Source organism: Mycobacterium paraffinicum (genome assembly GCF_001907675.1).
Lineage (GTDB): Bacteria > Actinomycetota > Actinomycetes > Mycobacteriales > Mycobacteriaceae > Mycobacterium > Mycobacterium paraffinicum_A.
Genome location: NZ_MPNT01000016.1, coordinates 1 through 56,745, shown reverse-complemented (window position 1 = coordinate 56,745; position 56,745 = coordinate 1). Strand labels below are relative to the sequence as shown.

General features: G+C 68.0%; 53 protein-coding genes and 2 pseudogenes (1 of these 55 only partly in view). 27 read left to right on the top strand and 28 right to left on the bottom strand.

Annotated features, from left to right (window positions below; all coding sequences use genetic code 11):
- Positions 1-739, bottom strand: the 5' portion of a protein-coding gene (locus BRW65_RS18055) for an amidohydrolase family protein (protein WP_073876917.1). It extends 305 nt beyond the left edge of the window; only the first 739 of its 1,044 coding nucleotides appear in the window; it begins with the start codon at positions 737-739; the stop codon falls past the left edge of the window.
- Between the two features lie 120 nt (positions 740-859).
- Between BRW65_RS18055 and BRW65_RS18050 the strand changes: the two genes are divergently transcribed.
- Positions 860-1,579, top strand: a complete 720-nt coding sequence (locus BRW65_RS18050; RefSeq protein WP_073876915.1) for an NUDIX hydrolase — start codon at positions 860-862, stop codon at positions 1,577-1,579.
- A gap of 42 nt (positions 1,580-1,621) precedes the next feature.
- Here the strand turns inward: BRW65_RS18050 and BRW65_RS18045 are convergent, their stop codons facing one another.
- A complete protein-coding gene (locus BRW65_RS18045; protein ID WP_073876913.1) occupies positions 1,622-2,191 on the bottom strand; it encodes a PadR family transcriptional regulator in 570 nt (189 codons plus the stop codon).
- Positions 2,192-2,313: 122 nt separating this feature from the next.
- Here BRW65_RS18045 and BRW65_RS18040 point away from each other — a divergent pair, with 122 nt between their 5' ends.
- Both BRW65_RS18040 and BRW65_RS18035 read left to right on the top strand, forming a co-directional pair.
- On the top strand, positions 2,314-2,736 hold the full coding sequence (locus BRW65_RS18040; RefSeq protein ID WP_073876911.1) for a nuclear transport factor 2 family protein: 423 nt from the start codon (positions 2,314-2,316) through the stop codon (positions 2,734-2,736).
- A gap of 8 nt (positions 2,737-2,744) precedes the next feature.
- Complete coding sequence (locus BRW65_RS18035; RefSeq protein WP_073876909.1) at positions 2,745-3,782, top strand: LLM class F420-dependent oxidoreductase; 1,038 nt, start codon at positions 2,745-2,747, stop codon at positions 3,780-3,782.
- Positions 3,783-3,794: 12 nt separating this feature from the next.
- On the opposite strand, the gene BRW65_RS18030 is transcribed toward BRW65_RS18035, so the two are convergent.
- A complete protein-coding gene (locus BRW65_RS18030; protein WP_244168130.1) occupies positions 3,795-4,847 on the bottom strand; it encodes a DUF3533 domain-containing protein in 1,053 nt (350 codons plus the stop codon).
- A 122-nt stretch (positions 4,848-4,969) separates the two neighbouring features.
- Positions 4,970-6,157: an MFS transporter gene (locus BRW65_RS18025; RefSeq protein ID WP_347876627.1), complete on the bottom strand. Its 1,188-nt coding sequence runs from the start codon at positions 6,155-6,157 to the stop codon at positions 4,970-4,972.
- A 239-nt stretch (positions 6,158-6,396) separates the two neighbouring features.
- Here BRW65_RS18025 and BRW65_RS18020 point away from each other — a divergent pair, with 239 nt between their 5' ends.
- The 4 genes from BRW65_RS18020 (at position 6,397) to BRW65_RS18005 (ending at position 9,298) form a co-directional block, all read left to right on the top strand.
- Positions 6,397-6,675 carry a hypothetical protein gene (locus BRW65_RS18020; protein WP_067271843.1) on the top strand — a complete coding sequence of 93 codons (279 nt, stop codon included), beginning with the start codon at positions 6,397-6,399 and terminating at the stop codon, positions 6,673-6,675.
- Between the two features lie 111 nt (positions 6,676-6,786).
- Complete coding sequence (locus BRW65_RS18015; protein ID WP_084187860.1) at positions 6,787-7,596, top strand: ABC transporter ATP-binding protein; 810 nt, start codon at positions 6,787-6,789, stop codon at positions 7,594-7,596.
- Positions 7,596-8,552 carry an aliphatic sulfonate ABC transporter substrate-binding protein gene (locus BRW65_RS18010; RefSeq protein WP_073876905.1) on the top strand — a complete coding sequence of 319 codons (957 nt, stop codon included), beginning with the start codon at positions 7,596-7,598 and terminating at the stop codon, positions 8,550-8,552. Before BRW65_RS18015 ends, BRW65_RS18010 begins: the two co-directional genes overlap by 1 nt.
- Before the next feature lie 35 nt (positions 8,553-8,587).
- A complete protein-coding gene (locus BRW65_RS18005) occupies positions 8,588-9,298 on the top strand; it encodes an ABC transporter permease subunit (RefSeq protein WP_084187871.1) in 711 nt (236 codons plus the stop codon).
- Here BRW65_RS18005 and ctaD read toward each other — a convergent pair.
- From ctaD to BRW65_RS17980, 5 genes are all read right to left on the bottom strand, one after another.
- Positions 9,295-11,031, bottom strand: coding sequence for an aa3-type cytochrome oxidase subunit I (gene ctaD / locus BRW65_RS18000; protein ID WP_073876903.1), 1,737 nt, complete (start codon positions 11,029-11,031; stop codon positions 9,295-9,297). The genes BRW65_RS18005 and ctaD overlap by 4 nt on opposite strands.
- Positions 11,032-11,296: 265 nt before the next feature.
- Positions 11,297-12,244 carry an NAD(P)/FAD-dependent oxidoreductase gene (locus BRW65_RS17995; RefSeq protein ID WP_073876901.1) on the bottom strand — a complete coding sequence of 316 codons (948 nt, stop codon included), beginning with the start codon at positions 12,242-12,244 and terminating at the stop codon, positions 11,297-11,299.
- Between the two features lie 21 nt (positions 12,245-12,265).
- Entirely contained in the window at positions 12,266-13,483 is a 1,218-nt protein-coding gene (locus BRW65_RS17990; RefSeq protein WP_073876899.1) for a GNAT family N-acetyltransferase, read from the bottom strand.
- Positions 13,484-13,534: 51 nt separating this feature from the next.
- Positions 13,535-14,746, bottom strand: coding sequence for an acyl-CoA dehydrogenase family protein (locus tag BRW65_RS17985; protein ID WP_073876897.1), 1,212 nt, complete (start codon positions 14,744-14,746; stop codon positions 13,535-13,537).
- 26 nt (positions 14,747-14,772) lie between these two features.
- Entirely contained in the window at positions 14,773-15,375 is a 603-nt protein-coding gene (locus tag BRW65_RS17980) for a TetR/AcrR family transcriptional regulator (RefSeq protein WP_139273167.1), read from the bottom strand.
- A gap of 234 nt (positions 15,376-15,609) precedes the next feature.
- On the opposite strand from BRW65_RS17980, the gene BRW65_RS17975 reads away from it, so the two are divergent.
- The 11 genes from BRW65_RS17975 to eccA all read left to right on the top strand — a co-directional run bounded on the left by BRW65_RS17975 (position 15,610) and on the right by eccA (position 28,267).
- Positions 15,610-16,938, top strand: a complete 1,329-nt coding sequence (locus BRW65_RS17975; RefSeq protein WP_073877040.1) for a sensor histidine kinase — start codon at positions 15,610-15,612, stop codon at positions 16,936-16,938.
- Positions 16,939-17,247: 309 nt separating this feature from the next.
- A complete protein-coding gene (locus BRW65_RS17970; RefSeq protein ID WP_068082080.1) occupies positions 17,248-17,553 on the top strand; it encodes a PE domain-containing protein in 306 nt (101 codons plus the stop codon).
- A 43-nt stretch (positions 17,554-17,596) separates the two neighbouring features.
- A complete protein-coding gene (locus BRW65_RS17965) occupies positions 17,597-18,784 on the top strand; it encodes a PPE family protein (protein WP_073876895.1) in 1,188 nt (395 codons plus the stop codon).
- A 108-nt stretch (positions 18,785-18,892) separates the two neighbouring features.
- On the top strand, positions 18,893-19,216 hold the full coding sequence (locus BRW65_RS17960) for a WXG100 family type VII secretion target (protein WP_073876893.1): 324 nt from the start codon (positions 18,893-18,895) through the stop codon (positions 19,214-19,216).
- A 51-nt stretch (positions 19,217-19,267) separates the two neighbouring features.
- Positions 19,268-19,558: a WXG100 family type VII secretion target gene (locus tag BRW65_RS17955; protein ID WP_068081956.1), complete on the top strand. Its 291-nt coding sequence runs from the start codon at positions 19,268-19,270 to the stop codon at positions 19,556-19,558.
- Between the two features lie 112 nt (positions 19,559-19,670).
- Positions 19,671-20,501, top strand: a complete 831-nt coding sequence (locus BRW65_RS17950) for an ESX secretion-associated protein EspG (protein WP_073876891.1) — start codon at positions 19,671-19,673, stop codon at positions 20,499-20,501.
- A gap of 131 nt (positions 20,502-20,632) precedes the next feature.
- On the top strand, positions 20,633-21,658 hold the full coding sequence (locus BRW65_RS17945; protein ID WP_139273163.1) for a MinD/ParA family ATP-binding protein: 1,026 nt from the start codon (positions 20,633-20,635) through the stop codon (positions 21,656-21,658).
- Positions 21,655-23,184 carry a type VII secretion integral membrane protein EccD gene (eccD, locus tag BRW65_RS17940; RefSeq protein ID WP_073876889.1) on the top strand — a complete coding sequence of 510 codons (1,530 nt, stop codon included), beginning with the start codon at positions 21,655-21,657 and terminating at the stop codon, positions 23,182-23,184. Before BRW65_RS17945 ends, eccD begins: the two co-directional genes overlap by 4 nt.
- Positions 23,169-24,830 (top strand): type VII secretion-associated serine protease mycosin, encoded by a 1,662-nt coding sequence (gene mycP, locus BRW65_RS17935; protein ID WP_073876887.1) that lies wholly within the window; start codon positions 23,169-23,171, stop codon positions 24,828-24,830. Before eccD ends, mycP begins: the two co-directional genes overlap by 16 nt.
- Entirely contained in the window at positions 24,827-26,389 is a 1,563-nt protein-coding gene (eccE, locus tag BRW65_RS17930) for a type VII secretion protein EccE (RefSeq protein ID WP_073876886.1), read from the top strand. The genes mycP and eccE overlap by 4 nt, the downstream gene beginning before the upstream one ends.
- A gap of 39 nt (positions 26,390-26,428) precedes the next feature.
- Positions 26,429-28,267, top strand: a complete 1,839-nt coding sequence (gene eccA / locus BRW65_RS17925; protein ID WP_073876884.1) for a type VII secretion AAA-ATPase EccA — start codon at positions 26,429-26,431, stop codon at positions 28,265-28,267.
- 152 nt (positions 28,268-28,419) lie between these two features.
- Here eccA and BRW65_RS17920 read toward each other — a convergent pair whose 3' ends face one another.
- Positions 28,420-29,184 (bottom strand): helix-turn-helix domain-containing protein, encoded by a 765-nt coding sequence (locus tag BRW65_RS17920; RefSeq protein WP_208611854.1) that lies wholly within the window; start codon positions 29,182-29,184, stop codon positions 28,420-28,422.
- Positions 29,185-29,658: 474 nt separating this feature from the next.
- On the opposite strand from BRW65_RS17920, the pseudogene BRW65_RS32955 reads away from it, so the two are divergent.
- Positions 29,659-29,823: pseudogene (locus tag BRW65_RS32955) on the top strand (WhiB family transcriptional regulator); the annotation flags it as partial.
- A gap of 39 nt (positions 29,824-29,862) precedes the next feature.
- Here BRW65_RS32955 and BRW65_RS32950 read toward each other — a convergent pair.
- The 3 genes and pseudogenes from BRW65_RS32950 to BRW65_RS17905 all read right to left on the bottom strand — a co-directional run.
- Positions 29,863-29,943, bottom strand: a pseudogene (locus BRW65_RS32950) (hypothetical protein); the annotation flags it as partial.
- A 93-nt stretch (positions 29,944-30,036) separates the two neighbouring features.
- A complete protein-coding gene (locus tag BRW65_RS17910; RefSeq protein ID WP_073876880.1) occupies positions 30,037-30,477 on the bottom strand; it encodes a nitroreductase family deazaflavin-dependent oxidoreductase in 441 nt (146 codons plus the stop codon).
- A gap of 10 nt (positions 30,478-30,487) precedes the next feature.
- Positions 30,488-31,330: an NAD(P)H-binding protein gene (locus tag BRW65_RS17905; protein WP_073876878.1), complete on the bottom strand. Its 843-nt coding sequence runs from the start codon at positions 31,328-31,330 to the stop codon at positions 30,488-30,490.
- A 110-nt stretch (positions 31,331-31,440) separates the two neighbouring features.
- On the opposite strand from BRW65_RS17905, the gene sigI reads away from it, so the two are divergent.
- On the top strand, positions 31,441-32,319 hold the full coding sequence (sigI, locus tag BRW65_RS17900) for an RNA polymerase sigma factor SigI (protein WP_073876876.1): 879 nt from the start codon (positions 31,441-31,443) through the stop codon (positions 32,317-32,319).
- On the opposite strand, the gene BRW65_RS17895 is transcribed toward sigI, so the two are convergent.
- A complete protein-coding gene (locus BRW65_RS17895) occupies positions 32,316-33,542 on the bottom strand; it encodes a MinD/ParA family ATP-binding protein (RefSeq protein ID WP_208611853.1) in 1,227 nt (408 codons plus the stop codon). The genes sigI and BRW65_RS17895 overlap by 4 nt on opposite strands.
- Positions 33,543-34,179: 637 nt before the next feature.
- Between BRW65_RS17895 and gltB the strand changes: the two genes are divergently transcribed.
- Positions 34,180-38,763 carry a glutamate synthase large subunit gene (gltB, locus tag BRW65_RS17885; RefSeq protein ID WP_073877034.1) on the top strand — a complete coding sequence of 1,528 codons (4,584 nt, stop codon included), beginning with the start codon at positions 34,180-34,182 and terminating at the stop codon, positions 38,761-38,763.
- Positions 38,756-40,222 (top strand): glutamate synthase subunit beta, encoded by a 1,467-nt coding sequence (locus BRW65_RS17880; protein ID WP_073876872.1) that lies wholly within the window; start codon positions 38,756-38,758, stop codon positions 40,220-40,222. The genes gltB and BRW65_RS17880 overlap by 8 nt, the downstream gene beginning before the upstream one ends.
- 396 nt (positions 40,223-40,618) lie before the next feature.
- On the opposite strand, the gene BRW65_RS17875 is transcribed toward BRW65_RS17880, so the two are convergent.
- Positions 40,619-41,470, bottom strand: a complete 852-nt coding sequence (locus tag BRW65_RS17875; RefSeq protein ID WP_073876870.1) for an LLM class F420-dependent oxidoreductase — start codon at positions 41,468-41,470, stop codon at positions 40,619-40,621.
- A 51-nt stretch (positions 41,471-41,521) separates the two neighbouring features.
- On the opposite strand from BRW65_RS17875, the gene BRW65_RS17870 reads away from it, so the two are divergent.
- Positions 41,522-41,953, top strand: a complete 432-nt coding sequence (locus BRW65_RS17870) for a hypothetical protein (protein WP_073876868.1) — start codon at positions 41,522-41,524, stop codon at positions 41,951-41,953.
- A gap of 182 nt (positions 41,954-42,135) precedes the next feature.
- On the top strand, positions 42,136-43,143 hold the full coding sequence (locus tag BRW65_RS17865) for a PHP domain-containing protein (RefSeq protein WP_073876866.1): 1,008 nt from the start codon (positions 42,136-42,138) through the stop codon (positions 43,141-43,143).
- 9 nt (positions 43,144-43,152) lie between these two features.
- Here the strand turns inward: BRW65_RS17865 and BRW65_RS17860 are convergent, their stop codons facing one another.
- The 3 genes from BRW65_RS17860 to BRW65_RS17850 form a co-directional block, all read right to left on the bottom strand.
- Positions 43,153-43,911 carry a YoaK family protein gene (locus BRW65_RS17860; RefSeq protein WP_073876864.1) on the bottom strand — a complete coding sequence of 253 codons (759 nt, stop codon included), beginning with the start codon at positions 43,909-43,911 and terminating at the stop codon, positions 43,153-43,155.
- 151 nt (positions 43,912-44,062) lie between these two features.
- Positions 44,063-45,268, bottom strand: a complete 1,206-nt coding sequence (dinB, locus tag BRW65_RS17855; RefSeq protein WP_073876862.1) for a DNA polymerase IV — start codon at positions 45,266-45,268, stop codon at positions 44,063-44,065.
- A 260-nt stretch (positions 45,269-45,528) separates the two neighbouring features.
- Entirely contained in the window at positions 45,529-46,170 is a 642-nt protein-coding gene (locus tag BRW65_RS17850) for a TetR/AcrR family transcriptional regulator (protein WP_073876860.1), read from the bottom strand.
- Between the two features lie 76 nt (positions 46,171-46,246).
- Between BRW65_RS17850 and BRW65_RS17845 the strand changes: the two genes are divergently transcribed.
- Positions 46,247-47,716, top strand: a complete 1,470-nt coding sequence (locus BRW65_RS17845) for a flavin-containing monooxygenase (protein ID WP_073876858.1) — start codon at positions 46,247-46,249, stop codon at positions 47,714-47,716.
- Here BRW65_RS17845 and rraA read toward each other — a convergent pair.
- The 9 genes from rraA to BRW65_RS31775 form a co-directional block, all read right to left on the bottom strand.
- Positions 47,713-48,192, bottom strand: coding sequence for a ribonuclease E activity regulator RraA (gene rraA / locus BRW65_RS17840; RefSeq protein WP_073876856.1), 480 nt, complete (start codon positions 48,190-48,192; stop codon positions 47,713-47,715). The genes BRW65_RS17845 and rraA overlap by 4 nt on opposite strands.
- Before the next feature lie 29 nt (positions 48,193-48,221).
- Positions 48,222-48,662, bottom strand: a complete 441-nt coding sequence (locus BRW65_RS32680) for an Rv3852 family protein (RefSeq protein ID WP_073876854.1) — start codon at positions 48,660-48,662, stop codon at positions 48,222-48,224.
- 96 nt (positions 48,663-48,758) lie between these two features.
- Positions 48,759-49,268 carry a copper resistance CopC family protein gene (locus BRW65_RS17830; protein ID WP_073876853.1) on the bottom strand — a complete coding sequence of 170 codons (510 nt, stop codon included), beginning with the start codon at positions 49,266-49,268 and terminating at the stop codon, positions 48,759-48,761.
- Positions 49,265-49,945, bottom strand: coding sequence for a YcnI family copper-binding membrane protein (locus BRW65_RS17825; RefSeq protein ID WP_073877032.1), 681 nt, complete (start codon positions 49,943-49,945; stop codon positions 49,265-49,267). Before BRW65_RS17825 ends, BRW65_RS17830 begins: the two co-directional genes overlap by 4 nt.
- A 23-nt stretch (positions 49,946-49,968) precedes the next feature.
- Positions 49,969-50,625, bottom strand: a complete 657-nt coding sequence (locus tag BRW65_RS17820; RefSeq protein ID WP_073876851.1) for a DUF6474 family protein — start codon at positions 50,623-50,625, stop codon at positions 49,969-49,971.
- Positions 50,626-50,762: 137 nt separating this feature from the next.
- Positions 50,763-51,161: a helix-turn-helix domain-containing protein gene (locus BRW65_RS17815; RefSeq protein ID WP_073876849.1), complete on the bottom strand. Its 399-nt coding sequence runs from the start codon at positions 51,159-51,161 to the stop codon at positions 50,763-50,765.
- A 611-nt stretch (positions 51,162-51,772) separates the two neighbouring features.
- Entirely contained in the window at positions 51,773-52,306 is a 534-nt protein-coding gene (locus BRW65_RS17810) for a peptidase (protein ID WP_073876847.1), read from the bottom strand.
- 194 nt (positions 52,307-52,500) lie between these two features.
- Positions 52,501-53,124, bottom strand: a complete 624-nt coding sequence (locus tag BRW65_RS17805; RefSeq protein WP_067279219.1) for a superoxide dismutase — start codon at positions 53,122-53,124, stop codon at positions 52,501-52,503.
- A gap of 146 nt (positions 53,125-53,270) precedes the next feature.
- Positions 53,271-53,426, bottom strand: a complete 156-nt coding sequence (locus BRW65_RS31775; protein ID WP_167374059.1) for a hypothetical protein — start codon at positions 53,424-53,426, stop codon at positions 53,271-53,273.
- A 454-nt stretch (positions 53,427-53,880) separates the two neighbouring features.
- Here BRW65_RS31775 and BRW65_RS17800 point away from each other — a divergent pair, with 454 nt between their 5' ends.
- The gene (locus BRW65_RS17800) at positions 53,881-54,927 is read left to right on the top strand and encodes a DUF4328 domain-containing protein (RefSeq protein ID WP_073876845.1); all 1,047 of its coding nucleotides are present in this window, start codon (positions 53,881-53,883) and stop codon (positions 54,925-54,927) included.
- Positions 54,924-55,748, top strand: a complete 825-nt coding sequence (locus tag BRW65_RS17795) for a glycerophosphodiester phosphodiesterase (RefSeq protein WP_073876843.1) — start codon at positions 54,924-54,926, stop codon at positions 55,746-55,748. The genes BRW65_RS17800 and BRW65_RS17795 overlap by 4 nt, the downstream gene beginning before the upstream one ends.
- Here the strand turns inward: BRW65_RS17795 and BRW65_RS17790 are convergent.
- Positions 55,745-56,745: LCP family protein (locus BRW65_RS17790; protein WP_244168126.1), on the bottom strand; the 1,001-nt coding region annotated here is incomplete at its 5' end. The two genes, BRW65_RS17795 and BRW65_RS17790, sit on opposite strands and share 4 nt — an antisense overlap.

The following is a 56,745-nucleotide window of genomic DNA, read 5'->3' as shown; positions in this document are numbered from 1 at the left end:
GAAACGAGTAGTCGGTCCGCCAGCCCATCCAGCTGAGCGCCTCGAAGTGATGGCCCACGATAATTTGCAGCTGCGGGAATCGGTCGAACACCCCACCCAGGATCAGCCGAAGACAGTGCACCCCGGTGTCGAGATGCCAGCCGACCCCTGCCCCCGCCAGCCGCGCGGAGACCTTGGGGTCGAAGCCGCCATAGTAGGTGTCGATGATCGGCCGTGGCGGGATGGTCGGGTGCAGATAGATTGGCACGCCGAGGTTTTCGGCGGATTCGAAGACCGGCCAGAAGAAGCTGTCGTCCAGGTAGCGCCCGTTGACGTGGCCGTTGATCAGGGCGCCGACGAAGCCGTGATCGCGGACCGTGCGCTCGAGTTCGGCGGCCGCGGCCGCGGGGTCGCGCATCGGGAGGGTGGCGAATCCTCGGAACCGGTCGGGATGGCGGCCGACCGCGGCCGCCACCGCGTCGTTGGCCCGCCTGGCCAGTTCGACCGCCAAAGCGGGGTCCAGCGTCTCGGGTCCCGGCACGGAGTGCGACAGGATCTGCATGTCGATCCCCGCGGCGTCCATCGCGGCGATTCGGCCGTCGCCCAGGTCGTTGATGCCCGGCGGCCATTCGCCTTCCGGGCCGGGGGAGCCATAACCCGCGCTCTTCAGAAGTTCGGTCGCCGAGTCCGGCCCGTCGTTTCGGTGCGCTTCGCCGATGGCCGGGAGCTTGTAATGCTCTTCGAATCCGATGACCTTCATTCGCTTCCTCTCATCCATCACACCCACGAATCCGCACCGACGGGCGTTCACCGGGTACCCGGATTGTCATTCCAACCACAGACCGTGGTTAGCGGGCCGCCGCCGCATAGTCTCGAACCCGTGACCATCTCGTATGACGAGGCGCTGCGCCAACGGATCAGAGACCATCTCGCCTGCCACGACCGTCGCGTGGTGACCGATCCCACGAAGCGGCACGCGGCGGTGGCCGTGGTGCTGGTCGACTCCACCCCCGGCGAGGACCGGGTGGACCCGGCGCCGGTGGACGAATGGATCGGTGACCGCCCGATGCCGGAGCCCGGCCTGGACGGCCGGATGGTCGGCGTGTCCGGCGGCGCGGCATTCCTATTGTGCCGCAGGGCGTCCCGACTCAGCTCGCACGCCGCGCAATGGGCGCTGCCGGGTGGCCGGCTCGACCCGGGCGAGACTGCCGTCGACGCCGCCCTGCGGGAATTGCGCGAGGAGGTCGGCATCGCCCTGACCGACTCGACCGTGTTGGGCCTCCTGGACGACTATCCGACCCGGTCCGGGTACGTCATCACCCCGGTCGTGATCTGGGGTGGCGGACGCCTCGATCCTCGCCCGGCGCCCGACGAGGTGGTGGCGGTGTACCGGGTTGGGCTGCATCAGCTGCAGCGTGCCGACTCGCCGCGATTCATCACCATCCCGGAGAGCCCGCGCCCGGTCGTGCAGATTCCGCTGGGGAACGACCTGATTCACGCGCCGACCGGCGCCGTGCTGCTGCAGCTGAGGTGGCTTGGTCTGGAAGGCCGACCGGACGCGGTCGACGAGTTGGAGCAACCGGTCTTCGCCTGGAAGTAGGGATCGCTTCCAGTCGCGGCGGCGCAAGGAGCGGTTTCCCGCTCAGCGCTTAGGCCGCGCGGACAGGCGCCGGTCGATAACGGCCAGCGCACGCTCGGCCCACCGAATGTTCTCTTCCTCGAACGCGATTCCCCGCAACAGGGTCAAATAGGGGCCGATCCGCTCGGCATCGGCCAGGAATTGCCCCTCGGCGCGCCCGTCGAGAATGCGCGCCCGCAATCGTTCGTAACGTTGCAGTTTGGCCGTCGCCCACTGCAGGCGCTCGACGATGAACTCCCGCACGGCGGGTGTGTCGCCGGCGTCCGCGGCCTGGACCTTGATCAGCAGCTCGTCGCGTATCGCCGACGGCTTCGGCGCCCTCTGGGTGAACTCCCGGATCGCGTCGCGGCCGGCGGCGGTCAGTGAGAACACGCGCTTGTTGGGCCGGCGCTCCTGCTGCACGACGCGCGCCTGGATGAGGCCCTGTTCGGCGAGGCGGTCCAGCTCACGGTACAGCTGCTGAGGGGTGGCCATCCAGAAGTTCGCCACCGAGGCGTCGAACTCCTTGGCCAGGTCGTATCCGGACGACTCGCCCTCGAGGAGGGCCGCCAGGACAGCGTCACGCAGCGACATCGAAGAAGAGTACAACAGTGGGACTATTCAACAAAGTGATTAATCGCACTATGGACACCAGCGGGCTGACCGCATAGCGTCAACGGCACTTCTCAACCGAATTCCCCAAGGCGAGGTGTCGGATGCATCCCTTCCGCAAGGCGGTCGAAGAACGCGACGAGAGCGGCATCCACGCGCTGCTTGCCGACGACGTCGTGTTCACCAGCCCGGTCGCGTTCAAGCCGTATGTCGGCAAGCCGATCACCGCGGCGATCCTGCGCGGCGTGCTGCGCATCTTCGAGGACTTCCGTTACGTCCGTGAGATCCACGACGGCAACGGCCGGGACCACGCGCTCGTGTTCGAGACCGGAGTGGCCGGGGCGCCGGGGGTCAAGATCACCGGCTGCGACTTCCTGCACTTCAACGAGGACGGCCTCATCGACGATTTCATGGTGATGGTGCGGCCCCTCTCGGGCGCGAAGGCGTTATCCGAGGCGATGGCCGCCCAATTCGAGCGGATCCAGCAAGAGGCGCTCGAGCTGGCCGACGAGTTCACCACCGCGTAGGGGGAATCATGCGAATTGGATTAGGCATCAACTATGCGGGCGGCTTCAAGGACGTGGCCGCCGAAGTGGCCGACCTCGAGCGTGCCGGGCTTGACATTGTCTTTGTTCCGGAGGCCTATTCGTTCGATGCGGTGAGCGCGCTGGGCTACCTGGCCGCCAGCACCGAACGGGTCGGACTCGCCTCGGGGATCCTGCAGCTATACACCCGTACGCCCACGCTGACGGCGATGACCGCCGCCGGACTCGACTACGTCTCCGACGGCCGGTTCACCCTCGGGCTGGGCGCTTCGGGCCCGCAGGTCATCGAGGGCTTTCACGGAGTGCCGTACGACGCGCCGATCGGCCGGACCCGGGAAGTGATCGACATCTGCCGGCAGGTGTGGCGACGCGAGCCCGTCAAACACCAGGGCAAGTACTACACGATTCCGCTGCCCCCCGGGCAGGGGACCGGGCTCGGAAAGCCACTCAAGCTGATCAATCGGCCGGTGCGAGAACGCATTCCGATATTGGTCGCGGCGCTGGGGCCCAAGAATGTGGAGCTCGCGGCCGAGATCGCCGAGGGCTGGCAGCCGATATTTTTCCTGCCGGAGAAGGCGCACGAGGTATGGGGCGAGGCGCTGGCCGCCGGCCGCGCCAAGCGGGCCGCCGAGCTGGGTGAGCTGGACATCTACGCCGGCCCGGTGCTCGCCATCGGTGAAAACGTGGAGCCGCTAAGGGAATTCGTCAAACCTCAGCTGGCCCTCTACATCGGCGGCATGGGGGCCAAGGGGAAGAACTTCTACCACGCTCTGGCCACCAAGTATGGTTACGGCCCGCAGGCAGACCGGATCCAAGAGCTCTACCTGGCCGGTGACAAGGATGGCGCCGCCAAGGTCGTGCCCGACGATCTGGTTCGCGACGTGAACCTGATCGGCAGCCGCGACTTCGTCAAGGATCGACTGGCCGCGTTCCGGGAAGCGGGGGTCACCGCGCTTAACGTCGCACCCATCGCGTCCACCCCGGGCGAGCGGATCAAGCTGATCGAGACGCTGCGCGAACTCCTCTGAACGCCCGCCCGGCTACCCCTCCGCGGGTGAACGTCCCAGCGCGCGGGAAGACGTCACCAAGGCGGCCAACGTGACCGAAAACCACGCCGCCAGAACGGCGAACGGCAAGACGCGCTGATCGTGCGGAAAGTAGGTCGCCGTGTGGATGGCGGTGACCGTGGCGCCGCTCGGCAGCGCGTGGTTGAGGAACGCGAACGGCTGCGGCAACAGTGACGCCGAAACCGCGCCCCCCGACGACGTGTTGCCCAGCAGAATGAACACGCCCCAGGTCGGGATGATCGCCCACCGGTGCATCAACACCAGCATGGTCGAATTGAACAGCGCCGCAATGGCAATCTGCAGCGAGAGCAGCAGCCACAGCTCCGGGAAGCGGGTATTGAGCGCGTCCAGGACCGGCCCGGCCACCACGGAAAGCGCCGCCCCGCCGATCACGGACAGGGCCGCCACGCACGTCAGCCATCCGCGCAGCGTGAGCGTCTTGACGTTCGCGCGCAACTGGAACATCGTGACGAACCCCAGGATCGTGGCGGCGATCGTCACGTAGAACGTCGCCAGGCCGGCCGGATCGGAGGCCGGCAACGGGTGCAGGTCGGTGATCGGCAGCAGATAACGCCCGGGCGCCGGCTCGTCCAGTTGCGTCAAGATGCGCGCCGCCGATGAGCCGCTGGCGCTCGACAACAACAGTTGCGGTGGCGCCGTGGTGCCGTCGATGACGGCGGTGATGGTCTGACGATCGACGGCCGCGATGGCCGCCTGTCGCGACGGGTAGGTGTGGACGTTGAATTCGTGCCGCCCCTGCTGCATCCCTGCGACGATGGGCGCAGTGACCGAGGCCGGCCCGACGACCCCGATGGGTAGCTCCCGCGGGGCGGGCCGGCCCAGCGCCACCGTGTAGGCGGCCGCGAACGTCGACGTCATCACCACCGCGATGGCCATTACCGCTGCGGCCTTGCGGATCTCGAGCGGCACCCGCCGAATCGACAGCCGGCGCACGGTGTTACGGCCGGATTCCGGCGTTTCGACGACGCGGTCTACGCCGTCACCGGCCGACGGCGCGATGCTCACGGAAGCGTCTCTAGTCATGGGGCGCTGGCTTTTCTCCGGTCCAGGGGCGGCGCTCGGCGAAACCACCCGCCGCGGACCGTGATCAGTGCGTGTACCCGCGCGGTGCCCGGCGAAACATGCCGTCAACCCCGGCGGTGGGCTTCCCGTCGGAGTCGAACCGCGCGGCTCACGGCGGTAAGCAAGGCCAACGCCGCCATCACGATGAGGATCGCCGTCGAAACCGTCGATCCGACCGTCGTCAGGATCAGCGGCAGGCCGAAGCCGACGTAGGTCACCACGTAAAACGCACCCACGAGCGCACCCCGCAGGCGCCTCGGCGCCGCGGCCTCCAGGTCGATCAAGCCCTCGCGTAAACACAGGCCGGACGCGCACCCCAGCACCAGGAACAGGGGCAAACCCAGCGCCGGCGCAATGGTCGCCGGGGCCAGCGCGGTGACCGCGTAGCCCACCGCGGCCAGCGCCGCACCGGCCGTGCCGGCCTGCGGGCCCCACCGGTGCGCCCGAGCGAGAACCTGGACAAGGCCGCTGACGCCGTTGACCGTCAGCGTGGCCACGCCCGCGGCCATCGGCGCCGCGAGCCCGGTGTGCAGCCGGGCCGGAATGGCGATGAACCCCAGCGTCGCCGACGCGAACACCCACGGCGCCAGCGGCATGGCCCAGCCCAAGGCCCGCGCGGCGCCCTGCCCCGCGGCTGGCGGCGGCGCCCACACCGGTGCGGCCGGCGGCGCTCCGGTCCGTGCTCCGCGCCCGGCGATGAGCGCGGTGGCCATCGCCGCCAAGCCGATGGCAGCCGCGACCCCGAACGACAACCGAACCCCGGCCGGCCCGACCGCGGCGATCAGGGCTCCGACGAATGGGCCGATCGCGAAACCGCCCATCAACACCGCGCCGGCGGTGGCCGCCCCGGCCGGTCCCCTCAGGTCGGAGGCCCACGCGGTGCAGGAACTCATGGCCAGCCCGACCCCGAGCCCGACCACCAGGCGGCCCAGCAGCAGCGTCTCGTATTGCTGCGAGCACAGCATCGCCACCGTTCCCGCGACGGCGGTCGCCGAACCGGCCAGCGCCACGGACTGGCGCCCGAAGCTATCGGATGCGCGTCCACCGACGAGCAGGCCCGGCAGCAATCCCAGCGCGTAGATGCCGAAGATCGCGTCGAGCGTGGCCGAGCTGAGGTGCTGCCGAACGCTGAGCAAGGGCATCAGCGCGACGAAGTGGTTCGCGACCCAGCCGATGGACAGCAGCAGCACCAGCACACCGGCGAACGGCCCCCGTGCCGGAGCCGCATCCTTCGAACCGTCCAGCGTGGCCAACGCCGACGGCGGAGTTGAGCCGTTGGACCAGGACACTGGGGCGTTCCCTCCCTTTTGCAGCCAGCCGCGCTCGGACCGACGAAACCTAAACGACGATGTGGACGAGGCAGTTATTCCCGTTCGCCCGGGTAATGCGCGCGGCGCGACCGGCACGGTCGCTGGGGCAAATGACGTGCCAGGGTTTCAAACTGCCCGAATTGGTGTACTGATCCACTACTGAAGCTCCAGGAGGGCAAACGATGAAGCACATTGCGGCCGCGACGTTCGCGATAGCCGTGCTGCTGTCCAGCGCGTGTTCGGCCTCACAGGTGATCAATACTGGCGGCGACACCAAGTGCAAGGACTTCACCACGCAGGACGAGAAGAAGCAGAACGACGAAGTCTCCAAGATGCTGAAGGACAAGAACGGCACCGACCCGTCCAACGCAGAAATCACCGCCACTCGGCTGTCGGCGGCGACGTACTGCCAGACATTGGGCAAGCCGGACACCAAGATCTCCGAAGCCCCGCACGGCTGACGCTGACCGCCGGTGCGCGGCCGCCTGTCCAGGGATGGCGCGTCACGGGTTTTAATCATCGGCAACGCAAACCTGGTGGGCGCCGGGAGCGATTCCTAGGCTTCGCGGGTGATGTCGACCCGTCCCGCGCCGGCGCGCGTGTCACTGCATCGGGTCAACCGAACGTTCGGATCGCGCACCGTGCTGCGCGACGTCGACATCGAGATCGAGCCCGGTCAGGTCGTCGCGCTGCTCGGGCCTTCTGGAAGCGGCAAGTCGACGCTGTTACGACTGGTGGCCGGTCTCGACCGGCCCAGCGCCGGGCGGATCGAGATCGACGGCAAGGCCGTCCGAGGGGTCGACCCCCGTTGCGCGGTCGTGTTCCAGGAGCCGCGCCTGCTGCCGTGGCGATCGCTGGCGGCTAACGTCGCCTTCGGTCTGCCGCCCGGCACGACGCGAGCGAAAGGCGCTGGGGAAGTACAACATTGGCTGGATGTTGTCGGCCTGACCCAGTTCGGTGATCATCGCCCGCGGCAGGTGTCCGGCGGCATGGCGCAACGCGCCGGGCTCGCGCGGGCTCTCGCGCGCCGGCCGTGCGTCCTGCTGCTCGACGAGCCGCTCGCGGCCCTGGACGCGCTGACCCGGCTGCGGATGCAGGATCTACTCGACAGGGTGCAGCACGAGGCGGGCACCACCACGTTGCTGGTTACCCACGACGTCGACGAGGCGGCGATCCTCGCCGACCGCGTGCTGGTCCTGCGGGCCGATTCAGCGGGCGCGGCGGCCATCGGCGCGGTATTCGACGTCCCGATCCCCAAGCCGCGAGACCGCGGCGACCCGCGCATCGCGGCGCTGCGCGAACGGTTGCTCGACGAACTCGGCGTACCGCGATGCGGCGGTGCCGCTGCCGAATCCGCGTTTTTCGAGGAAGCCGAGACGTGATGAAAGCGCATTACCTGATCGCTGTTTCGGTGCTGGCCGCCGCCGTTGGGTGTGGCTCGCCATCCGGGACGACGGCGGCCAAGGACATTCGGCTGGACTACGCGTACTACAACCCGCTGAGCTTGGTGGTGCGCGACCAGCACCTGTTGGAGGACCGGGGCTACAACGTGACCTGGGTGCTCTCGGCGGGCAGCAACAAGGCCAACGAGGGCCTGCGCTCCAAGGGCCTCGACTTCGGGTCCACCGCCGGTTCCGCCGCGTTGGTCGCGCGGGCCAACGGCACGCCGATCAAGATCATCGACGTGTACAGCAGGCCGGAGTGGACCGCCCTGGTGGTGGGCAGGAATTCGACGGCCAACTCGGTCGCCGACCTGAAGGGAAAGAAGATCGCAGTCACCAAGGGTACCGACCCCTACTTCTTCCTGCTGCAATCCCTTGCCACGGTGGGACTTTCACCCGCCGACGTGGAAATTGTCAACCTGCAGCACGCCGACGGAAAGACCGCACTGGAACGTGGCGACGTGGACGCCTGGTCGGGCCTGGATCCCTTTATGGCGCAGACCGTTCAGCAGCAGGGCTCGCGGTTGCTTTACCGCAACCCGGATTTCAACTCCTATGGCGTGCTGGACGTCCGCGAGGACTTCAGCGCCGCGCATCCCGATGTCGTCCAGTCCGTGGTCAATAGCTACGAGGGGGCCCGGAAATGGGCGAAGGCGCATCCCGACCAGCTGGCGGTGCTGCTGGCCTCGCAGGCGAAAGTCACACCGAGCGTGGCCCAGGAGGAGTTGCAACGGACGGCGCTGGACATCCCGCCCACGCCGGGCGACCCGCAGCGGACGGTGCTGACCCACATCTTGCCGATCGCGGTGGCGGACTCCGACATCAAATCCGACGACGCCGGGCGCGGCGCACTCGGAACGATCATCGAGCCGAAGTACGCCCAACACGTGTCCTGAGGATCCCGCTTGCCCTGGCGGGCGTCGCGGTCCCGCTGCTGCTGTTGGCCGTCTGGCAACTGGTGACCGCTGCGGGATTGTTCTCTCCGAGCCAGCTGCCCCCACCCGGCGACGTGGTGGCGGCGCTCGGTGAACTGCTACGCCGCGGAGAGCTGTGGCCCCATCTGCAGGCCAGCCTCTTGCGCGTCTCGCTCGGCTACCTGATCGGTTCGGCCGTGGCGCTCGCCCTGGGATCGCTTGTCGGGCTGTCGCTTACCGCGCGCAGGGTGCTCGCCCCGACGGTGGCAGCCTTCCGGACCGTGCCATCCCTGGCGTGGGTCCCATTGCTGCTCTTGTGGTTTGGCATTGACGAGACGCCGAAGGTGCTGTTGGTCGCGATCGGCGCGTTCTTCCCCGTATACACGACGACGGCGTCGGCGCTGTCCCACGTCGACCCGCGACTGTTGGAGGTGGGCCGCGCCTATGGCCGGCACGGCGCCGCGCTGTTGACCACGGTCATGCTTCCCGCGGCGGCGCCGGCCCTCCTGAACGGGCTGCGGCTGGGCTTGGCGAATGCGTGGCTGTTCCTGGTCGCCGCCGAGTTGATCGCCTCGTCGAAGGGGCTCGGCTTCCTGCTGATCGACAGCCAGAACACCGGCCGTACCGACGTGATGCTGTTGGCCATCGTGCTGCTCGCCGCGCTGGGCAAGCTCAGCGATGCAGCGCTGGGCGCGTTGGAGAACCGAATGGTGCGACGACGCAACTAGGTTGTGGTGCCGTCGCCGGTATCGGCCCCCGCGCCCGCCAGTTCGCGGCGGCCCACGTGCGCCTCGGCGCGCATGCGCTCCACCATGTGCGGGTAGTGCAGCTCGAAAGCCGGCCGCTCCGAACGGATTCGGGGGAGCTCGGTGAAGTTATGCCGTGGCGGGGGGCAGCTGGTCGCCCACTCCAGCGAATTGCCGTGGCCCCATGGGTCGTCCACCAGCACCGGCTCACCGTAGCGCCAGCTCTTGAACACGTTCCACACGAACGGCAGAACCGAGACGGCGAGGATGAAGGCGCCGATCGTGGAGACGAGGTTGAGCGTCTGAAACCCGTCGGTGGGCAGGTAGTCGGCGTAGCGGCGCGGCATCCCCGAATTACCGAGCCAGTGCTGGACCAAGAAGGTGGTGTGGAAACCGATGAAGGTCAGCCAGAAGTGCAGCTTGCCCAGCCGCTCGTCGAGCAGGCGCCCGATCATCTTCGGGAACCAGAAGTAGATGCCCGCATAGGTGGCGAACACGATCGTGCCGAACAATGTGTAGTGGAAGTGCGCCACCACGAAGTAGGTATCGGTGATGTGAAAGTCGAGCGGGGGGCTGGCGAGCAATACGCCCGTCAACCCCCCGATGAGAAACGTCAGCAAGAACCCGATCGCGAACAGCATCGGTGACTCGAACGTCAACTGGCCCTTCCACATGGTGCCGATCCAGTTGAAGAACTTGATCCCGGTGGGGACGGCGATCAGGAACGTCATGAACGAAAAGAACGGCAGCAGCACGGCACCGGTGGCATACATGTGGTGCGCCCACACCGCCACCGACAGGGCGGCGATCGACAGAGTCGCGTAAACCAGTGTGCTGTAACCGAACAGCGGTTTACGCGAGAACACCGGGACGATCTCAGAGATGATGCCGAAGAACGGCAGCGCGATCACGTATACCTCGGGATGCCCGAAGAACCAGAACAGATGCTGAAACAGCATCACGCCGCCGTTGGCCGGATCATAGATGTGTGCACCGAAACGGCGGTCGGCCTCCAGACCGAACAGCGCGGCGGTCAACAGCGGGAAGACAATCAGGACAAGCACACTGGTGACCAGGATGTTCCAGGTGAAGATGGGCATCCGGAACATCGTCATGCCCGGGGCTCGCAGGCAGACCACCGTGGTGATCATGTTGACCGCACCCAGAATGGTGCCCAGACCCCCGACGCCCACGCCCAGGATCCACAGGTCGCCGCCCACGCCGGGGCTGTGCACGGCATCCGACAGAGGCGTGTAGGCCGTCCACCCGAAGTCAGCGGCGCCGCCGGGAACGATGAAGCCGCCCAACGCGATCAGGGCGCCGCACACGAACAACCAGAACGACAGCGCGTTGAGTCGCGGGAACGCCACGTCGGGGGCGCCGATCTGCAGGGGCAGCACGAGGTTGGCGAACCCGAAGACGATTGGCGTCGCGTAAAACAGCAACATCGCCGTGCCGTGCATGGTGAACAGCTGGTTGTACTGCTCATTGGACAGAAATTGCAGCCCGGGCCGGGCCAGCTCGAGGCGCAGGAGTAGCGCCATCAGGCCGCCGATGAAGAAAAAGATGAAGCAGGCGACCATGTACATGATGCCGATCATCTTGTGGTCGGTCGTGCCGATGAGTTTGTAGATCAGGTTGCCCTTGGGCCCCGTTCGCGCGGGAACTGGCCGGCGGGCCTGCAGGCCGCTGACGGGCGGCGCTTCAGCCGTCATCAAAAACCTCCACGGGGTCCAGTCACCGGGCCCGGCGATCAAGCCGCCCAAGTATTTCGGGGTGGCGGCCGGCTCACCTAGGGCCAAACGTCCCTAATTCCAAGCGTTTGTGAGCGATGCTGCTTAGGAAGGGAAGGCTTCCCAACAAGCACCCGCCGAAGTGCAACCGCACCTGGGCGAGGGGCTCTCGCGAGCCGGCGCTGCTGGCCACGACCTGCGTCGGCGGCCGCCAGCACCTGCCGATTCGTCACTCCCCGAGCCGAATTCAGATCCCGGTGAGCGCCTCGGGCAGGTCCTCTTCCAGCGCGGCCCGCGCGAGCAGTTCGCCGAGCAGCGGACCGAACTTCATCAGGTTGGCGCCGACGAACCCGACCACGCGGGCGCGGCGGGCCACCGTCCAGCCGTCGCCCCCGGTGTCGAGCCACGGCGCGCGAATCGTCACGCAGTCCACCCGTCCCACCGGCGAGAGCCCCGGGAACAGCGCGCGCACCGTCGCGGGGTCCGGAACCTCCTGCCCGAACGCCCAGCGCCCCGTGCTGCCGAGCGGCAGCCCGTAGCCCTCGGGCGCCGACAGGCACGCCGCGCCGGTCGCGTCGGCGCCCGCGTAGGTGAACCGGGTGTGCGGGGCGAATTCGATGGCCAGTGGGCCGAACAGCGCCGGCGTGCGGGCACCGGCGCAGATCAGCACGCGATCGCCCCGCAGCACGCCGCCGTCGGCCAGGGACACCTCACCGTCGTCGGAGACGGACACGACGTCACCACTCCGGACGTCGACCCGCCGCGCCAACGCGGACAGTGCGCGGCGGATGCGCAGGCTGCCGCCGAGCGGGTCCAGCACACCGGCCTCCCATGGCGGGGCGGCGAACGGGATCCGCGTGGCGATCTCCGCCCCGTCCACCCGGCGGAACGAAGCGGCCGCCTCGGTCATGGCCGCCGCGACCTCGTCGCAGGCGCCCGCGGCGATGAATCCCTCAGAGCCCAGCAGCCGGCCCGCGCCGAGTTCGTCCTCCCAGCGCTGCCAGCCGGCACGGGCCCGCAGCGCAAGGCGGCACAACGCCGCGCGTCGATGCGCGATCCGGAAGATCCGGGCCAACCCCGTCGACTGCTCGCCGAACGGCCGGCCGCGCTCCAGCACAATCGCGGGCTCACCGCGCCGCGCCAGCTCGTAGGCGGCGGCCAGCCCGCACACCCCCGCACCGACGATGACGATCACGTGACCCGCATACCCGCGCGGCTAGAAGAAGAACCCGGCGTGGGGTGCGTCCGGCACCGCGAACAGCCGATCCGCCACGGCGATCGCCGCCGGGTCATCGGCTCGGACCAGCCCGGCGACGGCGAGGTCCCGCCAGGTCGCGCCGCCAAGCAGAACGGCGGCCAGCCCCTCGACGACGACCTCGAGTTGCGCGCGCCCCTCGGTCCGTTCGGGACCGGCCCCGGTGATCGCGAAGGAACCCGAATTGTCGGGCAGCATGCGGTCTTTGACTGTGATGGTGACCGCGCCGCCGCCGCCGTAGTGGCGCGCCGAGAGCGCCCGCGGCACGTCGATGACACGCAGCCACGTTTCGTCATGCACCGCGGTGACGTGCGCGGCCCGCCGATCGGCCAACAACCACGGCAGCGGATCGTCCATCGGCATCATCCAAAACACCACGCGGTCAATGAGATCGAGGCCCAGCAGAAACCGCAGCAGGCCGAGATAGGCCTCCGCGGTGGGCGCAAAGAAGTCCTCCACCGCGATGGTGCGCTGATCGCTGACGAACCATCTTTCGGTGTCGACGGGGCGGTAGCGGGCGAAACCGGATTCGGCCCCCGGCGTCCCGTGCACCGCGACATACGAAGGCTGCGGCGATGATTCGGAACGCAGCCGCAGGCTCCGCCACCACACATCCGGGCGGTCGATGGATCCCGGCCGCGACGGGCGGTTCTCGGCATAGATCCGGGGCAACAGCTCCCAGGCTTGCGCGGTATCGATCAACCGCACCGGCCCACCGGCCCCGATGCCGCGACGCAGCGCCGCTCGCGCGGTGCGCACCTCTACCGTCTGCGACGAGCTGGCGACGCCGTATCCGTACCGCCCGTAGATGGTCGCCTCCGAGGCCCGCAACGACGCGACCACCTCGCCGCGGGCGGAGATGTCGCCGAACTGGTGGCGAATCAGCTCCGTGGCGATGCCCCGCCGGGTGAACGACGGCAACACCCCGATGTGCGTGACGGCGGCGTGCCCCACCATGGTCCCGCCCGGGAGCGTCATTCGGCTCGTCACGGCGTCCGCCGTGCCGACGAGCTGACCGCCGACGAACGCCCCGACGGTACGGCCCGGCTCGAGCAGCTTGGCGATCTGGCCGGGCGGGAGCTCCGGCATCGGCGGGAAGCCGATCATGGCGACGCGAAACACGTTGGCCGCGGCCAGCAGTTCGTCCTCGCCGTCGAGGACCCGGATCTCGGTGGTCATCCGGCCATCATGTCTCGTGCCCGCCGGGACGCGGACCGCGGGATGCGGCCGTTAACGAATCTGCAAGCCGGTCAGCGCCCGCGAGATCACCAGGCGCTGGATCTCGCTGGTGCCCTCGAAGATGGTGAAGATCTTGGCGTCGCGGTGCATCCGCTCCACGGGATAGTCGCGGGTGTAACCGTTGCCGCCCAGGATCTGGATCGCCTCGTCGGTGACGTAGACGGCCGTCTCGCTGGCAACCAGTTTGGCCATCGATCCCTCGGCCGCGTCGAAGGATTGGTTGTTGCGCGCCATCCAACCGGCCCGCCACACCAGCAGGCGGGCCGCGTCGATACGGCTCTTCATGTCGGCCAGCTTGAACGCCACCGCCTGAAATTCGCCGATCTTGCGGCCGAATTGCTCACGCTGGCAGGCATAGTCGAGCGCGTACTCGTAAGCGGCGCGGGCCACGCCGACGGCCATGGCCCCGACGGTGGGCCGCGTGCGCTCGAAAGTCTTCATCGCCGCCTGGCTGCGCGCGGAGGCACCCGATTTGACCCGGGCGATGCGCGCCTCGAACTTCTCCCGGCCGCCCAGGATGTGGTCCTCGGGCAGGCGAACGTTGTCCAGCACCACCTCGGCGGTGTGGGAGGCCCGGATCCCGTGCTTCTTGAATTTCTGGCCCTGCGCCAAACCGCTGACGCCCGCCGGGACGACGAATGTGGCCTGGCCGCGGGTGCCGAGCTCGGGATACACCGACGCCACCACGATGTGCACGTTGGCGATGCCGCCGTTGGTCGCCCACGTTTTGGTCCCGTTGAGCACCCACTCGTTGGTGGCCTCGTCGTAGCGGGCCCGGGTGCGGATCGCGCCGACGTCCGACCCGGCGTCGGGCTCGGAAGAGCAGAACGCACCCAGCTTCGGCTCGTCGGCGGTACCGAACATCTCGGGCAGCCACCGGCCCAGCTGTTCGGGAGTTCCGTTGCCCGCCAACGCCGCTGCGGCCAGGCCGGTGCCCATGATGGACAGCGCGATGCCGGCGTCTCCCCAGAACATCTCCTCGAATGCGGTCAGCATGCCCAGGCCCGTCGGCTCGGCCGCCTGCTGCGCGAAGAAGTCGGGGGAGTACAGGCCCACCTTGGCGGCCTCCTGGATCACGGGCCACGGGGTTTCCTCCCGTTCGTCCCACTCCGAGGCCGCGGGCCGGATGACGTCGGCGGCGAACTTGTGCACCCAGTCGCGCACCTCGATCACGTCGTCGGTCAGTTGCAGTGAAAAAGTCACGTTTTACTCCTGAAATGTTGTCGTGCTCAACGGGTTCCGTACTGGGCTAGGAGGCTGACGGTCTGGCTGACCCACGCCTCGAAGTAGCGCTCTTCGTCGATGTTGCCGGGCAGCCGGCCGGTCAGCGCCTGCAGCGTGGCGGCGTAGGACAACGACCCGATGGCGACCGCCGCGGCCGCCTCGGGGTCGGGGATGCGGGTGCGGCCGGAACGATTCGACGCGGCCAGTTCGTCGGCGAAGCGCTGATAGGCGTTGTCGGTGATGACCTGCCACGTCTTCTCGTCGAGGTCCCCCAATTCCTCGGGTTCCCGCAGCATGACCTTGAGCAGGTCCTCGCTCTCTTTGAGGTTGCTCCAGATCAGCTGCCCGGCGGTGCGCACCGCCTGCTCGACGCTGCCCGGTTGCCCCGCGTCGTACTGCTCGCGCGCCGCCACGATGCTGTCGATCCGGTAGGTGACGGCGGCCTCGAGTAGCTCGCGCTTGGAGCCGAAGTGCTTGTACAGCGCCCCCGACCCCGGGGCCAGGCCCGACGCCCGCTGAATGTCGGCCACCGATGTCGCCGCGTAGCCCTTGGCGGCGAAAAGCTTCAGCGCCTCGGCCAGCAGCCGATCGCGTCCGGAGGCGAGCATGGTGAGAGAGTACTCACTCACCGCCGTGGAGGCAAAACGACCCTGGTCAGGGCCGGGTGGGACATGGACTCGAACTTTGGCGCTAGATTCTCTGCGAAACGCCACGACGCCTGAACGCGGCGAATCGCGAAGGGTGTGAGGGTTGTGGCCAGGTTGTCGACACCGTCGCCGGCCGGCGCCGTGAGCGCACAAGAGGAGCGTGACATTCGCGTGTTACCGCACGTACAGCTGCCGATGCGGGTGTTGTCGCTGCGCACCATCGTCGTCGTCGCCGCGCTGTCGGTCATCACCCTGGTCGTGCTGCTGGGCACCTGGGTGTGGGTCGGGGTCACCAACGATCAGTACAGCCAGCTGGACCGTCGGCTCGACTCGGTCAGCAGCCTGGGCGACATCAATTCACTGCTCACCAACGTCGCGCACGCCAGCCCCGACCAGCCCATGCCGGACGGCAACCTGGTGCGCACCGCGCGGATCGGCGACGTGACTGTCTCGGCGCCCAGCAACATCGTGCTGCCCAAGCTGCCCAACGGCTACGCCAACACCACCATCAACGGCGTGCAATACCGCGTCCGCACCTTCTCGGCGGGCCCGGCATCGATCGCGCTGGCCGCTCCGTTCGCCGAGGCGCAACACCGGATCAACGAGCTACACCTGCGGGTGTTGCTGATCTGTGCCAGCGTCATCGGCGGCACGGTGGTGGTCGGTTGGGTGATCTCGTTGATCATGGTGAACCCGTTCCTGCTGCTGGCGCAGCAGGCCCGCGCGATCAACGCCCAGTCCAGCCCCGACGAGGTCCAGGTGCGCGGGGTGCGTGAGGCCGTGGAGATCGCCGAAGCCGTCGAGGGGATGCTCGCGCGCATCGGCAAGGAACAGCAACGCACCAAGGCTGCGCTGGAGTCGGCGCGCGACTTCGCGGCCGTCGCCTCCCACGAGCTGCGCACTCCGCTGACGGCGATGCGCACCAACCTGGAGGTCCTGTCGACCCTCGACCTGCCCCGCGAGCAGCGTCAGGAGGTGATCGGCGACGTCATCCGCACCCAGAGCCGCATCGAAGGGACGCTGACGGCGCTGGAACGGCTGGCGCAAGGCGAGCTGACCACCGTCGACGACTTCGTCCCGTTCGACATCACCGAACTGTTGGACCGCGCCGCACACGACGCGCTGCGGATCTATCCCGACGTCGAGGTGTCGCTGGTGCCCTCGCCGACCGTGCTCATGGTCGGGCTGCCCACCGGCCTGCGGCTGGTGATCGACAACGCCATCGCCAACGCCGTCAAGCACGGCAACGCCGGCAAGATCCAGCTCACCGTGGGCAGCTCCAGCGAGGGCGTGGAGATCGCGATCGACGACGACGGCAGCGGCGTTCCGGAGTCCGAGCGCGCCGCGGTCTTCGAGCGCTTCACCCGCGGCTCCACGGCATCGCGGTCGGGCTCCGGGCTGGGGCTGGCGCTGGTCGCCCAGCAGGCCGAACTGCACGGTGGCACAGCGGCATTACAGACCAGTCCGCTCGGGGGCACCCGGCTGTTACTGAACCTGGCCGGTGACGGTCGCGGACCCGCGTAGTCGCGGTCGGCATTTTCCGCAATGGAAAAGCCCGACCGGACGTTTGTAGTTTTTGGCCACTGCGAATTAGCGGGCCCATTTACCGTCAGCCATTCGCCTGGTCGCGCGGTAATGGTGTGACCTGTGTGCCTGCAGTGACCTGCGGGGTTGTTTGACGGATGACTAATAACGGGAATACCGGCGGTCAGGTGAATCACGTAATTCCAGCCGGCAGCCCGGGAGGAATGCGAGTGAATACACGAACGGTAAAACCGCACTAGACTGATGCGCCAAGCCCGTCTTATGACGCTGAGCAATCGGAGGGAAATCATGGTGCTGCAGGTGCAATCGGAGGCCGTGCTGGCGTCGGCGGCCGCGGAGTCGGGTATCAGCGCCGAGACTCAGGCGGCGGCTTCGGCGGCCGCGCCCGTGCTGCTGGGGGTCATGCCGATGGGCGCAGACCCGGACTCGGCGATGTTCGCGGCGGCGCTGAACGCGTGCGGCGGAAGCTACCTGGGGGTGGTGTCCGAGCACTCCGCTCAGCGCGGTTTGTTCGCCGGCGCGCAGAGCATCGCCTCGGGCACGTACGTCGTCACCGAACTCATGCGTAGCTTGGCGTTGGCGATAGGCGCATAACAGCCAGCTACGCCATCAGCGGGAGCAAAGGGGGAAGTGCGGCATGGCGGATCCGGGGTGGGCCGCGCGTACGCCTGAGGAAAACGACATGTTGCTCAAGGCCGGTGCCGGCGTGATCACCCATCTGGCCAACCAGGCCGCGTGGACGGCGCTGGCGGCCACCCATCACGGTTCGAGCATCGCGTCGGAGATCAACACCGTCGCCACGTCGGCGAGCTGGACCGGTGTCGGCTCCCTCGCTTCCGCGACCAACGCCACCGCGCTGAACGCGTCGCTGCACGGGCTCGCCGGGTGGGTGGACGTCAAACCCGCGGTGGTCTCGACCGCGGTCTCCGCGTATCAGATGGCGTACGGCACCATGCGCCCGGCGCCTGAGTGCATCGCGAACCGCACCGAGTGCGCCACCGACTACGGCATCAACCCAATTGTGTTGGGAGCGTTGACGCCCCGCATCACGTCGCTGGAGCTCGAGTACTTCGGATCGATGTGGCCGAACAACTCCGCCGTCGGGGCCAGCTACGGAACCATCCTGACCGCGCTGAGCGAGAGCCTCGCCATTCCGCCGCCGCTGGCGACCATGGGCGCATCGCCGGCCGCGCCGGCGGAGGCGGCCGCGGCGGTGGGGCAGGCCGCCGCCAACGTCGGAGCGGGTGACGGCATGCGCGCCGCCATGCAAGGCGCCCAAACGGGCACGCAGGGCGCCGGCCAGGCGGCGTCGGGCGGCCAGGACATCATGAGCCAGGCCGGCTCGTTCATGGAACCGGTGCAGTCGATGATGGGCGCGGTCCCCCAGGTGATGCAGGCCCCCATGCAGATGATGCAGGCGCCGATGCAGATGATGTCGCCGCTGCAGTCGATGATGGGCATGTTCGCAAATCCGGGAGCCATGGCCGGTGCGACGCCGGGTGTTTCGGCGATATCGGCGACGGAGATGTCGGCCGTCGGCGCCTCGGGTGGCGGCGGAGCCGCGTCACTGGGCGGCGCCGGCATGTCCGCGACCAGCTTCACCCGTCCCGTCAGCGCGTTCGAACCGGCCAGCAGTGGCCGGCCGGTGGGGCTGCGGCCAAGCGGGGCGTTGGGCGCCGAGGCCATTCGTCCGCAGACCACGACGGTCGGTGGCGGTACACCGATGGGCGGCATGCCGGTGGGGCATGGGGCGGGAGGAGAACGGGGAGCCCGAGACAAAGCCGAACAGCCCGCGACGGTGCGGGTTGTCGACACCAGAGTGTGAGGCCGGCCCGGCTAAGGGTGAATCGACAGATAAATACAGCAGCCATACACTTCGCTTCATGCCCCAGTAATTCCGGGGGAGGGCGTCAGTAGTTAGGAGAAACCGCAAGTGGACAGTTCAACAATCCAAGTATCGGCTCAGGTACTTCGCGATGCTTCCAACCATATCCAGGCGAACATGGAACACGCGGTCGCGATAGCCCAGGGCTACATCGCGAATCACGAAAATGTCATGAACCCTTCGACCTGGTCCGGTGAGGCCGTCACCGCGTCCCACGCGACCGCGATCGAAATCCAGAACGACCTGAACAAGGTCCTCAACGGCGGGACCCGCCTGGCCGAGGGTCTCAAGCAGGCGGCGGCGTTGATGGAACACCACGAGGCGGATTCGACGCACGCCTTCAGCGCGCTCTTCGGCGGCCACGGCTCCTAACCCATCCACCATTCGTAATTTCACAATTGGCCTTTTGAAGGGAAGTGCACAATGTCCAACCCGATCACCTATAACCCCGGCGCCGTAGCCGATTTCGCATCCGACATCGGATCGCGCGCCGGCCAGTTGCAGGGAATCTACGACGACACCTCGAACCGGACCAACCAGCTGACGGAATTCTTCGCCGGTCATGGCGCGAAGCAATTCTTCGAGGCGCAGGCGCAAATGCTCTCGGGGTTGCAGGGGCTGATCGACACGGTGAGCCAGCACGGAATGACGACCTCGCACGTGCTGGACAACGCGCTGGCGACCGACCAGAACATCGGCCACTTGTTCGGCTGAACAACCGCCCCGGGCCCCGATCGGAGGATCGGCCGTGGCGGGTGAACGCGATTGAAGGCGGGGCAGATGCGCTGAGCGCATGTGCCCCCCTTCGGGGTGAAAGCGAAGTGGCATGCTGACGACGACGGTCGATGGGCTGTGGGTGTTGCAGGCGGTTACCGGGGTGGAGCAGACCTGCCCCGAGCTCGGCTTGCGGCCGCTGCTGCCGCGGCTCGACACCCCCGAGCGCGCGCTGAGCCACCCCATCGCGGACGAGTTGCGAGCGGCCGGCGCCCTGGACGAGGCGGGCGACGTCGACCCGATGATCCGCGAATGGCTGACCGTGCTGCTGCGGCGGGACTTGGCGCTGATGGTCAACATCGGCGTCCCGGGCCGCGAACTCACACGGGCGTCCATCTGCCGCTTCGCCAGCTGGTGGGTGGTGCTCGAACGCCACGCCGAGCTGATCCGCCTCTACCCGGCCGGCACCGCCAGTGACGAGGGCGGCGCCAGCGATCTGGTCGTGGGCCAGGTCGAGCGGCTGTGTGGGGTGGCCGAGGTGGCGCCGCTGAAGCCGGTCACCCTCGACACCGAAGAGTTGCTCGCTTCGGTGCGCGACGCCCCCAGCCTCCGGACGTATCTGCTCAGCCAGAACCTCGACGTCGACCAGCTGCAGATCGTCACCATGGCCGCCGACCCCGCGCGCTCGGCGCACGCGGCCATCGTGGGGCTGCAGGCCGGCGTCGGGCCGGACGAGATGGCGCGGATCGCCGTCGGCGATTCGACCGTGTCCATCATCGATACCCCGGCGGGCCGCGTCTGCGTCGAGAACGTCATCTCGGGTCAGCGGCGCTACCAGATTCTTTCGCCGGGCTCGCGCAGCGACATCAGTGGCGCCGTGCAGCGGCTCATCCGCCGCTTGCCCGCCGGCGACGAGTGGTACTCGTATCGGCGGGTGGTCTGACCGGGCGGCCGACTCCTCAACTGACCCAAGATAAGTCGGTTAACCAATGCCTTGGAATAGCAACCTGTTACGCGCTTGAAGGGTTTGTTGATCGGTAAACGGGGTATCGCCAAGCGTGTTAGCATCGCGACGTGACGAGCCCTTGGAATGACCCGAATATGTCGGACGAAGGGGCGCTCAGACGGGGGGATCCGTCAGGGGGCCGCAACTTCCCGGATTCGGTGTCCGACACCATGCGCATTACCGATCTTGCCGCGCCTCGAAAGATTCCTCCGGGCTCGGGTTGGCGGAAATTCATCTACGTCATCTCTTTCAAAAAAATAAATCCCGGCGAATCGCCCGCCGAGCGGCACTACCGGGACTTGCAGAACCGTATCCGGCGGCACATCCGGAGGCAGTACGTGATCACGGTGGTTTCCGGCAAGGGCGGGGTCGGGGTCTCCACCATGGTCGCCTGCATCGGCGGTGTGTTCCGAGAATGCCGCCCGCAGAACGTGATTGCTATCGACGCCGTCCCGGGTTTCGGCACGCTGGCCGACCGCATCGACGAGTCGCCGCCGGGTGACTACACCGCGATCATCAACGACACCGACGTGCAGGGCTACGCCGACATCCGTGAACACTTGGGGCAGAACCCGATCGGGCTCGACGTCCTCGCTGGAAACCGCACGTCGGACCAGCCCCGCCCGTTGGTGCCGGCGATGTTCTCCGGGGTGCTGTCGCGGCTGCGGCGAACCCACACCGTGATGATCGTCGACACGTCGCCGGATTTGGAGCACGAGGTGATGAAGCCGGTGCTGGAGAACACCGACACCCTCGTGTTCGTCTCCGGCATCACCGCGGACCGGTCCCGGCCCGTGCTGCGTGCCGTGGACTACCTGCGATCGCAGGGCTATCACGAGTTGGTTTCGCGCAGCACCGTGATCATCAACCACACCGATCAGATCGCCGACAAGGACGCGCTGGCTTACCTGACCGAGCGGTTCAGCAAGGTCGGCGCGACGGTCGAAGAGATGCCGTTCGATCCGCACCTGGCCAAAGGCGGCCTCATTGACACGGTCCATGAATTGAAGAAAAAGACCCGGTTGCGTCTTTTTGAAATTACCGCCGGCTTGGCCGACAAATACATTCCGGATGCGGAGCGGACGACGTCGTGACATCAGCGCATAAGGTCGCCTTCCCGGCGCGCTGTGCGGTCAACATTTCCTACGAGAAGCATCTCTGCTCTCAAGTGTTCCCGGCCGGAATTCCGGTGGAGGGATTCTTCGAGGGAATGGTCGAGCTCTTCGACGCCGACTTGAAGCGCAAAGGCTTTGAAGGCATTACGTTGCCGCCGGGCAGCTACGAACTGCACAAGATCAACGGGGTGCGCCTCGACATCAACAAGAGCCTGGACGAGTTGGGCGTGCAGGACGGCGACACCCTGGTGCTGGTTCCCCGCGTCTCAGGGGAGTCCTTCGAACCGCAGTACGAGTCGCTGTCGACCGGTCTGGCGGCGATGGGCAAGTGGCTCGGCCGTGAGGGTGGTGACCGGATGTTCGCCCCGGTGACGCCGTTGACGGCCGCGCACACCGCCGTCGCGATCATCGCGATGGCGGCCGCGGTGGTGGTGGCGCTGACGCTGCGCGCGCGGACGTTCACCGACGGTCCCCTCCCGGCCGCGGTGGCCGGCGCCGTCGGTGTCTTGCTGATGATCGCGACGTCCATCGTCTGGTGGGGCTGGCGTGAGCGGCGCGACCTGTTCAGCGGGTTCGGCTGGCTGGCCGTGGTGGTGCTGGCGGTCGCGGGCGCCTGCGCGCCGCCGGGCACCCTGGGCGCGGCGCACGGGTTGATCGGACTCGTGATCGTGATCCTGGGTGCCATCGGCATCGGCGTGACGACGCGGAAGCGGTGGCAGACCGCGGTGGTCACCGCGGTGGTGACGGTGTGCGGCATCCTGGCCGCGGTCGCCGCGGTCCGGATGTTCCGGCCCGCCTCGGCGCAGGTGTTGGCCATCTGCGTGCTGGTCGGGCTGCTGATCCTGGTCAGGATGGCCCCGATGATCGCGTTGTGGGTAGCTCGGGTGCGCCCGCCGCACTTCGGATCGATCACCGGCCGGGACCTGTTCGCCCGGCGTGAGGGCATGCCCGTCGACACCGTCTCGCCGGTCAGCGAGGACGAATCCGAGGACGAGGACAACGAATTGACCGACATAACCGCGCGGGGCACGGCCATCGCCGCGTCCGCGCGGCTGGTCAACGCGGTGCAGGTCGGAGTCTGCGTCGGGGTGTCGATCGTTCTGCCCGCCGCCGTGTGGGGGGTGCTGACGCCTGGGCGCCCGTGGGCGTGGTTGGCGCTGGTGGTCGCCGGACTGGTGGTAGGCATCTTCATCACTCAGGGCAGGGGATTCGCCGCCAAGTACCAGGCCGTCGCGCTCGCCTGCGGGGCCGCCGCCGCCGTGTGTGCCGGAGTGGTCAAATACGCCATCGCGGAGCCGAAAGACGTTGCCAGCGGATTGCTTTGGCCCGCCGTGGCGGTGGCGGCCTTCGCCGCATGCGGCCTGGCCGCAGCGCTGTTGGTGCCGACGGTGCGGTTCAGGCCCCTGATCCGGTTGACCGTGGAATGGGTGGAAGTGTTCGCGTTCATCGCCTTGCTGCCTGCGGCCGCGGCCCTGGGAGGGCTGTTTACGTGGATTCGCCACTGAAGCGGGCGGCGGCGCTGACCGCCGCCGTCACTCTGGTCGCGCTGTCCGCGAATATCCCTGCCGCGCAAGCCATCACGCCCCCGCAGGTCGATCCGGGCATGGTGCCGCCCGACGGGCCGCCCCGCAGCGACCAACCGATGCGGCGCGCCAACAGCTGCTCGACGCCCATCACCGTGCGCAACCCCGACGTGGCGCAGCTGGCGCCGGGCTTCAACCTGCTCAACATCAGCAAGGCCTGGCAATACAGCACCGGCAACGGCGTACCGGTGGCCGTGATCGACACGGGCATTTCACCGAACCCGCGGATGCCGGCCGTGCCCGGCAGCGACTACATCATGGGTGAGGACGGACTGTCGGACTGCGACGCGCACGGCACGATCGTCGGCTCGATCATCGCTGGCGCGCCGCAGGGGGTCCTGCCCATGCCGAGACCGATGCCGTCGACGCCGGCGTTTCCTCCCCCGGCCGGACCCCCGCCGGCCACCGGCGCGCCGCCGCCACCGGTCGAGGTCCCGCCGCCGGTGGCGCCACCGCCACCGCCGCCGCCGGCGACGATCACCCAGGTGATCCCGCCGCCGCCCCCGCCGCCCCCGCCGCCGCCCGAGGGAGGGGGCGCCACCGCGGCCTCCAACGGGCCGGCGGATCCGCAGACCGAGGACGAGCCCGCGGTGCCCCCGCTTCCGCCGGGAGCGCCCGACGGGGTGGTGGGCGTCGCCCCGCACGCGACCCTCATTTCGATCCGCCAGTCGTCCAGGGCCTTTGAGCCGGTCAACCCCGGGCCGGGGGACCCGAACTCCGATGAGAAGGTCAAGGCCGGAACGCTCAACACGGTGGCACGCGCGGTGGTGCACGCGGCCAACATGGGTGCGAAGGTGATCAACATCTCGGTGACCGCATGTCTGCCGGCGGCGGCCCCCGCCGACCAGCGCGCGTTGGGCGCGGCACTGTGGTACGCCGCCACCGTCAAGGACGCCGTGGTGGTGGCCGCGGCCGGCAACGACGGGGAAGCCGGCTGCAACAACAACCCGATGTATGACCCGCTGGAACCGTCGGATCCCCGCGACTGGCATCAGGTCAAGGTCGTCTCGTCGCCATCGTGGTTCTCCGATTACGTCCTGTCGGTCGGCGCGGTCGATGCCACCGGCGCCGCGCTCGACAAGAGCATGTCGGGGCCCTGGGTCGGCGTCGCCGGGCCGGGCACCCACATCATGGGTCTGTCGCCCCAGGGCGGCGGGCCGGTCAACGCCTACCCGCCGTCGAGGCCGGGTGAAAAGAACATGCCGTTCTGGGGCACCAGCTTCTCGGCCGCCTACGTCAGCGGCGTCGCCGCCCTGGTTCGCGCGAAATTCCCCGACCTGAGCGCGCATCAGGTGATCAACAGGATCGTCCAGTCGGCGCACAATCCGCCTGCCGGCGTGGACAACAAGGTCGGGTACGGGCTGGTCGATCCCGTTGCCGCACTGACGTTCAACATCCCGCCGGGTGACCGGTTGGCCCCGGGCGCTCAGAGCCGGGTCATCAGGCCCGCCCCGCCGGCGCCACCGGCGGACCACCGGGCGCGCAACATCGCCATCGGGTTCGTCGGCTTGGTCGCCGCCGGTGTGCTCGTCGCCGCGATCGCGGCCCGAGTGAGGCGGGCGCGGTGAGTTCCAAACTGACCGGGTTCAGCCCGGGCAGCAATCGTCGGGTGCTCGGGGTATGGGTGGTGTTCGTGCTCGCCGTGGCGAGTTGGGCCGTGGGCGGATACATCGGTGCGGCTGTCGCCGCGGTGATCGGCGTCGCCGTGGTGTTCGTCCGCTGGTGGGGCCAACCGGTGTGGTCATGGGTGGTGTTGTGGCGGCGCGGACGGCGCCCGATTCGCTGGGATGCGCCAATCACCGTGGCCAACAACCGATCCGGGGGCGGTGTCCGGGTGCAGGATGGTGTCGCGGTGGCGGCTGTGCAGCTGCTGGGCAGGGCGCACCAGGCCACCATGGTGACCGGTTCGGTGACCGTCGAGACCGATAACGTCATCGACGTCGTTGAATTGGTGCCGATGCTGCAGCAGGCGCTGGGCCTGCAGCTCGATTCGATCAGCGTCGTCTCACTCGGTTCCCGGCACGGCAACATCGGGGACTACCCACGCGTGTACGACTCGGAGATCGGCACCCCGCCGTATGCGGGCCGGCGCGAAACCTGGCTGATCATGCGGTTGTCGATCATCGACAACACGCAAGCGCTCCGCTGGCGCACAACCGTTGGCGCGGCGGCGATTTCGGTGGCGCAGCGCATCGCCGGGCTGCTGCGCTGCCAGGGGCTGCGGGCGAAGGTGGCCACGGCCACCGACCTGGCCGAGCTCGACCGCCGACTGGGGTGTGACGCCATCGAGGGGGACGCGCAGAGGTGGAAGGCGATCCGCGGTGAGGCGGGGTGGATGACGACATACGCCTATCCCGCCGAGGCGATCACGTCGCGCGTCCTGTCGCAGGCGTGGACGCTGCGCGCCGACGAGGTCATCCAGAACGTGACCGTGTACCCGGACGCGACCTGCACCGCGACCATCACCGTGCGCACGCCGACGCCCGCTCCCACCCCGCCCAGCGTGATATTGCGCCGGCTCAACGGCGAGCAGGCCGCCGCGGCGGCGGCCAACATGTGCGGCCCCCGGCCCTACCTGCGGGCGCTGCGGCCCAGCCCGCTGCCCGAACACCTGCTCACCGAGATCGGCCCCTCGGGCGTGCTGATCGGCAAGCTGAGCAACGGGGACCGGCTACTGATCCCGGTCACCGACGCCGGTGAGCTGTCACGGATTTTCGTGGCCGCCGACGACCCGGTCGCCAAGCGGATCGTCATTCGCACGGCCGGCGCGGGAGAGCGGGTGTGTGTGCACACCCGCGACCTGACCCGCTGGGCCACGGTGCGGATGCCGGAGATCAGCGTCGTCAGCACGCCACGGCCCGCGCCGCGCACCACCGTCAGCGTCGTCGAGCACGTCGCTCCGATTTCGCCGACCCCGCGGCCCGCTACCGTGATCACCATCGCCCCGTCGGGCACGAGGCTCCCCGAGGGGCACCGGCACAACTTCGAGGTGATCATCGAGCAGGTCGGACCCGCGACCGTGCGGGTCAGCGCGGCGGGCAAGGACTGGCTCGCCGAGATGGACATGTTCCGCGCCGAGAACCGCTATGTGAGTCTCGAGCCGGTCACCATGTCCGCCGGCATCTGAAACGTCGAGAGTAAAAAGGCATCCGGATGAGCGCACACGATGGGTGATTTGCAAACCGCCCGTAGGCATTTCGACCGCGCCATGGCGGTCAAGAGCAGGCAGGGCCGGGCCGCGGCATTGCCCGACTTCGTCGCGGCCACCGACGCCGACCCGTCGATGGCCGACGCGTGGCTGGGCCGCATCGCCTGCGGCGACAACGACCTGGCCTCGCTGAAGAAGCTGTACGCCACCAGCGAGTGGTTGCACCGCGAGACCACCCGCATCGGGCAGACGCTCGCCGCGGAGATTCAGCTGGGTCCCTACATCGGCATCACGGTGACCGACGCATCCCAGGTCGGCCTGGCGTTGTCGTCGGCGCTGACGATCGCCGGGGAATACGCCGAGGCCGACAGGCTGCTGGCCAACCGCGACCTGCTGGATTCCTGGGCCAACCATCAGTGGCACCAGTTGGCTCGCGCCTTCCTGATGTACACCACCCAGCGCTGGCCGGACGTGTTGTTGGCCGCCGCCGAGGAGCTGCCCCCGCAGGCCATCGTCATGTCCGCGGTGACGGCGTCGATTTGCGCGCTGGCGGCCCACGCCGCCGCGCATCTCGGGCAGGGCCGGGTCGCGCTGGACTGGCTCGACCGGGTCGACGTGATCGGGCAGACCAACGCGTCGGGCCGGTTCGACGCGGACGTGCTGACCGCGTCCATCGGGCCGGCCGATATCCCGCTGCTGGTCGCCGATTTGGCGTATGTGCGCGGGATGGTGCACCGCCAGCTGCGGGAGGAGGACAAGGCCCAGGTCTGGCTGTCGAAGGCCACCATCAACGGCGTCCTGACCGACGCCGCCAAGGAGGCACTGGCCGACCCCAACCTGCACCTGGTCGTCACCGACGAGGAATCCATCGCCAGCCGCACCGACCGCTGGGACGCGTCGACGGCCAAGAGCCGCGACGAACTCCACGACGACGCCACCGCCGAACGGCGCGCCGAGCTGCTCGCCGAGGGGCGCGCGCTGCTGGCCAAGCAGGTCGGACTGGCGGCGGTCAAGCAGGCCGTGTCCGCGCTCGAAGACCAGCTCGAAGTGCGCATGATGCGCCTCGAGCACGGGCTGCCGGTGGAGGGGCAGACCAACCACATGCTGCTGGTCGGGCCGCCCGGCACGGGCAAGACGACCACCGCCGAGGCGCTGGGCAAGATCTACGCCGGCATGGGGATCGTGCGCCACCCGGAGATCCGGGAGGTGCGTCGCTCCGACTTCTGCGGGCACTTCATCGGTGAGTCGGGACCCAAGACCAACGAGCTGATCGAAAAGTCGCTTGGCCAAATCATTTTCATGGACGAGTTCTATTCGCTGATCGAACGCCACCAGGACGGCACACCGGACATGATCGGCATGGAGGCCGTCAACCAGCTCCTGGTCGCGCTGGAGGCGCACCGCTTCGACTTCTGCTTCATCGGCGCGGGTTACGAGGACCAGGTGGACGAATTCCTCACCGTGAACCCGGGTTTGGCCGGCCGGTTCAACCGCAAGCTGAGGTTCGAGTCCTACTCCCCGGCCGAGATCGTCGAGATCGGGCAGCGCTATGCCGCACCCCGAGCCAGCACGCTCGACGACGAAGCGCGCGCGACCTTTCTGGATGCGGCCACCACCATCCGCAATTACACGACCCCCGGCGGACGGCACGGCATCGACGCCATGCAGAACGGCCGATTCGCCCGCAACGTGATCGAACGTGCGGAGGGCTTCCGGGACACCCGCGTGGTCGCGCAGAAGCGCGCGGGCCAGCCGGTGACGGTCGAGGATCTGCAGATCATCACCGCCCCCGACATCGAGGCCGCGGTGCGCAGCGTGTGTTCGGACAACCGTGACATGGCGGCCATCGTCTGGTAATTGGCGCCGCCGTAAATAGCGTCCTGGACGGGGCCCCGGAAGCTTAGGATGCCGTTCCCCCGTTCATCGCTAAGCGGGCAGCTAGGCCTTCCGGTCTAAGGGTCGGGCGTCGGCGTTTCGGCAATAATGCCGACAGGCGCCCGCGGCCGCCCTCAGTGAATCTGGTCGATCAGCGCTTCGATCGCATCGGCGATGCCGGCGGGTACCGCCTCGTCAGCCTCCGCACGCAGGATCATTTCCTCGGTCACCCCGGCCGCCTCGGCGGTCTCCGCGGCAGAAAGGTTGACCCGCCGCCGGGCCGCATAGAGGCGTTGCGCAAGCGGTGCGCCCGGGGCGGTCGCACCGCGCGTCATCAGCTCGTCATAGTGGCGGCGAACGGTGCTGAGGGCCTTGATCAATTCGGGCGTGATCCGGCTGATGCGGGTGGCCCGAACCGCGATCGCCTCGAGCTGCCGGAGATCGGCGAGGATCGGGGTCGCACGCGCGGTGAACTCCGGGTCGTCCGCCGACGGCAATGCGGCGATGGCCAGGCTGCAACCGTCCACTGCGGCGACGATCGCCTGCGCGATCAGGGACGCCGGGGCGTCGGAGTGCGGGGCCTCGGTTTGCGCGTTCGCCCCATCGGGCGCGACGGCCGCCGCGATCTCTTCAGCGGTATCGGGCCGTCCGTGGCGGATCCGCGCGATGGTCCCGGCGGGCCACCGCAACACCTGCTCGAGCTTGGCCTGGGTGCGCTCGCGCGGCCAACTGCGGCCTTTTTCGAACGCAATGAGGGCGCCGGCGTTGATGATTCCGTCGGCCGCCAGGCTGCGCTGGCTGATGCCCAGTTCCCGACGGCGCGCGGCGGCGGCCGCGCCCGCTCGCGCCATGCCGGGATCAGGCTCGCCGCCATCGGAACTCGACTCGGTGTGGGGCATCTGCGCGAGTTCCTCGATAGTGGCAGCAGCTGGGCGGACCTTCCGCCAGGTGTAAGCCTAACCGTCGCACCCGCCAAATTTCCATCGCGCACCGCTACGCTTTCACTCACAGTTTCGGAGCTGTACCGTCGAAAAGCTACGTCGGTGCCTGGCCGGACCTCCTTACACCGATTCCCACGTACGGGGTGGTCGCTTAGACCGCACGAAGACCGCTACGGTTTTGTACCGCGGACCCAGCCCACCCCGGTCACTGAAGGCCCGCAGAACCGCAACGCTGTGGTTGTGCGGTTCTCCAGTTGAACAGCGAGAAGGCGCCGGGCAAGGCATATAATCGCTGGTCAACCAGCCGGTTCCCGGGGAACCAAAGCTGTTCTGTCGCGACGGCCGCCTGGACGGATCAAACCGTTGCATTGCAGCGGTTCCTGCTATACCGTTGCGAAGCATACGAGCAATGCTTCAGAAGGAACCATCGCCATGACCGCAACACCCTTGTTCAACGTCCCGCTCGGCGCCTGCACGCAGGACCCCGACCGTTGGACCACCGCCCCGGACGCCGAGGCCATCGCCGCGTGCCGGGCGTGCCCCCGCCGGTGGATGTGTGCGCGGGACGCCGTCGAGTCGGCGGGCGCGGAAGGCCTCTGGGCCGGCGTGGTGATCCCCGAGGGTGGCCGCCCCCGCGCATTCGCGCTGCGCCAGCTGCGATCCCTGGCCGAGCGCAACGGATACCCCGTGCGCGAGACCGCGAAGTCGGCCTAGCCTCCTGCCATGGCCGCCCGCTTCGGGTCAGCGTCGGGTCCCGACGGAAACCGTTGCACCGCTTTCCCTTTGGGGCTTCTGAACAGGCGCCGGCCGTTACGTTGGCTCGAACCGGAAGACGGTGAGCCGCCCCGCCAGTGCTTCGAATTCGTCAGCCGTTCCATCACGCACCATCCCGGATCGCTTCGCGAATGCCACACCGACGGGGACCTTGGCGGGGAATTCCCGCAGCACCGGCCGCGCCTGGGCGGCGGAGAGTTCGACGATCCGGACTTGCTGTGATCGTCGGCCCCGGCTGAGCCTGCCGGTGCCCGCCGCCCGGGCGTTCGCCGCCCAGTCGGCACCGGGGTAGCCGGCAACGACGTAGAGGCCACCCTCGAATTCGAACGGGGTCATCGGGGTGCTGCGTGGCCGACCCGACTTGCGGCCGGGCACCGTCAGCACCATCGCGGGACCGGTGGGGATTCCGAGCCGTTGGACCGCCATCATCACCTTGTTCATGGGCTTGAGGTAGCGCGGCGGGCGCGGTTGGGACATGTCGGGTTCCTTAACTAGTGACGGAGAAAACGTCGCGATGCTCGGCGACCCACTGGGCGAACGGGGTCGCCGGCCGCCCGAGGATCTTCTCGACGTCATAGGTGACCAGCGCGGGATCGTCGAGCGTCGCGGCGAGCATGGCGATGTAGGCGTCGGCGAAGGCCGCCGGAAAGCCCAACCCGATGAACCGTTGGCGCACAGCGTCGTTCGGTATCTCGCGGTAATGCAGCGGTCGGTTCAGGGCGGCGCCGATGGCTTCGACCAATTCGGAATTGGTGAAGGCCTGCGGACCGGTCAGCGGGATCCGCTGCCCCACCAAGTCATCGGTCAGCAGCGCCCGCGCCGCCACCTCCGCGATGTCCGTCTCGGCAATGGGTGCCACCGAGGCCGAGGCGTACGGGCCGTAGACCACCTCGCCGGCGCGGATCTGCGGTGCCCACATGCCGGCGAAGTTGGTCGCGAAAACGGTGGGCCGCAGGCTCACCCAGGCCAGGCCGGAGTCAACGGCGAGCTGCTCCACCTCTTTATTGCGGTCTCCGCGGAAGCGGGACGGTTGCCTGGCGAAGTCGTCATCGGCATTGATGGCCGAAAGCGCGACCAGCTTGGTGACACCGGCGCGGACGCATCGTGCCACTACCCTCTCCAGGTCCGCACCCAGCGCCCGGGAGTTGAGGAACACCGCCGACGCGCCGGGCAGCGCATCGGTCGCCGAGCCCATCAGCTCGACACCGGCGGGAAGACCGGCTCCGTCCTGGGCGCGGGTGACCGCCCGGACCGACGCGCCCGCCGTCACAAGCGCGGCGACCAGGGGCCGCCCGACGTTACCGGTCGCGCCGGTTATCACGATCGTCATGGGATGGTTCCTTCCTGAGTTTTTTGCTGTCCTCCAAGGACGGGGCGCGAGGTGGGAAAGTTACAAGGGAGGTTCCGTAACTTTTTGCCGCAGCAGATCGTCGAAGAGACATGAAACAGTCGCAATCAGCGGGCGACCAGGTCGCCGACGCCTGGCGGCGTCACCGCCCATATCTGGTCAACCTCGCCTACCAAATGCTCGGCGACATCGGCGAGGCGGAAGACGTTGCGCAGGAAGCGTTTCTGCGGTTGTCGAGGGCCGAAGTAGGTGAGATCGAGGATGTCCGGGGCTGGCTGACGGTGGTGGCCAGCCGGCTGTGTCTCGACCAGGTGCGCTCCGCACGCGCTCGCTACGAACGCCCGGGTGAAATCGGAGAGCGGCCGGCGCCGCACCGCTCCGATCCGGCCGACCGGGTCACCTTGGACGACGAGATCCGCGCCGCGTTGCTTGAGGTGCTGCGCAGGCTCAGTCCGGGGGAGCGGGTCGCCTTCGTGCTGCACGACGTGTTCGGCGTCCCGTTCGACTCGATCTCCGAAACGGTGGGCCGCCCGGTCGGTACGTGCCGGCAGCTCGCGCGGCGCGCGCGAGCGAAATTCGTTGCCGCTCAACCTACGACGAACGTCGTGGCCGCAACCGAGCATCAGCTCGTCACCGAAAGATTCATCACCGCATGCGCCAACGGTGACCTTGCCGGGTTGGCCGCGGTGCTGGACCCGACGGTGTGGGGCGTCGGCACCATTCTCGCCGACCCGGCGCCCCCGCAGCAGATCAACCACGGGCCGGATGCGGTGGCAACCAACCTGCTGCGGTACCTGTGGCCGGACGTGACGCTGGTCAGCGGCCCCGTCGGGCAACCGGTGCTGCTGGCATTCAGCCAGCGCCGGCTGTTTGCCGTCATCGTGCTGACGATCCGCGGGTCGAAGGTGGCGAAGCTCGAGGCGATTGCCGACCCGTCCGCGCGGACGGGCAACGTCGCCGAGCAGGCCTAGCTGGGCCGCTGGTTGTTGGGGCGGGCCGCGAAGTAGCCGGCGATTGTCGCGGTGACCTCGAGGAACTTTCGCCGCGTTGGGGCCGACAATTCGCGGCTCACATCGATGACGCCGCCGGGCCGAAGGTGCGGATCGAAGGGCACCTCGATCACCGGCCGGCCATGGTCGGTGAATTCCCGGGCCAGCTGCGCCCGCGTGCGTCTGTCGGCGTGGCCGTCGGAGTCGTTGAGCACCACGACGCTGCTCTGCAGCAGAGTTTCGAAGCCGTGGTCCGCCAGCCACTCCATGGTCCTGGCGGCGGCCGACGCGCCGTCGGCCCACGGCGACGAGACCACGATCAGCGCGTCCAAATCGCGCAGCACCTCCTGAGTGACCGGCGCGTCCATCGTCGAGCCGCAGTCGATGACCGAGATCGCGAAGTGGCGGTCCAGGCGCAGCGCGGCCTCCCGGTAGATCGCGGCGTCGAGCACGCGGCGGGGGCCGGACGCCGGCTCGCCGCCGAGGACGTAGAGGCCGGCGGAGTTACGTCCCACGCGGGCAACCACGTCGGCGAAGGACTGCAAGTTCTTGTCGGCGGTCAGTTCCCAGAACGAGCCGCTGGTCGCCGGGTCGATTCGGCTGCTGAGGCGGCCGAAAGCCGTGTCGGCGTCGATCGCCACGGTGTGATCCTGCCGACGGAGTTCGGCGAACAGCGATCCGACGCTGGCGGCCACCGACGTCTTGCCCACTCCACCCTTGCCGAGGACGCCGACCTTGTAATTGCCGTGCAGGCGGGTGCGGATGATCGCCTCGAACTGCGCGTCCTGCTGCTGGGCCGGTGACGGGCCGAGCTTGATCAGGCCGAAAGTCATCCGCCGGAGAACACGTCGCCAACCGCGGTCGGGCACCGCCGCGGTGCCCGCCGGAGCCGGCTTGGGGCCGATCGGTGCGACGGGGGCGGCGGAGGCCCCGGGGGCCGAAGCGGCCTGCGGAGGCGGCATCGCGGGCGGCCTCGGCGCAGCTTTGGCGGCGGGGGGTTGCTGGGGCGGCGGCGCTGGACGCGGCGGAGGCGCAGATGGTCGCGGCTGCGGCGGGGCGGCCAGCGGTGGCCGGGGCGCCGAATGCTGGCCGACCGGAAAGGGGGGCGGCGGCACGGACCTGGGCGCCGGACCGGGCGGACGCGCCGCCGGTGCGCTGGTCGGCGGTTGCACACGGTCCCGCAGGAATTCGTCGCGCTCGTTCATGGGCTCCTCGGGTGCCAGGCGATCGAGCGGCGCTCGTGTGGTTTGTCCGGCGCCAGTGATAAGCGCCACGGCCCCACCACCGACGCCGGATGCGGACCAGTACCGGTCAAGTATCTCCTCCGTGGCTCGCATTGCCACCGTGCAAACTTAGCAGCGCTTACTGCACCGCGGCTTCGGCAGCCTGAGTCGCGCTCTGAACACTGTCATGCCGGTCGACCACCGCGCGCTACGCACACTCACGCCCCGCATCAGCAAACTTCCATGCGCGGCCGATCCACCCCAGCGGAGCGCTGGGATCCGGACGGTGGTGACGCAAATTGCAAACCTAAACCAGCACGTCGGCCCGGTTGCAGCGCTTCCTCCGCCGACAAATTTACGGGGCTGCCAGCTGGCGGTTAGACTTGGCGAAGTTGGCATGTCAGGCGGGTATTGTCATATCGTTTTACGACTTGTCGAGACCGGTTTCCAGGCCACCGTTCAACGTTGCACGGACGCATCCCTAACAGGATGGTCTCCGCCTGGGGGACAGCCTATCGAGGCAAGACCGAGGGGTCACAGCCCGCAACCTTCGGGTGCGATCTCATCGGAGCAGCCGTCAACGGCCGCTCGCAACGTTCAGGTGAAGGGTCAGGTGCATATGACGCCCAAGCGCGTCGGGTTATACAACCCCGCGTTCGAGCACGATTCGTGCGGGGTAGCCATGGTCGTCGATATGCACGGCCGTCGTAGCCGCGACATCGTGGATAAGGCAATCACCGCGCTGCTCAATCTCGAACACCGCGGTGCCCAGGGCGCCGAGCCGCGCAGCGGTGACGGGGCCGGCATTCTGATCCAGGTTCCGGATGCGTTCCTGCGTGAGGTCGTGGACTTCGAACTGCCCGAGCCGGGCAGCTACGCCACCGGCATCGCCTTCCTGCCGCAGTCGGCCAAGGACGCCGCCGCCGCCTGCGACGCGGTCGAAAAGATCGCCGAGTCCGAGGGCCTGACGGTGCTCGGCTGGCGCAACGTGCCCATCGACGACTCCTCGCTGGGTGCGCTGTCCCGCGACGCGATGCCTACCTTCCGGCAGGTGTTCCTGACCGGCGCTTCGGACATGACACTCGAGCGTCGCTGTTATCTGGTCCGCAAGCGCGCCGAGCATGAACTCGGCACCAAGGGGCCGGGACAAGACGGTCCGGGGCGCGAAACCGTTTATTTCCCAAGCCTTTCCGGTCAGACCATGGTTTACAAGGGCATGCTGACCACCCCGCAGCTCAAGGCGTTTTACCTTGACCTGCAAGACGATCGGATGACCAGTGCGCTGGGCATCGTGCACTCGCGGTTCTCCACCAACACCTTCCCGTCGTGGCCGCTGGCCCACCCGTTCCGTCGGGTCGCTCACAACGGCGAGATCAACACCGTCACCGGCAACGAGAATTGGATGCGGGCCCGTGAGGCGTTGATCAAGACCGAGATCTTCGGCACGGAAGCCGATGTCGAGAAGTTGTTCCCGATCTGTACCCCGGGCGCCTCCGACACCGCACGCTTCGACGAGGCGCTCGAACTGTTGCACCTGGGCGGCCGCAGCCTGGCCCACGCGGTGCTGATGATGATCCCCGAGGCGTGGGAGCGCAACGAGTCGATGGACCCGGCGCGTCGGGCCTTCTACGAATTCCACGCGTCGTTGATGGAGCCCTGGGACGGTCCCGCGTCGATCACCTTCACCGACGGCACCATTGTGGGCGCCGTGCTTGACCGAAATGGCTTGCGCCCCTCGCGGATCTGGGTCACCGAAGACGGCTTGGTGGTGATGGCTTCCGAGGCCGGCGTCCTGGACCTGGACCCCGCCAAGGTGGTCCGCCGGATGCGTTTGCAGCCGGGCCGGATGTTCCTGGTGGACACCACCCAAGGTCGCATCGTCGCCGACGAGGAGATCAAGGCCGAGCTCGCGGCCGAGCACCCGTACCAGGAGTGGCTCGACCGCAACCTGGTTCCCCTCGAGAAGCTGCCACAGGGCGATTACGTTCGGATGCCCCACGATCGACTCGTCAAGCGGCAGTTGGCATTCGGCTACACCTACGAGGAGCTCAACCTCCTGGTGTCGCCCATGGTGCGCACCGGCGCCGAGCCGATCGGCTCGATGGGCACCGACACCCCGGTCGCCGTGCTCTCGCAGCGGCCGCGGATGCTCTACGACTACTTCCAGCAGCTCTTCGCCCAGGTGACCAACCCGCCACTGGACGCCATCCGCGAGGAGGTGGTGACCAGCCTGCAGGGCACCACCGGCGGCGAGTGCGACCTACTGACGCCGACCGAGCAGTCGTGTCACCAGATCGCCTTGCAGCAGCCGATTCTGCGCAACCATGAGCTGGCCAAGCTGGTCAACCTCAACCCCGACGACGAAGTGAACGGGCGTCCGCACGGCATGCGGTCCACGGTGATTCGCTGCCTGTACCCGGTGGCCGAGGGCGGCGCGGGACTGGCTGCGGCGCTCGACGACGTGCGCGCACAGGCGTCGGCGGCGATCGAGGACGGTGCGCGAGTCATCATCCTGTCCGACCGGGAGTCCGACGAGCGGATGGCACCCATCCCGTCGCTGCTCGCCGTCGCCGGCGTGCACCACCACCTGGTGCGCGATCGGACTCGCACCCACGTGGGCCTGGTCGTCGAGACCGGTGACGCCCGCGAGGTGCACCACATGGCGATGCTGATCGGGTGCGGGGCGGCGGCGATCAACCCCTACCTGGCGTTCGAGTCGATCGAGGACATGCTCGACCGCCGCGTGATCGACGGCATCGACCGCGAAAAGGCGCTGAACAACTACGTCAAGGCCGCCGGCAAGGGCGTGCTCAAAGTGATGTCCAAGATGGGCATTTCGACGCTGGCTTCCTACACCGGGGCGCAGCTGTTCCAGGCGGTGGGCATCTCCGAGGACGTGCTTGACGAGTACTTCACCGGGCTGAGCTGTCCGATCGGCGGGATCACGCTCGAGGACATCGCCGCCGACGTCGCCGCCCGGCACCGGCTGGCCTACCTGGACCGCCGCGACGAGCGGGCGCACCGCGAGCTCGAAGTGGGCGGGGAGTACCAGTGGCGCCGGGAAGGTGAGTACCACCTGTTCAACCCGGAGACCGTCTTCAAGCTGCAGCACTCGACCCGCACCGGTCAGTACAAGATCTTCAAGGACTACACCCGGCTGGTCGACGACCAGAGCGAGCGGATGGCCTCTTTGCGCGGCCTGCTCAAGTTCCGCGGCGGTGTGCGTCCCCCGGTCCCGCTGGAAGAGGTCGAACCGGCCAGCGAGATCGTCAAGCGCTTCTCCACCGGGGCGATGAGCTATGGATCGATCTCGGCCGAAGCGCACGAGACGCTCGCCATCGCGATGAACCGGCTGGGCGGGCGATCCAACAGCGGTGAGGGCGGCGAGCACGTCAAGCGTTTCGACCGAGACCCCAACGGGGACTGGCGCCGCAGCGCGATCAAGCAGGTGGCGTCCGCACGCTTCGGCGTGACCTCGCACTACCTGACGAACTGCACGGACATCCAGATCAAGATGGCGCAGGGCGCCAAACCTGGTGAGGGCGGCCAGCTTCCGGGGCACAAGGTGTACCCGTGGGTCGCCGAGGTCCGGCATTCCACACCCGGCGTCGGCCTGATCTCACCGCCGCCACACCACGACATCTACTCGATCGAGGATCTCGCGCAGCTGATCCACGACCTGAAGAACGCCAATCCCTCCGCGCGGGTGCACGTCAAGCTCGTCTCCGAGAACGGGGTGGGTACGGTTGCGGCCGGTGTTTCCAAGGCGCACGCCGACGTGGTGTTGATCTCGGGTCACGACGGCGGCACCGGCGCGACGCCGCTGACATCGCAGAAGCACGCCGGCGCCCCCTGGGAGCTGGGTCTGGCCGAGACGCAACAGACCCTGCTCCTCAACGGGTTACGTGACCGGATCGTCGTCCAGGTGGACGGTCAGCTCAAGACGGGCCGCGACGTGATGATCGCCGCGCTGCTCGGCGCCGAGGAATTCGGCTTCGCCACCGCGCCGCTGGTGGTCGTCGGCTGCATCATGATGCGGGTCTGTCACCTCGACACCTGCCCGGTCGGCGTGGCCACCCAGAACCCGCTGCTGCGGGAGCGGTTCACCGGTAAGCCGGAGTTCGTCGAGAACTTCTTCTTGTTCATCGCCGAAGAGGTTCGGGAGTACATGGCGCAGTTGGGTTTCCGCACCCTCAACGAGGCCGTCGGCCAGGTGGGGGCGTTGGACACCACGCTGGCGCGCGCGCACTGGAAGGCCCACAAGCTGGATCTCACGCCGGTGCTGCACGAGCCCGAGTCGGCGTTCATGAACCAGGACCTGTACTGCAGCTCGCGGCAGGATCACGGCCTGGACAAGGCGCTGGATCAGCAGTTGATCGTGATGAGCCGGGAGGCGCTCGATTCCGGCAAGCCGGTGCGCTTCTCCACCACGATCAGCAACGTCAACCGCACGGTGGGCACCATGCTCGGCCACGAGGTGACGAAAGCTTATGGCGGCCAGGGCCTTCCGGATGGGACCATCGATATCACCTTCGACGGCTCCGCCGGCAACAGTTTTGGGGCCTTCGTGCCGAAGGGAATCACCCTGCGGGTCTACGGCGATGCCAACGACTACGTCGGCAAGGGCCTGTCCGGTGGCCGAATTGTGGTGCGACCGTCGGACAACGCCCCACAGGACTATGTGGCCGAGGACAACATCATCGGGGGCAACGTGATCCTGTTCGGTGCGACCAGCGGGGAGGCCTTCCTACGCGGAGTGGTCGGTGAGCGGTTCGCGGTCCGCAACTCCGGTGCCCACGCGGTGGTCGAGGGTGTGGGTGACCATGGATGCGAATACATGACGGGTGGTCGAGTAGTGATTCTGGGCCGCACCGGCCGCAACTTCGCCGCGGGAATGTCGGGCGGTATGGCTTACGTCTACGACCCCGACGAGGAATTGCCGGACAATCTCAACATCGAGATGGTGGAGATGGAGGCGCTGGACTCCGACGATGCCGAGTTCCTGCACGGGATCATCCAGGCGCACGTGGATGCCACCGATTCCGCGGTGGGCCAGCGGATCCTGGCCGACTGGCGCGACCAACAGCGCCACTTCGTCAAGGTGATGCCGCGCGACTACAAGAAGGTGCTGCAGGCGATCGCGGAAGCCGAGCGCGACGGCATCGACGTGGACAAGGCGATCATGGCGGCCGCGCATGGCTGATCCGAGCGGCTTCCTGAAGTACACCCACCGGGAACTGCCGAAACGTCGGCCTGTCCCGCTGCGGTTGAAGGACTGGCACGAGGTCTATGAAGACTTCGATGAGGGCACCCTGCGGGAGCAGGCCACCCGTTGCATGGATTGCGGTATTCCGTTCTGCCACAACGGCTGTCCCTTGGGAAACCTGATCCCCGAATGGAACGACCTGGTGCGCGGGGGCCGCTGGCGCGACGCGATAGAGCGGCTGCACGCCACCAACAACTTCCCGGACTTCACCGGCCGGCTGTGCCCGGCGCCGTGTGAGCCGGCGTGTGTGCTCGGCATCAACCAGGATCCGGTGACGATCAAGCAGATCGAGCTGGAGATCATCGACCGCGCCTTCGAAGAAGGCTTCGTGGTGCCGCTGCCCCCGGACAAGCTGACCGGGAAGAAGGTTGCGGTGGTGGGCTCGGGCCCCGCCGGTCTGGCCGCGGCGCAGCAATTGACTCGCGCCGGCCACACGGTCACCGTCCTCGAGCGGGCCGACCGCATCGGCGGCCTGCTGCGCTACGGCATCCCAGAATTCAAGATGGAGAAGCGGGTTCTCGACCAGCGCTTGGACCAGATGCGCGCGGAGGGGACCGAGTTCCGCGCGGGTGTCAACGTCGGCGTCGACATCACCGCCGACCAGCTGCGCGGCGACTTCGATGCGGTGGTGCTCGCCGGTGGCGCGACCGCTGCGCGGGACCTGCCCATCCCCGGCCGCGACCTCGACGGAATCCACCAGGCGATGGAGTACCTGCCGTGGGGCAACCGGGTGCAGGAGGGCGACGACGTCCTCGGCCCCGACGGGGAGCCTCCGATCACCGCGAAGGGCAAGAAGGTCGTCATCATCGGCGGCGGCGACACCGGCGCGGACTGCCTGGGTACCGCGCACCGGCAGGGCGCAACCGTCGTGCACCAATTCGAGATCATGCCGCGCCCGCCGGAGTCCCGGGCCGAGTCGACGCCGTGGCCGACCTACCCGCTGATGTACCGGGTGTCGTCGGCGCACGAAGAGGGCGGCGAGCGGGTGTTCTCGGTGAACACCGAGCGGTTCGTGGGCGAGGATGGCCGCGTGACGGCGCTCAAAGCGCACGAGGTCACCATGCAGGACGGCAAGTTCGTCAAGGTGGAGGGGTCGGACTTCGAGCTCGAGACCGATCTGGTGTTACTGGCCATGGGCTTCGTCGGCCCGGAACGAGAGGGCCTCCTCACCGACCTCGAGGTCAAGCTCACCGACCGCGGCAACGTCGCGCGGGGCGCCGACTTCGACACGTCGGTGCCAGGGGTGTTCGTCGCCGGGGACATGGGCCGCGGCCAGTCGTTGATCGTCTGGGCCATAGCGGAGGGCAGGGCGGCGGCCGCGGCGGTGGACCGCTACCTGATGGGCGAGACCGCCCTTCCGGCGCCGGTCAAGCCGACCGCCGTCCCGCTCCAGTAGTCACAGAAGCCACTCCAGAATCACGAGCACCAAAATCGGCGAGTCTGCCACCGTTTGCCAGGTGGCGGGTGTCTAATAACCCGTTGTGGGCTTCGTCACCCGGGCGATAGAGCGGGGCCCCGGCTGAACGGAACGATCGCAGGAGTGATCACTGTGCATATCAATCCAGTACCTCGATCACGGATGGGGCGAATCGCCTGGTCCTGGTTTCGTCACCCGGTGAAGAGCCGCGAGTTCCCGGCTAAACACGAGCGCCTCGTCACCGCCGCCGAATTGCTCATCTTCGGGGCGTAGCTACCCGACCACGCGCCTTTGGCTGCGACACCGGGGGTTTGCTCAGCGAAGCATTCGGGGGAACTTGCCCGGGCACCGCGAACCTCCGCGGTGCCGAGGTCATCAGCGATCCAACAGTCCCGAATCGCGGATGACCTCGGCCAGCGGTTCCAGGACGCCGGGGTCGTGCGGCGGGTTGATGTAGACGATGCCCAGGTCGAGTCCTTCGGCCGCCAGGCCTGCGGCCTCCTCGACGACTTGCTTGTAGTTGCGCTGCTCGTCCAAGCGCAGGTGGGCCGACAACGTGATTTCCTTCGGATCGCGCCCGATCTTCTCGCACTCCGCGGCCAGCACGTCGCGCTTGCGCGCGAACAGCTCGGGCGGGCCGCCGACGAAGTTCCAGTGCTGCGCGTAGCGCGCGGTGATCGGCAGCGTCCTCTTCTCTCCACTGCCGCCGATGCAGATCGGCGGGTGCGGGCGCTGCACGCCCTTGGGCTCGTTGCGGGCGCCCTTGAGCTGGTAGTACTTGCCGTCGAAGTCGGTGGTGTCCTGACTGAGCAGGCCGATCAGCACCTGGCACGCCTCCTCGAACCGATCGAAGCGGTCCCGGATGCTGCCCAACTCGATGCCGTAGGCGCCCGACTCTTCCTCGTTCCAGCCGGCGCCGATGCCCAACTCGAGTCGCCCGTTCGAGATGATGTCGAGTGCGGCGGCCATGTTGGCCAGCACCGCGGGGTGGCGGTAGTGAATGCCCGTCACCAGAGTGCCCAGGCGCAACCTCGTGGTGGCCTGCGCCAGCGCGGTCAGCGTCGTCCAGCCCTCCAGGCAGGGCCCGCTGCTGTCGGAGAAGATCGGATAGAAGTGGTCGAAGGTCCACCCCGACTCGTAGACGTCGATGTCATCGGCGGCCTGCCAGACGGCGAGCATGTCGGCCCAGGTGGTGTTTTGGGGTGAGGTCTTGAAGGCGAATCGCATGAAACCGACGTTAGTCGATCTTTATGAAGGGCAACTAAACTCAAGCGCGCGATGAACCACCCCCTCGGCCTCGACACCAGGGTCACGCTGCTGGCGGCCGGACTGATCTTCTTGCTTGCGTTGATCCTCGGGGTCTGGAAGTACCGGCAGATCATGACCGCCGATGACCACCGCGCTCATCCCTACGTCGACATCGCGCACCGGGCGGCGTTGCTCTACTCCTTTGCGACGCTGCTGCTGGCGGTCTTCGTCGGGCTGAGCGCGTGGCCGACGTGGGTGAACCTGACGGCGGCGGGCGTGGTCGTCTTCTTCTTCGTCGGCGCCATCCTCAGCTACATCGGGCACGGGGCGCGGCGCGACACCGTCAACCAATTCGAGAACCCCGCCCGTGGGACCGGGGTGATGATGGCCTTGCTCATCGCCGGCGAGATCGGGGGCTTCAGCGTGTTGCTCGCGGGATTCATCGCCGGGCAATTCCGGTAATCCGGGCGGCTTTGGCGGTGACCTGCGTCGCCCGGCTCCGCCGCGCTTGCAGTCACCGCGGGCTTTAGCGGTGACCTGCGTCGCCCGGCTCCGCCGCGCTTGCAGTCACCGCGGGCTTTAGCGGTGACCTGCGTCGCCCGGCTCCGCCGCGCTTGCAGTCACCGCGCAGGCACACTGGAGTCATGGATCCCGTAGAGGCTTTGCGTCAGATCGCCTACTACAAGGACCGCAGCCGCCAGGACCCCAGGCGCGTGATGGCGTATCGCAACGCCGCCGACATCGTCGAGGGGCTCGACGACGCGGCGCGTGAGCGGCACGGCCAGGCCAACAGCTGGCAGTCGCTGCCCGGCATCGGTCCTAAGACCGCGAAGGTGATCGACCAGGCCTGGTCCGGCCGCGAGCCCGACCTTCTGGTCGAATTACGTTCAGCCGCCGAGGATCTCGGTGGCGGCGACATCCGCGCGGCGTTGCGCGGCGATCTGCATCTGCATTCGAACTGGTCGGACGGGTCCGCACCGATCGACGAGATGATGGCGACGGCGTCCGCGCTGGGGCATGAGTATTGCGCGCTCACCGACCACTCGCCGCGTCTGACGATCGCCAACGGTCTGTCGCCGGAGCGGTTGCGCGCGCAGCTCGACGTCATCGACAAGCTGCGCGACCAGTTCGCGCCGATGCGCATTCTCACCGGGATCGAGGTCGACATCCTCGAGGACGGCAGCCTTGACCAGGAGCCCGAGCTGCTCGAGCGGCTCGACGTGGTCGTGGCCAGCGTGCATTCGAAGCTGTCGATGGATGCCGCGGCGATGACTCGGCGCATGGTGCGGGCCGTGTCGAATCCGCACGCCGACGTGCTGGGCCACTGCACCGGCCGCCTGGTATCGGGCAACCGGGGCATCCGTCCGCAGTCGAAGTTCGACGCCGAAGCGGTGTTCACGGCCTGCCGCGATCACGGCACCGCGGTGGAGATCAACTCGCGACCCGAGCGCCGGGACCCGCCGACCGCGCTGCTCAAGCAGGCCATGGACATCGGTTGCCTCTTCAGCATCGACACCGACGCCCACGCGCCCGGCCAGTTGGACTTCCTCGGCTACGGCGCGCAACGCGCCCTCGATGTGGGCGTGCCCGTCGACCGGATCGTCAACACCTGGCCGGCCGAGCGGCTGCTGCAGTGGACGCGCTCGAATTGAGAGGGCCGCTTAGACCCGCACCGGTTCGGCGTGCTCGGGAATCGGTTCGTCGCTGCGGCCGGCGCCCTGCAGCAGGTTGGCGGCGGCGACGGTCGCGCAGGTCGCGGCCGGGATGAGCAACGCGTAGCCGCCCAACCGCGCGCCGAACACGATCCCGGCCACGCCGCCTCCGAGGAACAGCAGGAGGGTCGTCGCGAGGATCGCGGCCTTCCATTTCTTGATTCCGTGTCGCCGGCTGCGACCGAGGATCAGCCCGAGGTCGGTGACGGTTCCGGTGAAGTGCGTGGTGCGGATCGCCATTCCGCGGAAGCTCGATGTCATCGCGTTCTGCAGGCCGAGCGCCGTCGCGGCGAACAGCGCCTGCACCGCGGTCTGCTCGATCCCCAGGGCGTTGATCTGTGCCTTGACCAAGGTTTCCTCGACCCCGGCCGCGGCCAGTACCAGCAAGACTGCCTCGAGGGAGAGCACGGCGGCGTGGCGTGGGCCCGCATGGGCGTCGGTGGGTGCCAGGACCGCCCCGGCTATGGTCGCTCCGGTCAGGAAGCCGAAAAAGATGGCGGCGAGCACGTGGCCTTCATACAGCCACGGGTTGGCCGTGTTCATGCCCAGCTGGGTGGTGATCGCGGTCAGGTTCCCGACGGGCAGCGCCAAGATCAGGAGCGCCACGGCGTTGACGAAGCCCGCCGAAGAGGCGAGTAGCGCGCTGTAACCGAGCAGGAGACTTTCGCGGGGCAGGCCGGTGTCGCGGGTTTGGTGCGTCGGCGGCATCGGGTTCGGTTGCTCACTTTCGAGGTCGGGTTTTCGCCAGCCTAACTATCGGGCCGTCGCACAAGCGGTGCCGCGAGGCGGATTCAAATCAACCTCAAATCATCGAAAATGCCTGCCACAGAGAACAATTGGTGAACAAACGCACAACCCGTCAGTCGGGAAGATGTGGCATCTCTGTACCCGGATCGCGGCCGACCAAAACCGCGGGCGTCAGGGCGGACTTGCCGTACCGGTCGCGCACGCGGTCGATCGCCGCGTCGATGGCCAGCCGGTTGTCGGCGTCGTCGAAGGGCAGCGTCAGCTGCTGGGCGCCGCTGCGGTCGATCCCCGCCACCGCGAACCCGACCAGCGTCAACCCGCGCTCGGAGATCACCGGAGCGGCCGACGCGACCAGCCCACGCGCGGCGGCCAGGATCGGCTGCGTCGAGGACGTCGCCCACGGCAGCGTCCGCGACCGCGTCGCCCGCCCGAAGTCGTCAAACCGCAGGCGCAGCACCACCGTTCGCCCGGTTCGCCCGGCGGCACGCATCCGGCGGGTGATTCGGTCGATGAGGTTGATCACCACCGCGTCGACCTCGGCGGCCGACATGGTGTTGCCGGCGCGCCCGAGCGCCCGCTGCGCCCCGACGGACCGGCGCCGAACACCGGTGGCCACCCGGCGGCGGTCGATGTTGCGGGACAGCGCGAACAGTTGGCGCCCCATCGCGCCGCCCAGCAGCGAGGCCAGCGTCGACTCGCTCAGCTCGGCGACGTCGGCGACGGTCACGAGGCCGTGGGCGTGAAGTTTCTCGGCCGTCTTGGCGCCCACTCCCCACAGCCTCCGGACCGGCAACGGGTGCAGGAAGGCGAGCTCCTGATCGGGCGGCACCAGCAGCAGCCCGTCGGGCTTGGCTTCTTGGCTGGCGACCTTGGCGAGAAACTTCGTCCGGGCGATGCCCACGGTGATGGGCAGGCCAACGCGGTCCCGGACGTCGGCGCGCAGCCGTCCGGCGATCCGCTCCGGTGTTCCGGAGACCCGGCGCAGCCCGCCGACGTCGAGAAACGCCTCGTCCACCGAGAGCGGCTCCACGATCGGTGTGCACTCGCGAAACACCTCGAACACGGCGTCGCTGGCGCGGCTGTACGCGCTCATCCGCGGCGGCACGACCACGGCGTGGGGGCACAGCCGCCGCGCCTGCGTGCCACCCATCGCGGTTCGCACGCCGTAGGCCTTGGCCTCGTAGCTGGCGGCGAGCACGACCCCGCCGCCGACGATGACCGGGCGGCCGCGCAATGTCGGATCGTCGCGCTGCTCCACGGACGCATAGAACGAATCCAGGTCCGCGTGCAGGATGGACGCCTCGCACCGCACGAACATATGTTCGCATGGCCCGGGTGACGACATTCCATGATGGCGACCCGTCCCCGCAAGCGGGAGGTGCCCCCATCGCCCGACTACGCCGCGCTTGCGATCGCCGCTTACCAAATGGTGGCGACCCGCCTCGCCCGGTCCCCCAGCTTCGCGGGGGTACCCCCAACGCCGCGCTTGCGATCGCCACTTACCAATGGTGGCGACCCCCATCGCCCGGTCCCCCAGCTTCGCGGGGGTACCCCCAACGCCGCGCTTGCGATCGCCGCTTAGCCGGATTCCCCGTAGATGCTGGTGACCCAGATGTGGGTGAGGGTGTCGACGACTCGGCCCTCGTCGACCGCCGGCGTCTCCGCGGACAGGGCGGCCATCATGGTGCGCTCGTTCATCTGGTTCAGCGAGGTCGCCAAGTCCACCGCCGGGATGGTCTCCGGTGCGGCGCCGCGGCCGCGTTCGGCGGTGATCATGGCCGCCGTCTGGTCGATCCACTTCTGCATGAAGCCCAGCCACACCACGCGCAGTTCCGAGCTGGTCGCCAGCGCCTCGGTCGCGGCCCGGGCCAGTCGGCGGTGCGTGCTGAACGCCGTGAAAAACGCCTTGATGCCGTTTCGCCACACCCGGCGGGGATCCTCCGGCAGTCGCTGCACCGCCCCGTCGAACTCCGAATCGGCGCGCGCGATCACCGGTTCCAGCAGCGACAGCAGCACCGCTTCCTTGGACTTGAAATAGAAGTAGAACGTCGGCCGGGACAGCCCCGCACCCTTGGCCAGGTCGTCGACCGAGATGTCGGCGAACGACCGCTCTTCCAGCAGCCGCGCGGCGGTGGCGAGGATTGCCTGCTCGCGGTCGTCGCCCGAGGGCCGGATCGCACGACGACCACGCAGGGCGCGAGTCTGGCCGGCGGTAGTCACGGCCGCTACTTTACACGCCGTCGAAATTCTCGACACCCTGTTGACTATGTCGACAGGCCGTTGATAGCGTGGCCGCATGACTGAGCACCTTGACGTGATCATCGTGGGCGCCGGCATCTCGGGCATCAGCGCGGCGTGGCACCTCCAGGAGCGCTGCCCGACCAAGAGCTACGCGATCCTCGAGCGCCGCGACGACCTGGGCGGAACCTGGGACCTGTTCAAATATCCGGGCATCCGGTCGGACTCGGACATGTTCACCCTCGGCTTCCGGTTCAAGCCCTGGCTCTCGGCGAAGTCGATCGCCGATGGCCCCGACATCAAGGCCTACATCAGGGAGGCCGCGGTCGAGAACAAGATCGACCGGCACATCCGCTACCGCCAGCGCGTGCTGGCCGCCGACTGGTCCGATGCCGAGAACCGCTGGACCCTGACCGTCGAGTCGGACGGACAGCAGCGCGAAATGACTTGCTCGTTCCTGTTCGCGTGCACCGGCTACTACAACTACGACGAGGGGTATTCGCCCACCTTCCCCGGCGCCGACGACTTCCAGGGCCAGATCGTCCACCCGCAGCACTGGCCGGAGGACCTCGACTACCAGGGCAAGAAGATCGTCGTCATCGGCTCGGGCGCCACCGCGATCACCCTGATCCCGGCGCTGGTGAACTCGGGCTCCGGTCACGTCACGATGCTGCAGCGCTCGCCGACGTACATCGGATCGCTGCCCGGAGTCGACCCCTTCGCCGAACGTGCCAACCGGCTGCTGCCGGACCGCCTGGCGCACATCGCAAATCGCTGGAAAGCCATCGCGTTCAGCACCTTCCAATACCAGCTGTCCCGGAAGGCTCCCGCGTACATGCGCAAGACGTTGATGACGATGGCGAAGCGCCGGCTGCCCGAGGGTTACGACGTCGAAAGGCACTTCGGGCCGCGCTACAACGTGTGGGACCAGCGGCTGTGCCTGGCGCCCGACGGTGATTTCTTCCGCACCATCCGGCATGGCAAGGCGGACGTGGTCACCGATACCATCGACCGGTTCACCAAGACGGGCATCAAACTCACCTCGGGTGAGGAGCTGCAGGCCGACATCATCGTCACCGCAACGGGTTTGAACATGCAGCTGCTCGGCGGTGTGAAGCCCACCAGGAACGGCGAGCCGATCGACCTGACGTCGTTGATGACCTACAAGGGCCTGATGTTCTCCGGCGTGCCGAATTTCGCGATCACCTTCGGCTACACCAACGCGTCGTGGACGCTGAAGGCCGACCTGGTCTCCGAATTCGTCTGCCGGTTACTGAACTACATGGACGCAGGAGGTTTTGACTTCGTGGAGCCGCAGCATCCCGGCGACGACGTCGACGAACTGCCGTTCATGGACTTCAGTCCCGGCTATTTCCAGCGGGCGATGGACATGCTGCCCAAGTCGGGGTCGCGTGCGCCGTGGCGGCTCAAGCAGAACTACTTCTTCGACATGCGCACGATCCGTCGCGGCAAGGTTGCCGACGAGGGCCTGCGGTTCGCGAAGAAGCGTGCGCCGGTTGCGGTTTAGGGTTTGACGACGACGATTCCGTCGTCGTCGCTGTAGGCAACCTCGCCGGGTACGAACGTCACGCCGCCGAGGGTGATCTCGACATCACGCTCACCGGCACCGGTCTTGGTGCTCTTGCGCGGGTTGGTGCCCAGCGCCTTGATGCCGATGTCGAGGCCGCGCAGCGCGGCGGCGTCACGCACCGCACCGTTGACGACGAGACCGGCCCAGCCGTTGGAGCGGGCCAGCTCGGCGATGACGTCTCCGACCAGCGCCGAATGCAGGGAACCGCCGCCGTCGATGACCAATACCCCGCCCGCGCCTGGCTGGGATAGCACCGATTTCAGCAAGGCGTTGTCTTCGAAACACCGCACCGTGCTGATGGGTCCGGCGAATTCCGACCGGCCACCGAACTGGCGAAATTGGACGTCGCAGCTTCGTACGTCGGGGCCGATGTCGTCGACGAGGTCGGCGGTGGGCTGGAAGGACACGGTCACGTCTGACACCGTAGCGGCTCGGTGGCCGGTCAGCGGCGCCGCAGCTGCCGGATCAAGAGGATCGCCAGCAGACTGACCGCCAGGGCGACGACCAACGGCAACCGGGACTGGGTCAGAACCTCAATCGGGGCGTCGGGCGATACCGGGTTGTTGGCGGCGTCCACAGTGGATTTCGCCTGTGCGGCCGCGTCTTTGGCGGCCGCGGCGAGGTCGCCGTTGCTTTCGATTCGCTGCTGCACCTCGAGGGCGGGTGCGGGGGCCTTTGCCGGAGGCTCGACGCTCTTGGCGGGCGCCTTCTTCGCCGGTGCTTTCTTCGCCGGTGCCTTCTTGGCCGGCGCCTTTTTCGCGGGGGCTTTCTTGGCGGGGGCTTTAGCGGCCTTCTTGGCCGCCTTGGCCGGAGGCTTCTTTTCCGGCGGCGGGGTGGATGCGCCGTCGGGCTCGCTATTGGGTTGATCCTGCGGGTCTGCCATGCGGCCGCTCCTCGAGCAATCTTCAGTAGTTCTCTAGCCCACGCGGGTTCTCCGAACCCATCATGCCAGCAGGCATCCGGGCGACTTTGCCGCCGGTCACGGTCGGTGCCGCACCGCCCACAGGGCGCCTCCGGCGAGGAGCGCCACCGCCACCACCACGAACGGCCAGACCGGGACCCCCGAGTCCCGGGCCCCGGCCGCGCCACCTGCGGCCGGGGGGCCGGGCGTGCCCGTGCCGGGGATCGTCAGCCGAAACGACCAGGATCCGGAGACCACGTGACCGTCCGCGGACGTGACCCGGTAGTTCACCGTGTAGGTCCCCGCCGGTCCCAACGGGCGCACGCCGATGCCGACCACCGCGCCGCGGACCACCGGGTCGCCGGCGGACCACACGTTGCCGTCGGGCCCGACGACCGTCATGGCCGCGAACGTGGTCTGCAGCTGTTCGTTGAACGTGGCGCTCACCCGGTCGGGGCCCGTCGCGAGGACCGCGTTGTCGGCCGGATCGGTGGCCACCCGTGCGGCGTGCGCCGACGCCACGTGAGCGGTCATCGTCGCGATCACCCAGAGGGCACCGACGCATGCGGCGACCGTCAACCGCCTCATGCCCGTCGGCGGATCAGCGCAAGGCAGACTCCCAGCGCCGCCAGGACCAGGGCCGCACCACCCAACACCCGGGCGGTGTTGTCCGCGGGTTTTGGCGGCGGTGGCGCGGTCGCCTGGTCGGCCGGCGCGGCGGAGGGCGGATGGTGGCCGTGCGACGCCACCGGCCCGGCGGCAAGCGTCAGCGTGGGCGCCGGGTGCTCCGGCTCGCCGCCGCCCGGTTGCGGCGGCTGGTCCCACTTGACGACCGTGCCGTCGGAATAGGTCTGCGTGGCCGGGAAACTGACGTCGTCCGTGTCGGGCAGCTTTATCGAGACGCGGAACAGCGCGAACTGGTCAACCCCGATGCCGCCGCCCGGTGTGGCGGTCCACGTCACCGAGCGCACAGTGCCCGATGCCGCGTCGCGGTCCAGCTTGGCGGTCCATCCCGGGGCGCTTTCGGTGCTCGCCGCGGGCACGCTGGGCAGGGCGACGCTCAGCGCGGTGGTCAGCGCGCCCGTGTTCGATTCATTGGGCACCTGGAAGGTGACGATCGCCATGGCGCCGCGCACCGGGTTGTCGCTGCTGGCATGGACGTGGGCCCACGCCGCCGGCAGCTGTGCCGCCGATACGGCGTAGAGGGTGAGGGCGGCGACGACCGCGACGGGCAGGAGGGCCAGGCGCCGCGCTCGTTTCGACATGCCGGGCCGGCGCATTCGGTGGATCAGCTCAACCCGAGACGGGCCATCAGGTCCGCCTCGATGCCGTCGAGCTGCGCCGAGATCGCCGCGTGGGCCGCGCGCCGGCGCGTGGCCGGCATGTTCTCCGCGGCGGTGACGGCCGCCGACAGGTCGGTGAGCCGCTCGGTGATGGCCGACACGAACTGACGTGTCTCGGCGTCCTTCGGCTTTTTGTCCTGCACGGTCCGCAGTGACTTTTCCGCCCCGGCGATTCTGGCGGACAGCTGCGCGCCGTGGCCGGAGAACTGGCCGATCTGCGCCAGCGGGATCCCGAGTTGGTCCGCGCGACGCTGATCGATCAGGGCACGCGCCGCGACGGCGGCCCGGTAGATGACCGGCGTGAGGATGGGCGCGAGCAGCCGGGACACCGTGAGGGTTCGACGAATCCGGGTGGGTGACAAGATCTTCCCTTCGCGCGCCGCTTTGAGTTCGGCCTCGGCGACTTTCAGCGCGGTGCGGTCGCTGTCCCGCTGGGCCTTGATCTGCGCCTTGAGGGCTCTGGCCTCCGCCCGGTGGGCGGCCTTGTACCGGCGAGTCTCGTTCTTGGCGGCGAGCTTGGCCTCCAGCTTCGCGCGGGCCTTGATCGCACGGGCTTCGGCGCGACGCGTCGCGCGACTCTTTCGCTTGCGGAACAGGCCCATACCCTCACCGCCTCCCCGGTCTCTTGTGGACTATCGCTCTCGGGCGTGCGCGATCCCGTGAGCAACCCTAATCGGGATGGGCGCGCCGGAGCCCTCCAGGTAGGGGCCGGGCGGCCGGGTGCGGACCCGGGTGTCCGCTAAGCGTCCAGGTGCTCGGCGCGACGCAGCTCGTTGACCCGCTGCATGACCTCGTGTTGCGCCTCGGGGGACAACTCGGATGCGCGCAGGGCGATGCGGCGCACACCGTCGTCGCGCATCGTGGCGAGGATGGACAGTTCCTTGTCGAGCTTCTCGTAGTACTCGTCGTCGGTGAAGTAGGCCGGCTTGATGCGGAAGAAGTTGGCCAAGGCGGCCATGGTCGTCGCCGACGGGTTGGTGCGGTTCCCCGAACGCAACTGCGACAGGTAGGGAGCCGACATCGTGATGCCCTCCGCCTTGAGCGCCGCGATCACTTCAGCCGAGGTGTGCGGCCCACGTCCCGGTGGATACACCGTGTCGAACAGGCGGTTCAGGCGAGCAGCGAACGTCGTGCTCATTGGATATGACCTCCACTGGGCTGTAGAAGTGAACTATTACCTGGGTGTATTTGCTGATCATGGTAGCGGGGGTTTGTGTCCCGAAACAGGTGCAAACCCCCCAGGATTCGGTCCAGGCGTAGCTGGTGCTTGCCGATACCGCACTTGACGAGCGTCTAACTGATTCGCTGGGGTGTCCACTAAATCAGCGAAACTCACAGGTTATCCGCAGAATTCGGCATCCAGTGCAAGGTGGCGGGCCGGGTGTCGCCAGCCCGGCCAAGTGTAGGGTGGACGCGTGCTGGGCGGTCGCACCGCAACCGGGCAGCAATTTATGATTGCTTAACGCCTTATTTGCTGTCGGACGCGGGCTATGGGCGGAAATCACCCTCAGCGAATGCGCCGGATATGTGAATCCGGGTTCGGCGGCCGCCGTGGTGGCCGCGTCCGAGAGGCCGTAACGGCGGCGTTCCGGCACCAAAGCAGCGAAAGCGAATTGGGGCCGGTGGCGTGCCGCCACAGGATCGTCGGGCGGTTTATCGAACGCCACGCGCGCCGAATCGTACGAGCGCAGGTATGCGGCGACTGCTGCGGAAAAACTTATGTCTCGTAATTCACGCCGAAGTAAATTGCTATGCCGCAAGCAGCATCGCGAGGATGGCGGTATCGGGATGGCTGATGGGGTCGACTCCGACGCGGCTCACCATGGATGTGATCGTGCCGTCGGCCTCCGCTTCCACCCAAGCCGCTCGATGCTCGAGCCCCAAATAAGGCAAGCCGGGGAGCAGGACGCATCCCGACGCGGCGCCGTTGCATTCGGGCAAGGAAGGCGTGGTCTCCGAGGGCGGGTGCAACATCAGCAGCGCGGGGGGCTGATGATCCGCGAAATAGCCCGGCGGGATTGCCGATTCGCCGAAGACCGTACCCTCGGCGAGCACCAGGCCGACCGTGCCCGGCTCGGGCTCCTCGGGGAGTTCCTCGCGGGCGCCGAACACCGTTGTAGTGGAGAGCAATCCGGGCAGTGATGCGACTCGGACCGCGACCATCAGCAATTGGGCCCACTCTTTGGTCGAGTCAGGCCACCGCCCAGAAATCACGAACCCTTTTAGGGCACCACGAGCATGGAAAGGGGAAACCCCTATCGGGCGGTCAGACCCAGTCTCCATTTCGACCTCCGCGCGACGCCTCCGTCCGATTAACCACACTGGTAACTCGAATAACCAAGCATGCCTGCGGGTTCGGTGCCGTGCAACCCGACACGGCCAAAGGCGCACACCTTCTCGGAGTGCCCAATTGCCAACCGCGCAAACGGCAAGGGCGCCGCGCAGCCGCGCGACGCCCCTGCCGATCGAGATCCGGCTCAGCCGAAGATCAGTCCGTTGGTCTTCGACGTGGCGGCAGCGTACCGCTTCTGTACGTCGGCCCAGTTGACGACGTTCCAGAACGCCTTGACGTAGTCCGCCTTGACGTTCTTGTACTGCAGGTAGAAGGCGTGCTCCCACATGTCGACCTGTAGCAGAGGAATGATGCCGAGCGGGACGTTGGCCTGCTGGTCGTAGAGCTGGAAAGTGAGCAGCCTGTTCCCGAGGGTGTCATAGCCCAGGACCGCCCAGCCCGAACCCTGAAGTCCATTGGCGGCAGCGCTGAATTGGGCGCGGAACTTGTCGAACGATCCGAACGCGTCGTCGATCGCGGCGGCCAACTCGCCGGTCGGCTTGTCGCCGCCGTCCGGCGACAGGTTCTTCCACCAGATCGAGTGGTTCACGTGGCCGCCGAGGTGAAACGCCAGATTCTTTTCGTTCAGGAAGATCGCGGCGTGGTCGTCGTTGGCCCGTGCCTCTTCGAGTTTGGCGACGGCGTCGTTCACGCCCTTGACGTATGTGGCGTGGTGCTTACTGTGATGGATCTCGTTGATCTGACCCGAGATGTGCGGTTCCAACGCTGCGTAGTCCCAGTCCAAATCGGGCAGGGTGTATTCAGCCACGGGGTTCCTTTCTTCGATTGTCTTCTAACGCTCATTCGCGAGCCTGCCAAGGCGGCGGCCAGCCGTAGACAACCCTGCTCCATGACTGCGCGGACCGCAAGAATGACCGCGATGAGCCGGAAGGCGAGTACCCGTTCAGCGCCGATTCAAGACAGAACGATGAGCAGCAGAACCGCCAGCAACGCCAGCGCGATGAGCCCCGCGCGCAATGCGGCAACGCTGTAGCTGTGATTCCACGCGGCCGAGCCCGAGTACGACTTCGACGGGGCCGGAGAACCGGGGCCGAACGAATGTGTGGCCATCAATCGCCTTTCACCCGCTCCTCACCTCGCGGTAGTGAGGTGAATCACAACAATTTTTGCGCGAACGCGATCATAGCGCTTTGGGGCGGGCTTGGAAAATAGAACTCTAAGCTGCGGGCCGGCCGCCGCCGCGCGGCCGTCCGAAGGGCCGGCGAAAGCGCAACCCGAGGATGCTTAGTAAGGCAATCCATTTCGCTCAGGGACCGTTCTGGGCCATCTAACGCATGCGTCAATACCGCGGTGTTATCCACATGTGCAACCACGGCTAGCCGATAAAGCTGTAGTAACGCGTCCCATACCCAATAACCGCATGTGGATAAACCTGTGGAAACTGTGGATAGTCGGGGTGGCTGAATAGATAGCCGGCGGTTGGCCTTCACCCATTTCTGAGGGTCTTGCGGCACCCCGTAGCTCGCCGCACGCGGAGCGATCGTCGCGAGGCTACGCTGGTCCGGTGATCCAGGTGTGCTCCCAATGCGGCACTCGGTGGAACGTGCGCGAACGGCAGCGCGAATGGTGTCCACGTTGCCGGGGAGCCTTGATGGCGCCGCTGGCGGACGCGCCGGCGCCCGACCCGCGCTGGGGCCCGCACACTGCGGCGCCTGCGAGCCGAGCGCCCGCGGCCAGGGGCTGGCAGCGCACCCCGCCGAGGCTGCCGCCGGGCTTCCGCTGGATCGCCGTGCGGCCCGGCGCCGCCCCGCCTCCCCGTCGTGGGCGGCGTCCCCTCGGCCCGACGCCGCGCTATGCGATGATGCCGCGCTGGGGTCTGGCCGACCGCGTCGAGCCAACGGCCGCGGCGGCCGGAACTCCCACTCGTCCTGGGCCGTCGGCGCCGACGATTCGAACCACGTTGTTCGTGAGCGTGCTCGTGCTCGGTGTCGCGGCCCTGGTCTACGTCGTGCGCTACGCGTTGCTGATCGTCAACCGGAACACCCTGCTGAACTCCTGGGTCGCGGCCGGCGCGGACTGGCTCGGTGTGCTGGCCAGCGTGGCCGCGGTCGCGGCGGTGCTCGCGTCCGGGGCGATGCTGATCCTGTGGCTGATCGCCCGCCGTGCGGCAGCGTTCGCGCATCATGGCCTGCCGGAGCCGCGGTCCCCCCGAGCGTTGTGGGCGGGATGCGTCGTGCCGCTGGCCAACCTGCTGTGGGCACCGGTTTACGTCATCGAGCTGGCGATCTTGGAGGACCACTACGCCCGCATCCGCCGCCCGATTGTCCAGTGGTGGGTCGCGTGGGTCGCCAGCTACCTGGTCTCCGTCTTCGCCATGGCGACCAGCTTCGCCAGGGACGCCCAAGGCATCGCGAACAACACCATCACGATGGTCTTCGCCTACCTGCTCGCGGCGTTGACGGTGGCCGCGGCGGCCCGGGTCTTCGAGGGTTTTGAGCGCAAACCGGTCGAACGGCCGGCGCACCGCTGGGTTGTGGTCTCCGAAGATCGGGCGCCGACGCCGGCTCCGGTTGAGCTGGAGGGGCGGGAAGCGGCAGCATTACGCGTATGACGTCGGCCGAGGAGGTGCTCGCCGGGCATCCCTTTGTGGTGGCCCACCGCGGCGCATCGGCGGCGCGTCCCGAACACACGCTGGCCGCTTACGATCTCGCGCTCAAAGAGGGGGCCGACGGCGTGGAATGCGACGTGCGGCTGACCCGGGACGGCCACCTGGTGTGTGTCCACGACCGCCGGTTGGACCGGACGTCGACCGGGGCCGGTCTGGTCAGCACCATGACTCTCGCCGAGTTGCGCGAGCTGGAGTACGGGGCGTGGCACGACAGCTGGCGCGAAGACGGCACGCACGGCGACACCAGCTTGTTGACCCTGGACGACCTGGTGTCGCTCGTCCTGGACTGGCATCGGCCGGTGAAGCTCTTCATCGAGACCAAGCACCCGGTGCGGTACGGCTCGCTGGTGGAAACCAAGCTGCTCGCGGCGCTGCACCGGTTCGGCATCGCCGCGCCCGCCTCCGCCGACCGGTCCCGTGCTGTGGTGATGTCGTTCTCGGCGGCCGCGGTCTGGCGGATCCGGCGGGCCGCGCCGCTGCTCCCGACGGTGCTGCTCGCCAAGACCGCGCGCTACCTGACCAGCGGCGCGGCCACCGCGGTGGGCGCCACCGCCGTCGGGCCTTCGCTGGCGGCGTTGAAGGAATATCCCCAACTCGCCGATCGCGCGATAGCCCAGGGCCGGGCGGTGTACTGCTGGAACGTCGACGAGTACGAAGACCTCGACTTCTGCCGAGACGTCGGGGTGGCGTGGCTCGCCACCCACCACCCGGGTCGCACGAAGGCATACCTGCAGAACGGGCTGGCCGGCGCGGGCGGCGGTTAGTCCGGCGGAGCGGTGGGGACGGGCCCGTCGGTGGCCAGTGCCTCGAACAGTCGGCTCGCTTCGTCGTGGTTCCACACCACCACCGATCCGGCATCGCCACTGGTGAACTCGCCGATGGGAACGGTCAACGTCGTGGGGGAGCCGCGCAGCCCCCAGCCGAGGCGGGCCAGGTCCCACACGTGGTCGCCGCGGTCAACGGTCAGGGCGTCGGCGACCGCGCGCGGCACCGAGTACCAACGCCATGGATTGAGCCACACCGCGGGCCGACCGGCGGCCTGCAGCAGCGCCGCCACGAACTGTCGTTGATTGACCATGCGGTCCAGATCCGCTCGGGGGGTGGCGCGGGTCCGGACGTATCCGAGCGCGTTGCGGCCGTCGAGTTTCTGGCAACCGGCGGGCAGGTCGATGCCGGCCAACGGATCGTTGACGGGCATCGCCGGACACATCGTCACGCCGCCGAGCGCGTCGACCACGCCGGCGAATCCGCCGAACCCGATTTCGGCGTAGTGGTCGAGGTGCAGCCCGGTGGCCTGCTCCACCGTCTGGGCCAGCAGGGATGCCCCGCCCATCGAGAAGGCTGCGTTGATCTTGTCCTTGCCGTGGCCGGGGATCGGGACGTAGGAGTCGCGGGGTATCGACACCAACGTCACCCGCCCGCCGGACCATAACTCGGGCAGGTGCACCAGCAGGATCGTGTCGGTCCGGCTGCTGCCGATGTCGCCCCCGGTGGCGAGGTCCTCCTGCTGTTCGGGGCTGAGCCCCTGGCGGCTGTCCGAGCCCACAAGCAACCAGTTTGTGCCGCGGCCGGGCCCGGGGCGTCCGGGGTAGTCGGTCAGTATCTCGTCGCGGTGCAGCCGGCTGTCGAACCAGACGGCGCCGCACACGACGGCGATGCCCACCAGTAGCGAGCCGATCACCAGGGTCGAAGCCAGCGTCCTGATCCAGCGCCGCCAGCCGCGCCGGCGACGCGCGCCTGGTGGGGTGGGCCGCGGTGGTG

Bases quoted from the DNA above. Each gene is read 5' to 3' on its own strand.
- BRW65_RS18010 (WP_073876905.1), top strand. From the start codon at position 7,596: ATGAAAGCGCATTACCTGATCGCTGTTTCGGTGCTGGCCGCCGCCGTT.
- BRW65_RS17920 (WP_208611854.1), bottom strand. From the start codon at position 29,184: ATGCCCCACACCGAGTCGAGTTCCGATGGCGGCGAGCCTGATCCCGGC.
- gltB (WP_073877034.1), top strand. From the start codon at position 34,180: ATGACGCCCAAGCGCGTCGGGTTATACAACCCCGCGTTCGAGCACGAT.
- BRW65_RS17860 (WP_073876864.1), bottom strand. From the start codon at position 43,911: ATGCCGCCGACGCACCAAACCCGCGACACCGGCCTGCCCCGCGAAAGT.
- BRW65_RS17795 (WP_073876843.1), top strand. From the start codon at position 54,924: ATGACGTCGGCCGAGGAGGTGCTCGCCGGGCATCCCTTTGTGGTGGCC.
- ctaD (WP_073876903.1), bottom strand. From the start codon at position 11,031: ATGACGGCTGAAGCGCCGCCCGTCAGCGGCCTGCAGGCCCGCCGGCCA.
- BRW65_RS17870 (WP_073876868.1), top strand. From the start codon at position 41,522: ATGAACCACCCCCTCGGCCTCGACACCAGGGTCACGCTGCTGGCGGCC.
- BRW65_RS17950 (WP_073876891.1), top strand. From the start codon at position 19,671: ATGCTGACGACGACGGTCGATGGGCTGTGGGTGTTGCAGGCGGTTACC.
- BRW65_RS17815 (WP_073876849.1), bottom strand. From the start codon at position 51,161: ATGAGCACGACGTTCGCTGCTCGCCTGAACCGCCTGTTCGACACGGTG.
- BRW65_RS18045 (WP_073876913.1), bottom strand. From the start codon at position 2,191: ATGTCGCTGCGTGACGCTGTCCTGGCGGCCCTCCTCGAGGGCGAGTCG.
- sigI (WP_073876876.1), top strand. From the start codon at position 31,441: ATGAAACAGTCGCAATCAGCGGGCGACCAGGTCGCCGACGCCTGGCGG.
- BRW65_RS17880 (WP_073876872.1), top strand. From the start codon at position 38,756: ATGGCTGATCCGAGCGGCTTCCTGAAGTACACCCACCGGGAACTGCCG.
- dinB (WP_073876862.1), bottom strand. From the start codon at position 45,268: ATGTTCGTGCGGTGCGAGGCGTCCATCCTGCACGCGGACCTGGATTCG.
- BRW65_RS18020 (WP_067271843.1), top strand. From the start codon at position 6,397: ATGAAGCACATTGCGGCCGCGACGTTCGCGATAGCCGTGCTGCTGTCC.
- BRW65_RS17975 (WP_073877040.1), top strand. From the start codon at position 15,610: ATGCGGGTGTTGTCGCTGCGCACCATCGTCGTCGTCGCCGCGCTGTCG.
- BRW65_RS17895 (WP_208611853.1), bottom strand. From the start codon at position 33,542: ATGAACGAGCGCGACGAATTCCTGCGGGACCGTGTGCAACCGCCGACC.
- BRW65_RS17845 (WP_073876858.1), top strand. From the start codon at position 46,247: ATGACTGAGCACCTTGACGTGATCATCGTGGGCGCCGGCATCTCGGGC.
- BRW65_RS17980 (WP_139273167.1), bottom strand. From the start codon at position 15,375: ATGCTCGCCTCCGGACGCGATCGGCTGCTGGCCGAGGCGCTGAAGCTT.
- BRW65_RS17865 (WP_073876866.1), top strand. From the start codon at position 42,136: ATGGATCCCGTAGAGGCTTTGCGTCAGATCGCCTACTACAAGGACCGC.
- BRW65_RS18015 (WP_084187860.1), top strand. From the start codon at position 6,787: ATGTCGACCCGTCCCGCGCCGGCGCGCGTGTCACTGCATCGGGTCAAC.
- BRW65_RS17910 (WP_073876880.1), bottom strand. From the start codon at position 30,477: ATGTCCCAACCGCGCCCGCCGCGCTACCTCAAGCCCATGAACAAGGTG.
- BRW65_RS17810 (WP_073876847.1), bottom strand. From the start codon at position 52,306: ATGGAGACTGGGTCTGACCGCCCGATAGGGGTTTCCCCTTTCCATGCT.
- BRW65_RS18035 (WP_073876909.1), top strand. From the start codon at position 2,745: ATGCGAATTGGATTAGGCATCAACTATGCGGGCGGCTTCAAGGACGTG.
- BRW65_RS31775 (WP_167374059.1), bottom strand. From the start codon at position 53,426: ATGGCCACACATTCGTTCGGCCCCGGTTCTCCGGCCCCGTCGAAGTCG.
- BRW65_RS17955 (WP_068081956.1), top strand. From the start codon at position 19,268: ATGTCCAACCCGATCACCTATAACCCCGGCGCCGTAGCCGATTTCGCA.
- BRW65_RS17825 (WP_073877032.1), bottom strand. From the start codon at position 49,945: ATGTCGAAACGAGCGCGGCGCCTGGCCCTCCTGCCCGTCGCGGTCGTC.
- BRW65_RS17970 (WP_068082080.1), top strand. From the start codon at position 17,248: ATGGTGCTGCAGGTGCAATCGGAGGCCGTGCTGGCGTCGGCGGCCGCG.
- BRW65_RS17830 (WP_073876853.1), bottom strand. From the start codon at position 49,268: ATGAGGCGGTTGACGGTCGCCGCATGCGTCGGTGCCCTCTGGGTGATC.
- BRW65_RS32680 (WP_073876854.1), bottom strand. From the start codon at position 48,662: ATGGCAGACCCGCAGGATCAACCCAATAGCGAGCCCGACGGCGCATCC.
- BRW65_RS17965 (WP_073876895.1), top strand. From the start codon at position 17,597: ATGGCGGATCCGGGGTGGGCCGCGCGTACGCCTGAGGAAAACGACATG.
- BRW65_RS17905 (WP_073876878.1), bottom strand. From the start codon at position 31,330: ATGACGATCGTGATAACCGGCGCGACCGGTAACGTCGGGCGGCCCCTG.
- BRW65_RS18040 (WP_073876911.1), top strand. From the start codon at position 2,314: ATGCATCCCTTCCGCAAGGCGGTCGAAGAACGCGACGAGAGCGGCATC.
- BRW65_RS17875 (WP_073876870.1), bottom strand. From the start codon at position 41,470: ATGCGATTCGCCTTCAAGACCTCACCCCAAAACACCACCTGGGCCGAC.
- BRW65_RS17820 (WP_073876851.1), bottom strand. From the start codon at position 50,625: ATGGGCCTGTTCCGCAAGCGAAAGAGTCGCGCGACGCGTCGCGCCGAA.
- eccA (WP_073876884.1), top strand. From the start codon at position 26,429: ATGGGTGATTTGCAAACCGCCCGTAGGCATTTCGACCGCGCCATGGCG.
- BRW65_RS17990 (WP_073876899.1), bottom strand. From the start codon at position 13,483: ATGACCACCGAGATCCGGGTCCTCGACGGCGAGGACGAACTGCTGGCC.